At 41.6% G+C, this 57,107-nt stretch carries 53 protein-coding genes, 2 rRNA genes, 2 pseudogenes and 1 riboswitch; of the genes and pseudogenes, 37 read left to right on the top strand and 20 right to left on the bottom strand.

Annotation, left to right across the window (positions count from 1 at the left end):
* The 13 genes from rrf (C2M33_RS21565) to ung all read left to right on the top strand — a co-directional run.
* Positions 1 to 82: ribosomal RNA gene (gene rrf, locus C2M33_RS21565) — 5S ribosomal RNA — on the top strand; the annotation flags it as partial.
* A 58-nt stretch (positions 83 to 140) separates the two neighbouring features.
* Positions 141 to 255, top strand: a 5S ribosomal RNA gene (rrf, locus tag C2M33_RS21025).
* Between the two features lie 536 nt (positions 256 to 791).
* Entirely contained in the window at positions 792 to 1,220 is a 429-nt protein-coding gene (locus tag C2M33_RS21020) for an FKBP-type peptidyl-prolyl cis-trans isomerase (RefSeq protein ID WP_105175326.1), read from the top strand.
* An 84-nt stretch (positions 1,221 to 1,304) separates the two neighbouring features.
* Positions 1,305 to 1,922 carry a histidine phosphatase family protein gene (locus C2M33_RS21015; protein ID WP_105175325.1) on the top strand — a complete coding sequence of 206 codons (618 nt, stop codon included), beginning with the start codon at positions 1,305 to 1,307 and terminating at the stop codon, positions 1,920 to 1,922.
* A gap of 60 nt (positions 1,923 to 1,982) precedes the next feature.
* A riboswitch (cobalamin riboswitch) is annotated at positions 1,983 to 2,050 on the top strand.
* A 103-nt stretch (positions 2,051 to 2,153) separates the two neighbouring features.
* Positions 2,154 to 2,984: an ABC transporter ATP-binding protein gene (locus C2M33_RS21010; protein ID WP_105175342.1), complete on the top strand. Its 831-nt coding sequence runs from the start codon at positions 2,154 to 2,156 to the stop codon at positions 2,982 to 2,984.
* Positions 2,977 to 3,966 (top strand): FecCD family ABC transporter permease, encoded by a 990-nt coding sequence (locus C2M33_RS21005; protein ID WP_105175324.1) that lies wholly within the window; start codon positions 2,977 to 2,979, stop codon positions 3,964 to 3,966. Before C2M33_RS21010 ends, C2M33_RS21005 begins: the two co-directional genes overlap by 8 nt.
* A gap of 3 nt (positions 3,967 to 3,969) precedes the next feature.
* Positions 3,970 to 5,031, top strand: coding sequence for a nicotinate-nucleotide--dimethylbenzimidazole phosphoribosyltransferase (gene cobT, locus C2M33_RS21000; RefSeq protein ID WP_105175323.1), 1,062 nt, complete (start codon positions 3,970 to 3,972; stop codon positions 5,029 to 5,031).
* Positions 4,985 to 5,839, top strand: coding sequence for an adenosylcobinamide-GDP ribazoletransferase (locus tag C2M33_RS20995; protein WP_233999292.1), 855 nt, complete (start codon positions 4,985 to 4,987; stop codon positions 5,837 to 5,839). Before cobT ends, C2M33_RS20995 begins: the two co-directional genes overlap by 47 nt.
* Complete coding sequence (gene cobU, locus C2M33_RS20990) at positions 5,836 to 6,363, top strand: bifunctional adenosylcobinamide kinase/adenosylcobinamide-phosphate guanylyltransferase (protein ID WP_105175341.1); 528 nt, start codon at positions 5,836 to 5,838, stop codon at positions 6,361 to 6,363. Before C2M33_RS20995 ends, cobU begins: the two co-directional genes overlap by 4 nt.
* Positions 6,363 to 7,847, top strand: coding sequence for a cobyric acid synthase (locus C2M33_RS20985; protein WP_105175321.1), 1,485 nt, complete (start codon positions 6,363 to 6,365; stop codon positions 7,845 to 7,847). The genes cobU and C2M33_RS20985 overlap by 1 nt, the downstream gene beginning before the upstream one ends.
* Before the next feature lie 9 nt (positions 7,848 to 7,856).
* Entirely contained in the window at positions 7,857 to 8,456 is a 600-nt protein-coding gene (gene cobO / locus C2M33_RS20980) for a cob(I)yrinic acid a,c-diamide adenosyltransferase (protein WP_054562333.1), read from the top strand.
* Position 8,457: 1 nt separating this feature from the next.
* Positions 8,458 to 9,315, top strand: a complete 858-nt coding sequence (locus tag C2M33_RS20975) for a cobalamin-binding protein (RefSeq protein ID WP_105175320.1) — start codon at positions 8,458 to 8,460, stop codon at positions 9,313 to 9,315.
* Positions 9,312 to 9,986 carry a uracil-DNA glycosylase gene (ung, locus tag C2M33_RS20970; protein WP_105175319.1) on the top strand — a complete coding sequence of 225 codons (675 nt, stop codon included), beginning with the start codon at positions 9,312 to 9,314 and terminating at the stop codon, positions 9,984 to 9,986. Before C2M33_RS20975 ends, ung begins: the two co-directional genes overlap by 4 nt.
* A gap of 32 nt (positions 9,987 to 10,018) precedes the next feature.
* Here ung and C2M33_RS20965 read toward each other — a convergent pair whose 3' ends face one another.
* Both C2M33_RS20965 and tal read right to left on the bottom strand, forming a co-directional pair.
* Entirely contained in the window at positions 10,019 to 10,207 is a 189-nt protein-coding gene (locus C2M33_RS20965) for a DUF3545 family protein (RefSeq protein WP_063706234.1), read from the bottom strand.
* Positions 10,208 to 10,394: 187 nt separating this feature from the next.
* The gene (tal, locus tag C2M33_RS20960; protein WP_105175318.1) at positions 10,395 to 11,345 is read right to left on the bottom strand and encodes a transaldolase; all 951 of its coding nucleotides are present in this window, start codon (positions 11,343 to 11,345) and stop codon (positions 10,395 to 10,397) included.
* 221 nt (positions 11,346 to 11,566) lie between these two features.
* Between tal and yaaA the strand changes: the two genes are divergently transcribed.
* From yaaA to C2M33_RS20945, 3 genes are all read left to right on the top strand, one after another.
* Positions 11,567 to 12,346, top strand: coding sequence for a peroxide stress protein YaaA (yaaA, locus tag C2M33_RS20955; RefSeq protein WP_105175317.1), 780 nt, complete (start codon positions 11,567 to 11,569; stop codon positions 12,344 to 12,346).
* Positions 12,347 to 12,465: 119 nt separating this feature from the next.
* Entirely contained in the window at positions 12,466 to 13,401 is a 936-nt protein-coding gene (locus C2M33_RS20950; RefSeq protein ID WP_105175316.1) for a mechanosensitive ion channel family protein, read from the top strand.
* A 190-nt stretch (positions 13,402 to 13,591) separates the two neighbouring features.
* Entirely contained in the window at positions 13,592 to 13,822 is a 231-nt protein-coding gene (locus tag C2M33_RS20945; protein ID WP_233999291.1) for a ribbon-helix-helix domain-containing protein, read from the top strand.
* A 291-nt stretch (positions 13,823 to 14,113) separates the two neighbouring features.
* On the opposite strand, the gene serA is transcribed toward C2M33_RS20945, so the two are convergent.
* The 5 genes and pseudogenes from serA to C2M33_RS20920 form a co-directional block, all read right to left on the bottom strand.
* On the bottom strand, positions 14,114 to 15,343 hold the full coding sequence (gene serA, locus C2M33_RS20940; RefSeq protein WP_063706246.1) for a phosphoglycerate dehydrogenase: 1,230 nt from the start codon (positions 15,341 to 15,343) through the stop codon (positions 14,114 to 14,116).
* Between the two features lie 14 nt (positions 15,344 to 15,357).
* On the bottom strand, positions 15,358 to 16,011 hold the full coding sequence (gene rpiA / locus C2M33_RS20935) for a ribose-5-phosphate isomerase RpiA (RefSeq protein ID WP_063706249.1): 654 nt from the start codon (positions 16,009 to 16,011) through the stop codon (positions 15,358 to 15,360).
* Between the two features lie 54 nt (positions 16,012 to 16,065).
* Positions 16,066 to 16,662, bottom strand: a complete 597-nt coding sequence (locus tag C2M33_RS20930) for a 5-formyltetrahydrofolate cyclo-ligase (RefSeq protein ID WP_105175315.1) — start codon at positions 16,660 to 16,662, stop codon at positions 16,066 to 16,068.
* A 13-nt stretch (positions 16,663 to 16,675) separates the two neighbouring features.
* Positions 16,676 to 17,242, bottom strand: coding sequence for a hypothetical protein (locus C2M33_RS20925; RefSeq protein ID WP_105175314.1), 567 nt, complete (start codon positions 17,240 to 17,242; stop codon positions 16,676 to 16,678).
* A gap of 117 nt (positions 17,243 to 17,359) precedes the next feature.
* Positions 17,360 to 18,876: pseudogene (locus tag C2M33_RS20920) on the bottom strand (S10 family peptidase).
* Positions 18,877 to 19,120: 244 nt separating this feature from the next.
* On the opposite strand from C2M33_RS20920, the gene C2M33_RS20915 reads away from it, so the two are divergent.
* From C2M33_RS20915 to mrcB, 5 genes are all read left to right on the top strand, one after another.
* On the top strand, positions 19,121 to 20,350 hold the full coding sequence (locus tag C2M33_RS20915) for a diguanylate cyclase (RefSeq protein ID WP_063706258.1): 1,230 nt from the start codon (positions 19,121 to 19,123) through the stop codon (positions 20,348 to 20,350).
* A 181-nt stretch (positions 20,351 to 20,531) separates the two neighbouring features.
* The gene (locus C2M33_RS20910) at positions 20,532 to 20,870 is read left to right on the top strand and encodes a P-II family nitrogen regulator (protein WP_054554260.1); all 339 of its coding nucleotides are present in this window, start codon (positions 20,532 to 20,534) and stop codon (positions 20,868 to 20,870) included.
* 9 nt (positions 20,871 to 20,879) lie between these two features.
* Positions 20,880 to 22,109 carry an ammonium transporter gene (locus tag C2M33_RS20905; RefSeq protein WP_063706260.1) on the top strand — a complete coding sequence of 410 codons (1,230 nt, stop codon included), beginning with the start codon at positions 20,880 to 20,882 and terminating at the stop codon, positions 22,107 to 22,109.
* A gap of 160 nt (positions 22,110 to 22,269) precedes the next feature.
* A complete protein-coding gene (locus C2M33_RS20900; RefSeq protein ID WP_082401591.1) occupies positions 22,270 to 22,431 on the top strand; it encodes a YqaE/Pmp3 family membrane protein in 162 nt (53 codons plus the stop codon).
* Between the two features lie 91 nt (positions 22,432 to 22,522).
* The gene (gene mrcB / locus C2M33_RS20895; protein ID WP_105175313.1) at positions 22,523 to 24,847 is read left to right on the top strand and encodes a penicillin-binding protein 1B; all 2,325 of its coding nucleotides are present in this window, start codon (positions 22,523 to 22,525) and stop codon (positions 24,845 to 24,847) included.
* Here mrcB and C2M33_RS20890 read toward each other — a convergent pair.
* The 7 genes from C2M33_RS20890 to C2M33_RS20860 all read right to left on the bottom strand — a co-directional run bounded on the left by C2M33_RS20890 (position 24,831) and on the right by C2M33_RS20860 (position 35,274).
* Complete coding sequence (locus C2M33_RS20890; RefSeq protein ID WP_158685615.1) at positions 24,831 to 26,486, bottom strand: methyl-accepting chemotaxis protein; 1,656 nt, start codon at positions 26,484 to 26,486, stop codon at positions 24,831 to 24,833. The two genes, mrcB and C2M33_RS20890, sit on opposite strands and share 17 nt — an antisense overlap.
* A gap of 298 nt (positions 26,487 to 26,784) precedes the next feature.
* Positions 26,785 to 28,065, bottom strand: a complete 1,281-nt coding sequence (gene hemL, locus C2M33_RS20885; protein ID WP_063706269.1) for a glutamate-1-semialdehyde 2,1-aminomutase — start codon at positions 28,063 to 28,065, stop codon at positions 26,785 to 26,787.
* Between the two features lie 72 nt (positions 28,066 to 28,137).
* Complete coding sequence (locus C2M33_RS20880; RefSeq protein ID WP_063706271.1) at positions 28,138 to 29,154, bottom strand: aspartate carbamoyltransferase; 1,017 nt, start codon at positions 29,152 to 29,154, stop codon at positions 28,138 to 28,140.
* A gap of 104 nt (positions 29,155 to 29,258) precedes the next feature.
* Positions 29,259 to 29,693 (bottom strand): CopD family protein, encoded by a 435-nt coding sequence (locus C2M33_RS20875; protein ID WP_063706273.1) that lies wholly within the window; start codon positions 29,691 to 29,693, stop codon positions 29,259 to 29,261.
* 20 nt (positions 29,694 to 29,713) lie between these two features.
* A complete protein-coding gene (locus C2M33_RS20870; RefSeq protein ID WP_105175311.1) occupies positions 29,714 to 31,396 on the bottom strand; it encodes a chloride channel protein in 1,683 nt (560 codons plus the stop codon).
* 99 nt (positions 31,397 to 31,495) lie between these two features.
* Positions 31,496 to 32,827 carry a transporter substrate-binding domain-containing protein gene (locus C2M33_RS20865; RefSeq protein ID WP_105175310.1) on the bottom strand — a complete coding sequence of 444 codons (1,332 nt, stop codon included), beginning with the start codon at positions 32,825 to 32,827 and terminating at the stop codon, positions 31,496 to 31,498.
* A gap of 71 nt (positions 32,828 to 32,898) precedes the next feature.
* Positions 32,899 to 35,274, bottom strand: coding sequence for a diguanylate cyclase domain-containing protein (locus C2M33_RS20860; RefSeq protein WP_105175309.1), 2,376 nt, complete (start codon positions 35,272 to 35,274; stop codon positions 32,899 to 32,901).
* A 179-nt stretch (positions 35,275 to 35,453) separates the two neighbouring features.
* On the opposite strand from C2M33_RS20860, the gene erpA reads away from it, so the two are divergent.
* The 3 genes from erpA (at position 35,454) to C2M33_RS20845 (ending at position 40,065) form a co-directional block, all read left to right on the top strand.
* A complete protein-coding gene (gene erpA / locus C2M33_RS20855; RefSeq protein WP_036966451.1) occupies positions 35,454 to 35,792 on the top strand; it encodes an iron-sulfur cluster insertion protein ErpA in 339 nt (112 codons plus the stop codon).
* A 104-nt stretch (positions 35,793 to 35,896) separates the two neighbouring features.
* Positions 35,897 to 36,988, top strand: a complete 1,092-nt coding sequence (locus tag C2M33_RS20850; protein ID WP_063706279.1) for an efflux RND transporter periplasmic adaptor subunit — start codon at positions 35,897 to 35,899, stop codon at positions 36,986 to 36,988.
* Positions 36,989 to 36,990: 2 nt separating this feature from the next.
* Entirely contained in the window at positions 36,991 to 40,065 is a 3,075-nt protein-coding gene (locus tag C2M33_RS20845) for an efflux RND transporter permease subunit (protein WP_063706281.1), read from the top strand.
* Between the two features lie 39 nt (positions 40,066 to 40,104).
* On the opposite strand, the gene C2M33_RS21215 is transcribed toward C2M33_RS20845, so the two are convergent.
* Positions 40,105 to 40,278 carry a hypothetical protein gene (locus tag C2M33_RS21215; protein WP_165385093.1) on the bottom strand — a complete coding sequence of 58 codons (174 nt, stop codon included), beginning with the start codon at positions 40,276 to 40,278 and terminating at the stop codon, positions 40,105 to 40,107.
* A gap of 311 nt (positions 40,279 to 40,589) precedes the next feature.
* Here C2M33_RS21215 and C2M33_RS20840 point away from each other — a divergent pair, with 311 nt between their 5' ends.
* The gene (locus C2M33_RS20840; RefSeq protein WP_054562310.1) at positions 40,590 to 40,829 is read left to right on the top strand and encodes a helix-turn-helix domain-containing protein; all 240 of its coding nucleotides are present in this window, start codon (positions 40,590 to 40,592) and stop codon (positions 40,827 to 40,829) included.
* Between the two features lie 118 nt (positions 40,830 to 40,947).
* Here C2M33_RS20840 and C2M33_RS20835 read toward each other — a convergent pair whose 3' ends face one another.
* Genes C2M33_RS20835 through C2M33_RS20820 form a run of 4 tightly spaced genes read right to left on the bottom strand, consistent with a single transcriptional unit; the run spans position 40,948 to position 44,682 of the window.
* Positions 40,948 to 42,327 carry an AmpG family muropeptide MFS transporter gene (locus C2M33_RS20835; RefSeq protein ID WP_105175308.1) on the bottom strand — a complete coding sequence of 460 codons (1,380 nt, stop codon included), beginning with the start codon at positions 42,325 to 42,327 and terminating at the stop codon, positions 40,948 to 40,950.
* Positions 42,328 to 42,363: 36 nt separating this feature from the next.
* Positions 42,364 to 42,981 (bottom strand): peptidylprolyl isomerase, encoded by a 618-nt coding sequence (locus C2M33_RS20830; RefSeq protein WP_063706285.1) that lies wholly within the window; start codon positions 42,979 to 42,981, stop codon positions 42,364 to 42,366.
* Positions 42,982 to 42,983: 2 nt separating this feature from the next.
* Positions 42,984 to 43,535 (bottom strand): YajG family lipoprotein, encoded by a 552-nt coding sequence (locus C2M33_RS20825; protein WP_105175307.1) that lies wholly within the window; start codon positions 43,533 to 43,535, stop codon positions 42,984 to 42,986.
* Between the two features lie 13 nt (positions 43,536 to 43,548).
* Positions 43,549 to 44,682 carry a methyltransferase gene (locus C2M33_RS20820; RefSeq protein ID WP_105175306.1) on the bottom strand — a complete coding sequence of 378 codons (1,134 nt, stop codon included), beginning with the start codon at positions 44,680 to 44,682 and terminating at the stop codon, positions 43,549 to 43,551.
* 41 nt (positions 44,683 to 44,723) lie between these two features.
* On the opposite strand from C2M33_RS20820, the gene C2M33_RS20815 reads away from it, so the two are divergent.
* The 11 genes and pseudogenes from C2M33_RS20815 (at position 44,724) to nqrM (ending at position 54,789) form a co-directional block, all read left to right on the top strand.
* Positions 44,724 to 45,311 (top strand): alpha-ketoglutarate-dependent dioxygenase AlkB family protein, encoded by a 588-nt coding sequence (locus C2M33_RS20815; RefSeq protein ID WP_105175305.1) that lies wholly within the window; start codon positions 44,724 to 44,726, stop codon positions 45,309 to 45,311.
* Positions 45,312 to 45,383: 72 nt separating this feature from the next.
* A complete protein-coding gene (locus C2M33_RS20810) occupies positions 45,384 to 45,695 on the top strand; it encodes a BolA family protein (protein ID WP_054554277.1) in 312 nt (103 codons plus the stop codon).
* Positions 45,696 to 46,020: 325 nt separating this feature from the next.
* On the top strand, positions 46,021 to 47,214 hold the full coding sequence (gene fabV / locus C2M33_RS20805; RefSeq protein WP_105175304.1) for an enoyl-ACP reductase FabV: 1,194 nt from the start codon (positions 46,021 to 46,023) through the stop codon (positions 47,212 to 47,214).
* A 348-nt stretch (positions 47,215 to 47,562) separates the two neighbouring features.
* Positions 47,563 to 48,906: a Na(+)-translocating NADH-quinone reductase subunit A gene (locus C2M33_RS20800; protein ID WP_063707181.1), complete on the top strand. Its 1,344-nt coding sequence runs from the start codon at positions 47,563 to 47,565 to the stop codon at positions 48,904 to 48,906.
* Between the two features lie 4 nt (positions 48,907 to 48,910).
* A complete protein-coding gene (locus C2M33_RS20795) occupies positions 48,911 to 50,113 on the top strand; it encodes an NADH:ubiquinone reductase (Na(+)-transporting) subunit B (protein ID WP_063706296.1) in 1,203 nt (400 codons plus the stop codon).
* On the top strand, positions 50,106 to 50,858 hold the full coding sequence (locus tag C2M33_RS20790) for a Na(+)-translocating NADH-quinone reductase subunit C (RefSeq protein ID WP_063706297.1): 753 nt from the start codon (positions 50,106 to 50,108) through the stop codon (positions 50,856 to 50,858). The genes C2M33_RS20795 and C2M33_RS20790 overlap by 8 nt, the downstream gene beginning before the upstream one ends.
* A pseudogene (locus C2M33_RS20785) lies at positions 50,858 to 51,487 on the top strand (NADH:ubiquinone reductase (Na(+)-transporting) subunit D); the annotation flags it as partial. The gene C2M33_RS20790 and the pseudogene C2M33_RS20785, both read left to right, overlap by 1 nt.
* Before the next feature lie 12 nt (positions 51,488 to 51,499).
* Complete coding sequence (gene nqrE / locus C2M33_RS20780; RefSeq protein WP_016708692.1) at positions 51,500 to 52,108, top strand: NADH:ubiquinone reductase (Na(+)-transporting) subunit E; 609 nt, start codon at positions 51,500 to 51,502, stop codon at positions 52,106 to 52,108.
* A gap of 19 nt (positions 52,109 to 52,127) precedes the next feature.
* On the top strand, positions 52,128 to 53,354 hold the full coding sequence (gene nqrF / locus C2M33_RS20775) for an NADH:ubiquinone reductase (Na(+)-transporting) subunit F (protein WP_105175303.1): 1,227 nt from the start codon (positions 52,128 to 52,130) through the stop codon (positions 53,352 to 53,354).
* Between the two features lie 112 nt (positions 53,355 to 53,466).
* Complete coding sequence (locus C2M33_RS20770; RefSeq protein ID WP_063706301.1) at positions 53,467 to 54,498, top strand: FAD:protein FMN transferase; 1,032 nt, start codon at positions 53,467 to 53,469, stop codon at positions 54,496 to 54,498.
* A gap of 78 nt (positions 54,499 to 54,576) precedes the next feature.
* Entirely contained in the window at positions 54,577 to 54,789 is a 213-nt protein-coding gene (gene nqrM / locus C2M33_RS20765) for a (Na+)-NQR maturation NqrM (protein WP_036966498.1), read from the top strand.
* Positions 54,790 to 54,914: 125 nt separating this feature from the next.
* Here the strand turns inward: nqrM and C2M33_RS20760 are convergent, their stop codons facing one another.
* Positions 54,915 to 56,264: an alpha-L-fucosidase gene (locus tag C2M33_RS20760; RefSeq protein WP_199776381.1), complete on the bottom strand. Its 1,350-nt coding sequence runs from the start codon at positions 56,262 to 56,264 to the stop codon at positions 54,915 to 54,917.
* 245 nt (positions 56,265 to 56,509) lie between these two features.
* Between C2M33_RS20760 and C2M33_RS20755 the strand changes: the two genes are divergently transcribed.
* Positions 56,510 to 57,107, top strand: a 598-nt coding sequence (locus tag C2M33_RS20755) for a transposase (RefSeq protein ID WP_442793152.1), incomplete at its 3' end; no start/stop codon positions are given.

Genomic DNA, 57,107 nt, shown 5'->3' with positions numbered 1-57,107 from the left:
CCCATGCCGAACTCAGTAGTGAAACGAAACAGCGCCGATGATAGTGTGGCATTTGCCATGTGAAAGTAGGACATCGCCAGGCTCCAAATTCAGTCGCAAGACTTTAAATTAAAAATAATAAGAAAATTGAAAAAAATTTTCTTGGTGACAATAGCGTTTTGGACCCACCTGACCCCATGCCGAACTCAGTAGTGAAACGAAACAGCGCCGATGATAGTGTGGCATTTGCCATGTGAAAGTAGGACATCGCCAGGATCCAAATTAAAGAAAGCCCGATTCGAAAGAGTCGGGCTTTTTTGCGTCTGGAGCTGTCAGCTTTCAGCCGTCAGACGTCAGCTGAAACACAGAGATATCAGAGGTTAGATGTCAGTTGAACTGTGTGGTTGTTTAGTACCGAGACTCCCTCAGCAACATCCCCGTAGGAGGCACTTCAGTGCCGAATTCAGACCAGAACAAACATATTCATGGCTAAAGCCATTCCTACAAGTACACTTTACCTAGAGCCTAGAGCCTAGAGCCTAGAGCCTAGAGCCTAGAGCCTAGAGCCTAGGCAGAGGGAGGCGCAGCACCAAACAACCCCACCGTGCGGCTGAACGCTGACGGCTGAAAGCTGATAGCTCTGTGTTGGGTTTCGCTGCGCTCTACCCAACCTACGCCAGATCCTCAAACTTTACTCTTTCTAACTCGTATCTTTCCCCTCTCTAACTTGCAACTTTACTCTCGCAAACTTGCTTCACTTACCTTGTTATGCGATAAAGCGTTTTATATTTGTAATACAATTAAGGTTTACTGTGTCTCGTAAGAAAACGACCAAGTCAAAAGGCTCTTCAGGTTTAAATCGTAAAAATAGTGAAGCATTTATTGCTAAGTTCTCATCGCATCCAGATACGCATCTATGCCCGTCGGGTTTAATGTATAAAGTGATTGATGATGTTGCAGGAAAATGCATATCAGAGTTCGATACAGTGGTTATTAATCAACGTATTATGCTTGCAGATGGCAGTGTTATTGCCGACAGTTATAAAGCGGGTATGCCTGAGGTATTCGCTTTATCTGAGGCTATTGAAGGGTTAAGAGAAGGGTTGCTATTAATGAATATCGGCTCTCGTTATGAATTTGTGATCCCTCCAGAGCTTGCTTGGGGTAAAAAAGGTAACGGTGGCAAGATTGGCGCAAATGCAGTGCTGCATTTTGATGTTCGTTTAATGCGTTTAGCTTAACTCTCTGAGCATAACAGCCTTAGCATAAGTCGACAGAGTATTTAAAACGCGTTAACGTTCACTATTGGTATACTGAGGAACATTATGGACGCATTTACTTCACGAGTTTACTTTCTTCGCCATGGCGAAATAGCTACGCCTGGAATTCTTTCTGGGCAAATCGATGTTGATTTATCAGAGCTTGGCCTTAAGCAAATGCGCCAAGCTTCTGCTGAGCTCATAAATTTAAATGCCATATATAGCTCTCCTCTAAAGCGTTGCTTAGTCCACGCTGATTATTTAGCAAAACAACACTCATGGCATGTACAGTATAATAACGCTCTGAAAGAGTTTAATTTTGGTGATTGGGATGGCCAAGATTACCAACAGCTTTGGCTGCAAACGAGTAAACCTCATATCGGTGATTTTTGGCAGCACCCTTGGCAAGTAAACGTACCTAATGGTGAATCTATGGCAGACTTTTACGCTCGGGTAGAGGCATGGTGGCACACGTTTTTGCAATCATTATGTGAATCTAAGCATGAACAGTCATTGGTAATTAGCCATGCTGGGGTGATTAAACAAATTCTCGCTATTGTTTGTCAGATGCCAAAACAATCAGCCACACATTTAAATGTTTTTCATATTCCTTATGCTGGGCTAATTACAGTTGATGTATATATAGATGAACAAGGACAAACTTGGCCTAAAATTGTTTTTTAGCCATCTAGAGCGATATTCATTGAATTATTTACTTAGCCCGCCATAATACTCATATGCTATGGAATGGGGTGAAATTCTCCAGCTGTTCCCGCAACTGTAATCCATCTAAATAATGGTCAGCCAGATACTTAGCACTAACAATTAATCATCGAGCGGGTCAACTCACGTCACTTTCTGGTACTTACCAGTGCTTTCTTGTGCGTTGCAATTACTCGCCAAGAGAGAATAAGCTTGCAACAAAATAGCCTTAGCGCTGCGCCATTAATATCAGTGTCTGATTTAAGTTGGGGTACTGCGAATAAAACGATACTTAAATCAATTAACCTTGAGTTAAACGCTGGGCAGTTTATCGGTCTACTCGGCCCTAATGGAGCTGGTAAATCAAGCCTGTTGCGCTGTCTTTATCGTTACTTGAAACCTCAGCAAGGGGCTGTGCTACTAAGCGGTCAAGATATCTGGAAAATCAGTGCTGATGAATATGCAAAGCAGGTTGCTGTGGTATTACAAGAGTCTCCATCGCAGTTTAATTTGTCTCTGTTCGACGTGGTGAGCCTAGGCTTAACACCTCATAAGCGACTTTTCAGCGGCACGTCTGCCAATGATAAGCAGCGTATTTTTCAAGCGATTGAGCAGGTTGGTTTATCTCATCACAGTGAACAAGCATTTGATTCGCTCTCTGGTGGCGAAAAGCAAAGAGCGCTCATAGCGCGCTCAATCGTACAACAACCTAAGTTGCTCATCATGGATGAGCCTACCAGCCACCTTGATGTTAAATACCAAATTCAAATAATGGAGTTAGCAAAGTCCCTTGATGTGACTGTGCTTGCCTCGTTTCATGACTTAAATCTTGCTGCGAGTATATGTGATGAACTCATCGTGATTGATGAGGGGCGCTTGGTTTGTCAGGGGCAACCAAAAGCGGTGCTTACTGAGCAGCTGTTGAGTGATGTATTTGGGGTCTGCGCAGCGGTATCTGCTCACCCGCAATCAAGTACTGATAAGTTTATTCCGCACATCACTTATTTTTATGGCTATCAGACACAGGAGCATCAAAATGACTGATGCAATACGTTTAAGTATCTGTGTTGTCGTAGGGCTTATAAGTTGTTTTTTAGCACTGAGCTTTGGTGCTGCAAATACGCCACTGAGTGATGTTTTTAATGGCTTGTTTAGTCAAGGTAGCGATGAATTTGTACAGCGTATTATTTGGCAATTGCGTATGCCAAGAACGGTGCTGGCATTTTTAGCGGGATCTGGGCTGGCTCTTGCTGGATTAATTTTGCAGACCGTAACCCGAAACCCGCTTGCTGACCCTTACTTGTTTGGTATTTCTTCTGGGGCTTCATTTGGTGTGGTGTGTTTTATAGCCCTAACCGGTGTGAGTTTTGGCTTTAGTATGTCAGTTGCTGCATTTGCCGGAAGCTTACTTTCTATGCTGTTGCTTATTGCTATAGCAGGGCGTCGTCATGTTGGCCAAGTTGAAGCCATGTTACTCGCTGGTGTTGCTTTATCTTTTTTATTTAGTGCTCTGACTAGTCTGCTGCTTTATTTTAGCGATCCGCAAGCCATCACCGCCATTTTGTTTTGGACGATGGGCAGTTTTTCTCGTGCCCAGTGGGACACTCTTTGGCTGCCATTTGCCGTTATTATTGCCTGTATGACGCTGATGATTGCATTTCGTCGTCGGCTAAATGCAATGCTGCTCGGTGATGAAAGTGCTGCGACTTTGGGTATTCATGTGCAACGCTTTCGGATCATGATGCTGCTGCTAAGTTCATTAATAACAGCGGTGCTTGTTGCTATGTGTGGGGGCGTTGGTTTTGTCGGCCTGATGATACCACATATTGTGCGCTACTTTTCGCCGCAAGGCAGCAGCCATAACTTAGTTATGACATCCTTGGTAGGTGGTATTTTTATGGTGTGGGTCGATGTGTTATGCCGAACCCTATTGAATAACCAAGAACTACCTGTTGGTGTGATCACAGCCGCTATCGGTAGTGTGTTCTTTTTATTCTTACTTTATTTTCGTAAACAGAGCAGGTAGCTAATGTTTAATATCATGCCTCTTAATCAGCAATTTTCAGCTGTAATTCAACAAAAAATAGACCTTAAAACAAAGCCGCTAGGCGCTTTAGGTCAGCTTGAAGGTTGTGCCAAACAATTAACGCTTATTTTTTCAAAGCAGCTTGATAGTGAGCAGGCGCTAGTTGCCTTTAAACCGGTTATTTCAAACCCTTCTCTAATTGTATTTGCGGGCGATCATGGTGTGGCAAGCCAAGGTGTGTCAATTGCTCCTAGCAGCGTTACATCACAAATGGTGGCAAACTTTGCAGCAGGAGGCGCAGCGATCAACGTGTTTTGCCGTCAGCTGGGCTGGCAGCTGGAAGTTGTTGATGCCGGAACACTCAGTACTTCACACGATAAAAGTGTGCATAACCAGCGTTTAGGTGACATCACTGCACCACTGAATACAGAAATGGCCATGTCACTTAGCCAGGTTGAAAAAGGGTTTGCATTAGCCAAGCAGCGAGTTCATTCACTCTATGAGCAAGGCTGTAATACCATCGCCTTTGGTGAGATGGGCATTGGCAATACCACAAGTGCTGCGGCATTAATGGCTGCCATTTTGTCTTTACCTGCCAGCCAATGTGTTGGTAAAGGCACAGGTGTGAGCGACGAGGTTATCGCTAAAAAAATTAAAGTTGTTGAGCAAGCCCTTCAATTACATCAAGCTCATTTTGACGACCCATTAATGACGCTTGCGGCATTAGGTGGTTTTGAAATTGTTCAGATCACCGGTGCTATTTTAGCTGCTGCGGAGCTTGGCATGGCCGTGATCGTGGATGGCTTTATTTGTACTGCAGCAGCGCTTGTTGCAACTCACATTAATGCAAACGCTCGCGATTACATGATTTTTGCTCATGCCTCTGATGAACAAGGGCATAAAGCAATGCTCAATGCCTTGCATGCAGCACCATTATTGCAGCTTGATTTACGGTTAGGAGAGGGCACCGGGGCTGCGCTTGCTTTACCTTTACTGCAAGCATCTTTGGCGTTTTATAATGACATGGCAAGTTTTGCCGATGCCAATGTTGAGCAAGTTGTCTGATATGAGCACTGAACAACACACTTCTGGTTCTATTCCAAGTCAGCTTCAGCTATTTTTGCTAGCGCTTAGTTTTTTAACGCGTATCCCCGTTAAATTAAACTTTGCAGTATCGAGTCAGGCACTCAATCAGGCCAGCCGCTATTTTGCATTGGTCGGTGTGATATTAGGTGCACTTTTAGCGCTGAGTTTTTTACTGCTAAGTTGGTTATTCCCTGCAGCCATTGCAGTCGCGTTAGTTATGGCGTTTAGCTTGATAATCACAGGGGCATTCCATGAAGATGGCCTAGCTGATGTCTGGGATGGCTTTGGTGGTGGTTGGCACGTTGCAGATAAGCTGAGCATTATGAAAGACAGTCGCTTAGGTACCTATGGTGCTGCAGCGCTTGTGATGGCCTTATTAATTAAGTACCAAACACTTGTAGCACTTAGTGAAGTAACCAGTACTGTGATTATTGCACTTGTTTTAGGGCAAAGCTTAAGTCGGGTTGTCGCAACAAGTTTAATTGCAGACATGGACTATGTAAGTCAGGACGCCACATCTAAAGTAAAACCAATTGCGATGCATTTAAGCACGCAAAGTTATCAAATACTGTTAGCAACAGGCGGTGCGGTGTTAGCAATTGCATGGTTGTTTTTTGGCTTCACTTTAGGGCAATTATTAATACTCATCAGTGTGCTTTGTGTTACTCGCTTACTATTGAAGCGCTGGTTTGAAAAACAGCTATCAGGCTACACCGGCGATTGCTTAGGAGCAGCCCAGCAAGTATCTGAGCTTGTTACTTACCTTTGCTTGGTGAGTTTATTATGAGCCAACAACATACTTTAATTTTAGGCGGTGCTCGCAGCGGTAAAAGCCGTTTTGCTGAGCAGCTGGCAACAGATTCAAACAAGCCGCTTATCTACATTGCCACAGCAAATGCGGGTGATGAAGAAATGACAGCCCGAATTAACAGGCATCAAGCAGAGCGCGCTAAGCATTGGCAACTTGTCGAAGAGCCTTTGTATTTGGCTAAAGCACTACAACAACATAGCCGAGCTGAAAACTGTATTCTAGTGGACTGTTTAACCTTATGGTTGAGTAATTGCTTATGCCAGCAGGGTGAAGCATTTTGGCTTGAGCAAAAAGCGGCCTTACTCGATGTGCTATCGCTATTGCCGGGTGAGGTGATTTTTGTCAGCAATGAAGTCGGTCATGGCATTGTGCCGCTCGGTGAATTAAGCCGTCAGTTTGTTGATCATTCTGGTTGGTTGCATCAAGCCTTAGCACACCAAGTTGCACGTGTTGAGTTTGTGATTGCAGGTCTTGCACAAACTTTAAAAAGAGAACAATGATGAAAACAATAATGGTGCAAGGCACGACCTCAGATGCAGGTAAAAGTACCCTTGTTGCAGCACTTTGCCGGATCTTTGCAGAGCGAGGCATAAAGGTTGCGCCCTTTAAGCCACAAAATATGGCGCTAAATAGCGCCGTAACCGCAGATGGTGGCGAGATAGGTCGTGCACAAGCTTTGCAAGCTGTGGCCGCAAAAGTCCCCGCAGAAGTCGATTTTAACCCTATCTTATTAAAACCTAACAGTGATACTGGGGCGCAGGTAATCGTTCATGGTAAAGCGCTGTCGAATATGGAAGCGGGCAGTTATCACGACTACAAAAAAGTGGCGATGGATGCAGTTCTTACTTCGCAGCAGCGCTTAAGTGAGCGTTTTGAATTACTGGTTGTGGAAGGTGCTGGGAGCCCCGCAGAAATTAACCTGCGAGAAAACGACATTGCTAATATGGGTTACGCTGAGGCGGTTGATTGCCCAGTGATCATTATTGCCGATATCGATAAAGGCGGCGTGTTTGCCCATTTAGTCGGAACGTTAGCCTTGTTGTCTGAGTCAGAGCAGGCTCGCGTTAAAGGCTTTGTGATTAATCGTTTTCGGGGGGATATTGCGTTATTGCAAAGTGGCCTTGATTGGTTAGAGCAATACACCAATAAACCAGTGCTTGGGGTGCTACCTTATTTACATGACTTAGCACTCGATGCTGAAGACGCCGTTGCTATAACTAATCAGATCGATAAACCACAATTACGCATAGCAGTGCTGCTACTTCCTCATATTAGTAATCACACAGACTTTGATGCACTGCGATTACAACCCGAAATCGATTTACAGTATGTACGTCATACCCAGGCTATTCCAAGTGTTGATCTGATTATTATTCCGGGCAGTAAAAATGTACTGAGCGATTTAGCGTTTTTAAAAAATGAAGGTTGGCATAAACAAATAACACGTCATTTACGCTATGGCGGTAAAGTGCTAGGAGTATGTGGTGGGCTGCAGATGTTAGGCAACTACCTTGCAGATCCATATGCTGTGGAGTCTAATTTAGGCAGTGCTGAAGGACTCGGACTTGCTGACTTTGAAACGCAATTAGGGCAACAAAAAGTACTAAGCCAAGTCTCTGGCATTCTTCATTTAAACAATCGCGATAAAGCAATTTCAGGTTATGAAATTCACGCCGGGATTAGTCAAGGGCCGGCACTTGATAAGCCATTTTTGAGTTTTAATGAACACCCAAGTGGATTCAAAGTAGATGGTTTTATTAGTGATGATAACCAAGTAGCAGGTACTTACTTACATGGCTTGTTCGATACCCCTGAAGGCGTATCTGAGCTAATAACTTGGCTTGCACCAAATAGCCAAATTAAGCCGATTGATATTAACTTAAACCGTGAACAGCAGTTAAACCGTTTAGCTAGTGTAGTAGCAGAGAATCTCGATATTGAACAAATCATCAATATTTATGAGAACTTCAATTTAGAGACATAAGGAACAACAATGAGCGAACAGAATCAAGATAAGCACCAACAACGCCAGCAAAAAGTAAAAGAAAAAGTCGACGAACGGATTGCTGCTGCACAAAAAGAGCAGGGTATTTTTCAGGTTATAACTGGCAACGGTAAAGGGAAATCGACTTCTGGGTTTGGTACTGTTGCACGTGCGGTAGGTCACGGAATGAAAGCAGCTGTATGTCAGTTTATTAAAGGCACATGGGAGTGTGGTGAACGCAACCTACTCGAAAAAGCGGGGGTTGAATTTGTTATTATGAACACCGGTTTTACTTGGGAAACACAAAACAAAGAGTCAGATACCGCTGCTGCGCAAGTGACATGGCAAGAAGCAAAAAGAATGCTGAAGGATGAGTCAATTAACCTCGTTATGCTAGATGAAATAACCTATATGATCACCTACGGCTATATTGATTTAGACGAAGTGCTAGAAGCCGTTAGCTCTCGTCCTGCTATGCAATCGGTGATTATTACAGGTCGTGGTGCGCACCGTAAACTAACCGACTTAGCTGATACAGTCAGTGAAGTCAGAAACGTAAAACACGCTTTTGATGCAGGAATAAAAGCGCAAAAAGGGTTCGATTTTTAACATGAGAACCATCAAGTTTGCACTCTTAGGTATTTTATTTTATTTGCCTGCATTGGCTCAGGCTCATGAAATTAAAGAGCCACAGCGTATTGTTGCTTTAGCACCGCACATCGTTGAAAACTTGTTTGCGATTGGTGCTGGAGAGCGCATTGTGGGTACCGTTGACTATGCAGACTTTCCTCAGCAAGCGAATGATATCGAACGGGTAGGAGGCTATTACGGGATAAACATGGAAAAACTGTTGTCGTTAAAACCAGACCTTGTTTTGGCTTGGAAAACGGGCAACAAAGCTGAAGATCTCGCTTACATTGAAAAATTAGGTATTCCGGTAGCGTACAGCAACCCAAATCAGGTTGATAATGTGGCTGATGAACTCCGTAAACTAGGCACGCTTACGCATTTGCAAACCAAGGCAAATAAAGTAGCTAAACAGTTTGAAACTAAACTCAATGCTATTCGCAGAGCGCAAGAAGGCAAACCGAAAGTGTCGGTGTTTTATCAATTATGGCCTGAGCCAATGATGACAGTTGGCGGAAACACTTGGATCAATCAGCTATTAACTATTTGTCATGCGGATAATGTGTTTGCTAATAGCGATACCGACTACCCGCGCATTAGTATTGAAAATGTATTGGTTGCCAATCCAGAGGTAGTGATTATTCCAGATGAAAAATCGAAAAAGCCTCAGCCTAAAATTGATTGGCGACAATGGCCTGAATTGCCAGCGGTGCAACATAACCAGTTTATTAGTGTAAACGCAGACTTATTGCACCGTTTTACAACCCGTATGCTTGATGGTTTGACCGACATGTGTGGTAAAATAGACGTTTCTCGTCAGCAAATACAGGCTTCAAAATGATCGATTGGCAAACATTTCTAGATACCGAGCTTGCTAAACCCTACATGCAAGAAACCTTGCAATATGTGGCAGATAGACGTGCAGCAGGCGTTAGCGTTTATCCGAAAGACGAACAGGTATTCTCAGCTTTTGATGCCACCCCTCTGAGTGAAGTCAAAGTGGTTATTTTAGGGCAAGATCCTTATCACGGAGAAGGCCAAGCCCATGGCTTGTGTTTTTCGGTATTGCCTGAAGTTAAAAAGCTGCCGCCGTCTTTGAAAAACATGTACAAAGAACTGGCAACAGATATCGAAGGTTTTGAGATACCTCATCATGGCTATTTGCAAAGTTGGGCTGAGCAAGGCGTGTTTTTACTCAACACTGTACTAACGGTTGAGCAAGGTCAGGCTAATTCTCATAAACACCTTGGTTGGGAGCAATTTACCGATGCAGTGATTGCGCTTATCAATCAGCACTGCGACGGTGTGGTGTTTGTGCTCTGGGGCGCACATGCTCAGAAAAAGGGTAAGCGTATTGATACCTCGCGTCATCATGTGATCCAAGGTCCGCATCCATCACCGCTTTCTGCTCATCGTGGCTTTTTTGGTTGTCAGCACTTTTCAAAGGTAAATCATATCCTTACCGAACAAAATAAAGCACCAATCAATTGGTCATTGCCACAAATTCTATAGAAAAAATGCAAAAGGCCCTTACGGGCCTTTAATTAAAAATCTAATTCATCAAGCTCAATGCTTTCAGTGAAATAGTCTAACTCCTGTAGTTCTTTGCGAAGTCTGTGCTTATCTTTCAAAGCTTCGATTTCGCGCCATTTTCTTTTTTTGTTTTTTTGAGAGGTCTTTCTTGTTGTACTAGGACCTTCTAATATTTCTAAAATATCGTCTAGGCTATCCATGAACTTCTCCTATTGATTTTTTTAACCTCGGAAATACCTATACCACAGGCTGCTCAAAAATAGAATAAAAAAGTGACAATACTGTTACAGAACTGTGATTGATAGATGAATAGATCAATGAATGAAGATTTTTTAGAAACAAAAACGCCACCTAGCGGTGGCGTTTTAAAAAATGATGTCGTGCGAATTACATCGCTTTGAAGCGAGCTTCTAATTCAATTTGAGCTTCAGCAAAAGAGCGGATACCTTCAGCTAATTTCTCTGTTGCCATAGCATCTTGGTTGTGTAACCAACGGAACTGGCTTTCAGTTAATGGTGCTGGTTTTTCTTCAACAGTAAAGTCGCTCTCTAGTAGGTATTCTTGTGCATCAGTTAATTGGCCAAGCTCTTCTAAAAGTGCTGGGCTAATCGTTAGCTTATCACAACCTGTAAGCGCGATGATTTCGCCTGTGTTACGGAAGCTTGCACCCATAACAACCGTTTTGTAATCATGGCGTTTGTAGAATTCGTAAATGCTACGTACTGACTGCACACCAGGATCGTTTAGCGGATCTGTTGGTTTTTCCATGCCGTTAGCAACGTGCCAGTCTAGGATACGGCCAACAAAAGGTGAAATTAAAAATACATTCGCATCGGCACATGCGCGAGCTTGTGCTTCAGAGAATAATAGCGTTAAGTTACACTTAGTGCCTTCTTTTTCAAGCTGTTCTGCAGCTTTGATGCCTTCCCAAGTTGATGCAACTTTGATTAGGATTTTATCTTTGCTAACGCCTTCTTTTTCGTAAAGGCTCAGTAACGTATGTGCTTTGTCGATAGTCGCTTGGGTATCAAATGATAAACGTGCGTCAACTTCTGTTGAGATATAACCCGGAACGATTTCGCTAATTTCTTTACCAATTAATACAGCAAAGTAATCACATGCTAATTCAAGTTGTTTAGCTGCATCTTGCTCGGTTTCTTTGGCATATTGCCACGCTTTATCTAAATAAGGCTTATACGCTTCAATTTCACTGGCTTTTAAAAGTAGAGATGGGTTTGTTGTTGCATCTTCTGGTTGGTGCTTTTTGATAGCTTCGATATCACCTGTATCTGCAACAATAGATGAATGTTGTTTAAGCCTTTGTAGTGCTGAAGTCATTTGCTTTCCTCATTCCAAGCAAGTTAATAGAAAATCCATTATAGCGGCCTTAATGCTGCAACACTATGACAGTGTTTAATAGGTCAAATGTCCTCAATTTGGAAAACTAAGGCATTATGTATGAAAGTGCAGCGGATTAAGGCAGGACGAAACAAAACGTGCATTTTGATTCAATTAATGTTGAAATTGACATCAAACAAATTACAAGTCAATAGCTAAGTATGATCACTGTTATTTCACCAGCAAAAAATTTAGATTACGAAACACCAGCCACGACCGATAAATTCACTCAACCTGAATTACTCGAGCACAGCGAAGAGTTAATGTCAGTTTGCCGTGATTTAACACCAGCTCAAATTGGTAGCCTAATGAAAATCAGCGATAAACTAGCTGGTTTAAATGCAGCACGATTCGCTGAGTGGTCACAGCCATTTACGCAAGATAATGCGAAACAAGCGGTGCTAGCATTTAATGGTGACGTATACGGTGGTTTAGATGCGCAAACTCTTAGCGATGCTGACCTTGATTACGCACAGTCAAACTTACGTATTTTGTCTGGCCTTTATGGTGTGCTTAAGCCATTAGATTTAATGCAAGCTTATCGCCTTGAGATGGGCACTAAATTAGAAAACCCACGCGGTAAGAACTTATATCAGTTTTGGGGCAGTGTCATCGCCGAAAAGCTTAATACTGTGCTTGCTGAGCAAGATAGCAAGTATTTAGTAAACCTTGCTTCGAACGAATATTTTAAAGCGGTTGATAAAAAAGCATTAAACGCACAAATCATCACCCCACATTTTAAAGACTGTAAAAACGGCCAATATAAAGTGATCAGCTTTTATGCGAAAAAAGCTCGCGGCATGATGGCGCGTTACATCATTGAAAATAAAATTACCCAATTAAGTGATTTAAAAGATTTCACCGTTGCGGGTTATTATTTTAGCAGCGATGCAACAGTAAAAGAGTTAGAGCCTGTTTTCTTACGAGAAGAACAAAACTAACTTCTGAGTTTTAAAGTATATGTTAAAGCCGTGCCCAGCACGGCTTTTTTGTGCCTGTATGAAACTGGCGTTTATTTTGCAAAACAGCTGTTATGTTTCTTAATCTATCAGGTAGTCGCATGTTAAAAATACCAACCGTCGGTGAGGCCGAAAAACTTATAGAAGAAAAGCTCGGTGGCTGGGTTGATATCATCATAAGCCATATTCCAAATTTCATTGTCGCAGTGATCATCACCATTGTATTTTCATTGCTGGCGCGTCTTGTCGGTTCAATGCTCAGAAAGCTATTGCGACGTTCGTTAGAGTCTTCACAAATCGCCGACTTAATGTCATCGATAGTGAAGGTTATCGTGTTATGCGTAGGCTTATTTGTAGCCCTTGATTTCTTGGGCCTTAGAGGCACGGTCACCTCATTACTAGCCGGTGCGGGTATCGTAGGCCTCGCTATTGGTTTTGCCTTTCAGGATATGACAGAGAACCTTATAGCGGGTATTGCTATGGGGATTCGCAAACCATTCAAAACAGGGGATGTAATCCGCACCGAAAGCGTGTTTGGTACCGTTAAGGCGATTAACCTTAGAAACACCCTCATTGAGAATTTTTATGGGCAACTCATCTTAGTGCCTAACAAGATTCTATTTAGAAATATACTCAGCAACTACAGCACCTTAGGTGTGCGTCGTATCGAGGTGCCTGTGGGTATTTCGTATGCCGACGACCCCGAGCAAGCCGCTGAGGTGATTGTTAAAAAAATCAATGAGTTTGATTTTGTGATTAAACAAGAAGAAACCGCCGTTTACGCCGAAAGCTTTGGTGATAGCAGTGTCAACTTACTGGTTTGGTTTTGGATTAAATATCCCGGCGAAGCGGATTTCATGACCGTTCGTCACAAGGCTGTTGTGGCAGTAAGAAACGCGCTAAGCGAAGCTGACATGACCATCCCATTCCCAATTCGCACGTTAGATTTTGGCATCAAAGGTGGCGAGAAATTAAATGCCATGATAAGCGAAAAACACCAAGATAAAGACGCAGAAACACAAGCGACTGGTGAGTAAAATTTACTGACTCATCGGCGTGATTTACACAGGGAAGTGTGTTTGAGGAGGGGGGAAGTTAAGTAAAAGGTATAGTTGATTACTAGCACCAATAAGCTAAGCTTGATTGTAGTAGTATAAAATAGGATTATATCTGGATTTGATCTATTTAAGATGAGTAAATTATGGCGATGGTAAAAAAAGTATCACTGTGACTGCCCAACAAGAAAAATGGATGCAAGCACAGCTCGCTTCTGGTAATTATGCGAGTGACAGTGAGTTACTTCGAGATTTGATTAGAAAAGAGCAAATGCGAGCTTCTGAAATTGAAGCTATTCGTATTAAATTGATTGAAGCAGAGAAAAGTGGACTTTCAGATAAATCACCAAGTCAAATGTTAGCTAGTTTCAAGGAAGAAGCGAGTAAGGATGGGAAGTTATAAACTTAATATTCAAGCCGAAGCTGATTTGAGTATAGTGATGCATTATGTCGATATCTGAGAAATAACAAAAATGACCTGGTTTGGTTAAATAAGCATGAAGTAAAATGATAGTTATAACTCGCGCGAAATAAATTTCACGCCTACATTAAAGTATTGCACCCTAAAACAGGTATGCACAATCGGCTTATCGCTGACAGCTTGAGGCTTACAGCTATATTAAAGTTTTGTCCTACAAAAAAAGCGCAAGCAGTTTAACTGTTTGCGCTTTTTATTAATTTGTTATGCCAACGATTAGTGAAGGATACGGGCTCTGATTGTACCTTCAACAGCACTTAGTTCTTTAAGTGCCACTTCTGAGTGATCTGTATCGACATCAATAACTACGTAACCAATCGCTTCGTCAGTTTGTAAGTATTGAGCTGCGATGTTGATACCGTGCTGTGCAAACGCTTGGTTAATTTGCGTTAGGATACCCGGACGGTTGTGGTGTACGTGTAATAAACGGCTACGGTTTGCAAGCTCAGGTAGTGATACTTCAGGGAAGTTAACCGCAGTAATGGTTGAACCATTATCTGAGTACTTAGCAAGTTTACCCGCTACTTCAATACCGATATTTTCTTGTGCTTCTTGAGTTGAACCACCAATGTGTGGCGTCAAAATCACGTTATCAAAACCACGTAGAGGAGAAACAAATTCTTCATCATTAGATTTTGGCTCTACAGGGAATACGTCAATTGCAGCGCCGCTCAGCTTTTTCTCACGGAGTGATTCAGCTAGTGCATCGATATCAACAACAGTACCGCGAGACGCGTTAATTAAAATAGCGCCTTGCTTCATTACTTCAAGCTCAGCCATACCGATTAGATTTTTCGTTTGCGGCGTTTCAGGAACGTGTAAGCTTATAACATCAGCACGTTGTAATAACTGAGTTAGGTTATGAACTTGCGTTGCATTACCTAGTGTTAGCTTATCTTCAATATCGTAAAACTCTACGTTCATACCGATATTTTCAGCCATGATACCTAGCTGTGTACCAATGTGGCCGTAACCAATAATACCGAGTGTTTTACCACGGGCTTCGAATGAACCATTGGCTGATTTTAACCAACCACCGCGGTGTGCTAGGGCATTACGCTCTGGAATACCACGAAGCAGTAATAAGATTTCACCAAGTACTAATTCTGCAACAGAGCGGGTGTTTGAGAATGGCGCGTTAAATACCGCAATACCACGTTCACGGGCACCTTGCAGGTCGACTTGGTTAGTACCGATACAGAAGCAGCCGATTGCGACTAGCTTTTCAGCTGCTTCTAATACCGCTTCATTAATATGAGTGCGAGAACGAAGGCCTACAAAGTGCACATCTTTAATGCGCTCAATGAGCTCGTCTTCAGGTAAGGATGTTTTTACGTAATCAATATTGCTGTAGCCATTACGCTTAAGCGTTTCTACAGCACTTTGGTGCACGCCTTCCAGCAAGAGAATTTTAATTTTGTCTTTTGCTAACGATACCTTACTCATATCCTCATTCCTATTTACTTTATTTGCGGCCCATTTTTGGTGCCGATAATGACTTTATCTGCACCGCGATGGGCAAATAAGCCGTTTGTTACTACACCAACAATCTGGTTGATTGTTAGCTCTAATTCTTTGGCATTGCTGATATCTAAATTATGTACGTCTAAGATGACGTTACCGTTATCTGTTACAACACCTTCGCGGTAAACAGGGTCACCGCCAAGTTTTACAAGTTCACGTGCTACATAGCTGCGTGCCATTGGGATCACTTCAACAGGAAGTGGAAATGCGCCTAATGTTGTAACTTCTTTTGATTCATCAACAATACATACAAATTGCTTTGCTACTGCAGAAACGATTTTTTCACGAGTTAGCGCAGCGCCACCGCCTTTGATCATTTCATTGTGTGGGTTGATTTCGTCTGCGCCATCAACATACACATCAAGACTTGATACTTCGTTTAGCTCAAACACTTCAATACCCAGTGCTTTTAACTTTTCTGTCGAAGCTTCAGAACTTGAAACCGCACCAATAATGGTGTCTTTTACAGTTCCCAGTGCATCAATAAAATGATTTACTGTAGAGCCTGTACCTACACCAACAATGGTATTTTTGTTTACAAACTCGAGAGCTGCCCAGGCAGCGGCTTTTTTTAATTCATCTTGCGTCATAATTATGTGCTCAGTTAGCTGTCAGAGAAGGCCTATAGTATACAAACAGTTTGCTTACCATTGGTAGATTTTCTCTGGGGTTATAATGTGTTTTAACGGTACATCCCATGATTCAATCGGCAATGCCGGCACATGCTGACATTGATGGGCAAGACCAATCAAAATTGGTTTTTGCCAGTTTTCTTGGTAATACCGAGCCAACGTTTTGTCATAAAACCCACCGCCCATTCCTAAACGGTTACCTTGATCATCAAATGCCACTAACGGCATAAGTAAAATATCAAGCTTGTCTAAAGGACATATTTGACTGCAATTTAACTTGGGCTCCAAGATACCATAGCGATTTGCAGTCATGGGTGAATTTTCTTCATACCTCTGAAAGTATAAGGTTGTGCCATTGAAGGGGTGAATTATAGGTAAGTATAAATGCTGTTTTTGCATCCATAATTCTTTAATTAACAATGAGGTGTCTAATTCTCCGTCATTGCTAAAATAAATGCCTATGTGGGCATTTTTGGTGGTTTTTAGTGATTTTAAGTGTTGAGTAAAATTCATTTTCAGCGCAATTGCTGCATTTTTTTGTTGTTCTACAGTCAGTGAATTGCGCTTTTTTCGAATGGATTGTCTAATTTCTGCTCGTGTGTTGCTCATGTCAATATTAGTATTAACTTTCTAAAAAGGAGAAAAGTTCAGGAAAAAGTTCCACCACACCTAAAATGATCAATAGCACAATGACCATCGCAATAAGCGAATAGAGTAGGGTGTTTGAACGCTTTTTAACGGGCTCTGTTAATTCTTCTTCAAGCAGTAGGTCATCTTCTTGCCAGCTATCGTCGCTATCAACAACGCTGTTGTTCTCAAGTTCAGGTAAACGTTGCTCTAAGTCATCTAGCTTTTCTTCTAGGCGAATAAGGCTACTGGTGATGTAATCAAGCGCATCAAAAATGCGTTCTTCACGCTCTTTGGTTTGTGCTGCGGCATCTGCTGATTGCGTGCTGGTGGCTGCTTGATTCATTGGTTGGAGCTTGGCTTTAATACCTACACTGGCTAATAACTTAGCTTGCTTTAACGCTTTGTCTTGCTCGCTTGGTGCAAATAATGGCTTGTGCTCAAACAGGGCAGCGACTTTGTCAGTGGTTGTTTTTAGTTTTGCGGCTAGTTGCTCTGTTGCTTGTGCTTGCTCAACACCGGCCTCAAGCCCTGCAAACATTACACGAAATTTTTCTGCCATTAGGTGATTATCCAAATCCTTAAATCAATGACTTGAGTATATACCCAAAAAGATTAGCGGAAAAACAAAAGCCCGTATAAAACGGGCTTTTTCTATTTTGGTTTGCAAATACGCTGGTTAGTATTTAGCAGCTTTGCCTTCGACTGGGAGTGATTTAAGGATAAAATCACGTAAGTCATTGTTTGATGACTCAAGATCTGCATGACGTAAATACATCATGTGACCACTGCGATAGCCTTTAAAGCTTAAGCGGTCTTTCATTTTGCCACTTGGGTCTAACTGCCACATTGTGTATTTAGCATCAAAGTAGTTTGTTGCACCGTCGTAGTAACCAGACTGGATCATCACGTTTAAGTATGGGTTTTGTGCCATCGCTAAACGTAAGTTTTCACCAGTATTGTTGCCTGTGCGATCCCAAGGGTGCACATTTCCGAACAGGTTATATTTGATATCTGTTTTGTAATTAAGCTCTTCACGAAGGTAATAGTTAATTGCAGGCGTGAATGAGTGTAACCATGACGTAAGCTCAGCCCAGTAATCAGGAGACTCACCTGCATCACGTTTGTCGATACCTAGGTAACGAGAATCTAAACGACCAACCGTTTGACCACGCTCACGTAATAGTTCTTTCCAGAAGAAGTTTGTTGGAATATCTAAGTTGTTTTGCTCAACAAACTTTTCAGATAAACCCGCGTATTTAGCTGCTTGCTTGATGATGGCTTGTTTTTCATCTGCAGGTAAGAAACCACCTTTAGCAATCGCTGGTAAGAACTTATTCACTGTGAATTGTTCAACTTCAGGAAGTAACTCGTCTAAGTCTTTTGCTTGTAAGTCTGCGCTAAGTGCTTTGTGGTACCAAGCCGTTGCCGCAAAGTAAGGTAAGCGGTTTGCAGCTTCTACAGGGCCCTCACGTTTAATACCAATTTCAGTTGGTGATACTAAAATAACGCCATTGATATACATCCACTGACGGTTTTGTAATTCGTGAGCAAGACCCGAAACACGAGTCGTACCATAGCTCTCACCAATTAAGAACTTAGGTGAGCGCCAGCGCTCGTTGCGCGAAACAAAGGTATTTAGCCACTCTGCTAAGTATTTGATGTCTGCGTTAACACCAAAGAACATTTTTTGCTGGTCGGATTTACTTGGTAGTTCACCCTTCTCGTTTTCAAGAACGCGCGAGTAACCAGTATTAACAGGGTTGATATAAACGATATCAGCCACATCTAAAATTGAATAAGGGTTATCTTTTACACCATAAGGTTGAACTGGGTAGCCCTCGTCATCAATTTTTAATACACGTGGTCCAGTATAAGCAAGGTGCATCCACACAGAGGCAGAGCCAGGGCCGCCGTTGAACGAGAATACAAGAGGACGTTTTGTTCTGTCGTCTACTTTATCGCGAGTATAATAAGTATATTGCAGTGTTGCGACAGCATTGCCTTGCTCGTCCCATACTGGTTGAGTGCCAGTGGTTGCGGTGTATAAAAGCGTTCACCATTAATGCGGGCTTTGTGCTCAGTAACCACTTTACTGTCTACGTCGATGCGACGTTCATTATCAGCAAAGCTTGGTGTGCTGAAGGTCAGAGTTAGTGCTGTCACTGACAAGCCAATAAAACTAACTAGTTTCATGTTGATTCCTTATTATTCGAATTGCAGCTATTAAAAAGTAAAGCCAACTCGATGACAAACTAATGAGACTAGTGACCAATATTAGCCGTTAAACAGAAAAATAGCCGAAAATGCTGAGCGGATTACAAAAAAGTGCATTTTTTTAGCAAAGATATTTTGCTTAATTATTTAGCTAGATTAAAAAATGACGTATATTTAGCGTGTTTATAATCTGTGTACACGTGCTTAAGAAAGAGAAGTTGCAATGCAAAGAGTATTAGTAGTTGAAGACAGTAAAGTAGTACAGCAAGTGTTACGTCACCTCGCTGCTCACTATTTAGATGTGGCTGTCGACTTTGCGTGGTCTTTAAAAGAGGGCGTCTCTTTAATATCAGAGCACGATTACACCTTGGCTTTAGTCGATTTAACGCTACCTGATGCGATGAACGGCGAAGTAGCTAAATACACCTTATCAAAAAACATCCCGACCGTTGTTCTGACATCAAAGATTGATGAATACATTCGCCAGCAAATGTTAGAGCTGGGAGTGGTTGATTATGTCGTTAAAGATAACCGCGACTCCTACCATTATGCGATAAAACTTGTTGCACAATTACTTAGAAACGATGGTAGCAAAGCGCTGGTAGCGGATGACTCAGTACTAAGCCGCACTTTAATGAAGCAAATGCTCGAAAAGCAATTATTTGATGTGCGTGATGCCCAAGATGGTGAGCAAGCACTCCAAATACTTAAAGATGACCCTGAAATCAAGCTATTACTTACTGACTATGCTATGCCAACGATGGATGGTTTTGAGCTAGTTAAAGCGGTACGTAATTTCCGCGGCCGTGATGACTTAGCAATTATCGGCTTATCAGGTGCTGGTAAGCATGGGTTATCGGCGCGCTTTATTAAATACGGCGCAAACGACTTTTTAACTAAGCCGTTTATGAATGAAGAGTTTCATTGCCGCGTTATGCAAACCATGGAGCAGCTTGCTTTAATAGCAGATATAAAAGAAAGCGCATACCGCGACCATTTAACAGGCTTGCATAATCGTCGCTATTTTTATCAATACGCTGAAAAACTGCTTAAAAATGTTGAGCAAGAAAACGTACTGGCTTTGCTTGATATCGACTTCTTTAAAAATGTGAACGACCAGTTTGGTCACGAAGCCGGTGATCAGGCACTAAAACAAGTGTCTTCATTTTTAAAGACTAAATTTGATGACTTCACCATAGCGAGAATTGGCGGCGAAGAATTTGCTGTGGTACTGCATAATATGGATTTAGCTAAGGCCGAATCAAGGCTCAATACCTTCAGAGAGCAGTTAGCGAGTCATGCCTTTTCAATTAATGGTGAGCCTTACTCATTAACCATGAGTATTGGTATGACCCAATTCCAAAAAGTATCGCTTACAGCCGCAATGCGCATTGCTGATAAGGCGCTATACCAAGCTAAACAGCAAGATCGGAACTGCTTAGTGAAGCTATAGTTGTGCTAATTGCACCAGCGCTGGTTAATTGTTAAAAAAATGCACCATTAGGGTGCATTTTTTTTGTGCAAAAACCAAATTTGTTTTTTAACTTATTGAAAATAAATAATAAAAAATAGTGGCACAAAGGTTGGATTGTATAAGCCAACAGGATAACAATAAGCGTCCGAAGGGGGCCACTATGAAAATGATTAGTGCAATAATAAAGCCATTCAAACTTGATGATGTACGTGAAGCATTGGCTGATTTAGGCATTGAGGGGATGACAGTTGTCGACGTTAAAGGCTTTGGCCGTCAACGTGGTCATACTGAGCTATATCGTGGAGCTGAATACCAAGTCGATTTTATTCCAAAGATCAAACTTGAAATTGCAACTCGTAGCGAAAATTGTCAACGCGTTGTTGAAACCATCACAAAAATTGCTTCAACAGGCAAAATTGGTGACGGCAAAATTTTTGTTTACGACCTAGACCAAATCGTTCGTATCCGTACTGGCGAACTTGATGAAGAAGCAATTTAAGGGGGAATTATGGAAAACACTATCGTAGAGTTGAAGTTCTCACTCGACACATTTTACTTTTTGATGTCGGGTGTTTTAGTAATGTGGATGGCGGCTGGTTTCGCTATGCTTGAAGCAGGTTTAGTTCGTGCAAAAAATACAACAGAAATTCTAACTAAAAACGTTGCACTATTTTCTATTGCCTGCACTATGTTTTTATTAGTGGGTTACAACATCATGTATGTTGATAACGCAGAAGGTGGTTTTATCCCTTCATTTGGTGCATTAATTGGCACTCAAGCTGCTGATGCAAATCACTCTTTAGAGTCTGATTTTTTCTTCCAAGTTGTGTTCGTAGCGACAGCTATGTCAATCGTATCTGGTGCGGTTGCTGAGCGTATGAAGCTATGGGCATTCTTAGTATTTACCGTTATCTTAACGGGTTTTATCTACCCAATCGAAGGCTACTGGACATGGGGCGCAGGCTTCCTTTCAGCAATGGGCTTTGTTGACTTCGCAGGTTCTGCCATCGTTCATGGCGCAGGTGCTGCTGCAGCGCTAGCGGGCGTACTATTCTTAGGTGCTCGTAAAGGTAAATACGGCAAAAATGGTGAAATCTACCCAATTCCAGGTTCTAACTTACCGTTAGCAACATTGGGTACATTAATCCTTTGGATGGGTTGGTTTGGTTTCAATGGTGGTTCTCAACTACTTGTATCTGACGCTGAAAACGCAACTGCAGTAGGTAAAATCTTCTTAAACACTAACGCAGCAGCAGCATGTGGCGCAATTGCAGCACTGTTTGTATGTAAAGTGTTATGGGGTAAAGCAGATTTAACTATGGTTCTGAATGGTGCATTAGCAGGTCTGGTAACCATTACAGCAGAGCCAGCATCACCAACACCATTACTTGCTTGTTTACTTGGTTTATTAGGTGGTTCTCTGGTTGTATTTAGCATCGTTGCTCTTGATAAAGCAAAAATCGATGACCCAGTAGGTGCTATCTCTGTACACGGTGTATGTGGTGCATTAGGTATCATGTTAGTGCCACTTTCAAACTCAGATGCAACCTTCGTTAATCAATTAATTGGCTTAGTATGTATCTTAGGATTTGTGTTCATCGCGTCATCAATCGTGTGGGCAATCCTGAAAAATACCATGGGTATCCGTGTTACCGAAGAAGAAGAATTAAACGGTATGGATCAACATGACTGTGGTATCGATGCTTACCCAGAGTTTGTATCAGTTCGCAGTAACTAATCTCAGTGCGTGCAATTGCACGCACACAACAATATCATTGTGTGTTCAAATCAAAGCTCTACTTAGGTAGGGCTTTTTTGCATTTAAATAAGCCTTTTCTGATAGGCGAAATAGCTATTTGTTGACTATGCTTAATATTCCAAACTAACAAGGAAAAACGATGGATAACAAACTCTTGCTTATAATAATTTCGCTGTTTTTACCGCCTGTTGCGGTATTTTTAAAAGCGGGTGCGGGTAAAGACTTAGTGATTAACATTATTCTATGCTTTATCTTCTTTATACCTGCTGTGATCCACTCACTCTGGTTGTGTACACGCTAAACGAGTTTAAGTGACTGTTAATTTTACTGGTGTTAAAATTACGCTATTCACGGTGTAATCCTGTAAAATTAACTGACCTATAGCGAACTCAATGGCTGATAAAAAAACTCCTGCAAAAAAGTCGTCTAGTAAACCGAAGGCGTCGTCAAAAAATACTACCGCTAAACGTTCAAGCTCATCGCAAGCACCAGCGAAAGCGGGCGTGCTACGAAAACTTTGGTCAATTTTTTGGAAATTAACGATGGCAGTCATTATTGCCATGGTGCTGTATCTTATTTATTTGGATGCAAAAATTACTCGCCAATTTGAAGGCAACAAATGGCAGTTACCCGCACAAGTATATGCCCGTGCAATGAGCTTTTATCCTGGGCAGTATTTATCTCAGCAAGAGGTCATTTGGGAGCTAAACCGTTTAAATTACTCATCTGTAAATAAGCTAAGCCGAACAGGTCAGTATGTTAAATCTGCTAACAGTATTAAAGTGTACCGTCGTGAATTTGAGTTTTATGATGGCCTTGAGGATGCACACGTTATTGAGCTGCGTTTTTCAGGGCAGAAATTAGCAACCATCAAAGATAAATTTGGCCGTCGTTTAAGTAATGCTCGATTAGAGCCTGTTCAAATAGCTCGTATTGGTAATGACTCAAAGCAAGACCGCGAGTTTGTGCCGCTTGATAAATTTCCGCCGATGCTAAAGGACACTTTACTGGTGGTTGAAGATCGTAATTTCTATCAACACCATGGTGTATCTGTGTGGTCAATTATGCGTGCTTTATACAGTAATATTAAAGCCGGACGTACAGTGCAAGGGGGCAGTACATTAACCCAGCAATTAGCAAAGAATATATACCTTACCCGTGAGCGTTCACTGGTGCGTAAGTTTAATGAAGCGCTTATCGCCTTGATATTAGATTACCGCTACAGCAAAGATGAAATTTTAGAAGCCTATCTGAATGAAGTGTATTTGGGTCAGTCTTACAATCAAGGTGTTCACGGTATGGGTCTTGCCGCTGAGTTTTATTTTTCAAAGCCTGTGGATGAGCTTGAATACGACCAAATTGCGCTATTAGTGGCTATGGTTAAAGGTCCTTCATATTACAACCCGCGTCGTTATAGTGAACGTGCAATGGAACGCCGTGATCTAGTACTACGTTTAATGGTTGAAAATAAGCTAATTGATACCCGTGAATATCGCGCAGCATTAAAGCGCCCTATTGATATTGCACCAATGAAAGACAGCCTGCAAAAGTCATATCCTGGTTACTTAGAGCTTGTTGACCGTGAGTTAAAACGTCTATTACCCGATCAACAAGTGTTGGATGCGGGGGTTCGAGTATTCACCTATTTTGATTTACAAAAGCAAACGGCCATGGAAGAGTCGGTTGAAGCAAGCCTACCATACCTTGAAAAGCGCCCTAATACCGAAGAACTTGAGGCGGCGATGATCTCTGTTAACGTTGAAAAGGGTGGGGTATCGGCGTTAGTTGCAGGCCGTGACGTGCGTTATTTTGGTTTTAACCGTGTGCTTGATACCAAACGTAATATTGGCTCATTGGTTAAGCCTGCGGTTTATTTAACTGCGTTTGAAAGTGGTCAGTTTAATGTTGCCACATTGGTGGATGACTCACCGCTGCAAGTGACTAATGAGCAGGGTAAAGTGTGGCAACCTGAGAACTTCGACAAGCAGTTCCGCGGCCCTATGCCTCTTTATAAAGCATTTAGTAACAGTATTAATATTCCTGCGGTTAACACGGGTCTTGATGTTGGTGTAGATAAAGTCGCTGATACCTTGAAGCGTTTAGGTGTAGAAGGGCGTATTGATCAATACCCGTCGTTACTTTTAGGTGCACTTGAGCTATCTAGCTTTGAAGTAGCGCAGCTTTATACAACCCTTGCCGCAGATGGTCAGTACCGTGAATTAACGTCTATTTCAGCCCTTACAGACTCAGTAGGTAAAGTGCTTTATAAGCATGATGTCAGCTCACAAAAACGCTTTGATGATGCATCAATTTACATGACGAAGTATGCAATGAAGCGCGTGACTAAAGATGGCACGGCTAAACGCCTAAATGCTCATTTCCCATCGATTCAGCTTGCTGGTAAAACAGGCACTAGTAACGAATTACGCGATAGCTGGTTTGCCGGTTTTGACCAAAACACCGTGACCGTTGCATGGATTGGCCGCGACGATAACAAGAGCACAGGTTTAACTGGCAGTGTTGGCGCACTAGAAGCTTACATTCGTTACCTTAAACCACTCAACCCTGAAGCCATAGCAGATACTCGTCCGGCTTCTATTCGTTGGGCATTCATTAATGAAGAAACCGGCCTGCAAGCGCCTCCGGGTTGTGGCAAAGTGGTGCAGCTCCCCATTCGTGCAAGCGAGTTTGAGCCTAGACCTAATTGTCAGCGTTAAACTTGGCCATTGAATTATTTAGCTCAACACAAAGTTGAGCTAAATTTTGTACGCTATCCATTGCCATTAGTGCACTTTTCTCAGTACCTTTGGCAAGATCTCTGACGTCTTCAGCGTGGTGTAAAGCGTTTTGAATGGCAGTGCCTTGCTGACTGACTTGTACTGCAATTTGTTTTCCCTGCAAGCCAATATCAGACATTGATGCTGCGACAGCTAATAAGTTATCTTTAGTGTGCTCAGCGCTTTGTGAACCTTGCTCCATCTTCTGTACACTTGCTTGCATTTTATCTTGGGTGAGTTTTGTTGCCCCCTGAAGCGAATTAATTATTTGATGGATCTCATGAGTTTGCTGCTGAGTGCGTTTTGCAAGTGTTCTTACCTCATCTGCGACTACGGCAAAGCCACGGCCTTGCTCACCGGCTCTAGCTGCTTCAATAGCTGCATTCAATGCAAGTAGGTTAGTTTGCTCGGCAATTTCATTAATACCATTACTCACGCTGCTAATCGCTTGGCTATCTTTCGCTAGTAAAGCTAAAGCGGCAAGACCCTCGTTAAACTCCTGCTGTAAAAGACTCATATGTGTGGCTAAGTGTGCACTTTCATCTGCCCCTTTTTGCACTTGCTTAGCGGCTGACGAGGCTAACTCAATGGCTTGTGATGCTGACACTTCAACATGCTCTGCTGCTTGATTCATTTCAGATAACGATTGGCTAATCGTGGTAACTCTTTGCTGTTGTACTTGTACATCTTGATTCGTTTTTTCAGAATGATTCGTAACGCTATTCGTTGTTGCTATGACACTATTTGTTGTGTGTCTAACTTCATTCACCATTAAAGTAAATGATGCCAGTACATGATTAAATTCTTTACCAATTGTGGTTAGTTCATCTTTTCCTGTTACGTTTAAGCGTGCTGATATATCGCCCAGTGCTGCGCGGTTAGCCGTTTTAGAAAACAGATCTAATGTATCAACAACGAGCCGATAAAAGCCAAGCATTAAGTAACTGGCAATCATCAAAGACAAAAGAGCAGCTGCAATAACTAGATACAGTATGAATTGCTGCTGGCTTAACTTGTCGCTGATGATGCGCATAAGAGTGGGTTCAGTGGTTGCTATATAGCGCTCAATACTTTCTTTTAAGCTGGTTTTTAAACTCAAAAATTGTGCTTGGCTCAATTCAATCGTATCTGGCTCGAGCAGCTTTTGAGTTAGCTGTTGTGAGAACTGAGTTATGTTTTCAATGAGTGCCTCAGTAGCAGGGGAAAGCTGCTCTTTTAAGTTACTATCTTGTTCAATTGCAATCGTGAACGCATCTTTAAATTGCGATGATAGTTGCGGTAGCGCTTTAATTTGATTGGATAAGGTAATAAAACTTGCAGGTGTGAACTGGCCCTGTTTTAGTACTTGGTCAGTGCTCTGATAGGTTTCATTCAGGTGATAGATTATGTCAGGTAAGTGAGTGACAAGGGTGCGATTTAAATAATTGATTGCTAAATTTTGACTGACTGCTAATTGTGACTCAATTGATACTTGCTCCAGAATATTGCCAGTATTGTTAGCATTTTTTAAATACCCAAGTTGCTGCGCTGAGCTCTGCATTGCTTGTTGATTGTTATCGACAACATGTGTCAACAGCAAACGGTAACTCGTAATTCCTTTGTACTGTTGTTGTGAAATTTTAATATTTTGATTTAAAAGGCTTATTAAGAAAAACAAGCTAAGACAAAGTGGGAAAACCAATAAACTAAATAGTAAAGTTATTTTGTGTTTGTACTTAAGTTGCGCCATTAAATTAACAGCAGGTGTAATTAGCCTATTCACAGTTGCCTCGAAACATTGTCAGTCGAAACTAGATAGACCGATAAATAGGAATTTTTCATTCAAATAAAAAAGCCCTCACACTTTCATGTGAGGGCTTTGTTCAAAAATAAATGGATTAAAGCTTCGCGAATGCGCGCTCTGCAGCTGCAATGGTGTCGTTGATCTCTTTTTCAGAGTGTTCAGCGCACACAAAGCCAGCTTCAAACGCAGAAGGAGCTAGGTAAACACCTTCTTCAAGCATTAAGTGGAAGAACTTTTTGAAGCGCTCTAAATCACACTCAGTCGCTTGTTGGTAGCTAGTTACTTTTTCTTTATCAGTAAAGAAGAAGCCGTACATACCACCTGCATAGTTTGTTGTAAGTGCAATGCCTGCTTTTTTCGCAGCGGCTTCAAAGCCTTCACAAATAGCTTTACTTTTAGCTTCTAGTTCATCGTGTAGGCCTTCAGCACATAATAGCTCAAGTGACTTTAAGCCTGCTGCCATGGCAATTGGGTTGCCTGATAATGTACCCGCTTGATAAACAGGGCCAACAGGTGCGATGAAATCCATGATTTCTTTCTTACCGCCAAATGCACCTACTGGCATACCGCCACCGATTACTTTACCTAAACACGTTAGGTCTGGTTTGATGTTGTAGTAAGCTTGTGCGCCACCTAAGGCAACACGGAAACCTGTCATTACTTCATCAAAAATAAGCACAGATTTGTATTCATCACACACCTCACGCAGACCTTCTAAGAAGCCTGGTACAGGTGGAATACAGTTCATGTTGCCAGCAACTGGCTCAACGATGATACAAGCGATTTCGTCAGCGTATTTTGCAAAAATTGCTTTTACTTCATCAAGGTTGTTAAACGACACAGTTAAGGTGTGCTTAGCAAAATCTTCAGGAATACCTGGTGAGTTAGGTACACCCATAGTCAGTGCGCCTGAGCCTGCTTTTACTAGTAGTGAGTCAGCATGACCGTGGTAACAGCCTTCAAACTTTAAGATTTTGTCACGGCCAGTGAAACCACGTGCTAAGCGAATCGCACTCATTGTAGCTTCAGTCCCTGAGCTTACCATACGAACTTTTTCGATAGATGGTACTAGCTCTTTTACTTTTTCGGCCATTAAGATTTCAGTTTCGGTTGGCGCACCATAGCTTAGGCCATTTTCAACGGCTTCTAATACCGCTTGTTTGATAGCAGGGTGGTTATGACCCATAATCATTGGTCCCCATGAACCAACGTAATCGATATAACGGTTACCATCAGCATCAAAGGTAAAAGGACCTTCTGCTTTAGTGATGAATAAAGGAGTACCGCCAACGCCATTGAAGGCACGAACTGGTGAGTTTACACCGCCTGGGATTGATTCTTGCGCGCGATTAAAAAGATCTTGGCTAATTGTCATGAATAGTCCTATTGGGTTGTCACGTTAAATGAGTTGGTTTGCGAGGGCTCAACGAGCCCCAAACGAAGCAAGTTAGCTATTACGTTTACGGCTAAACCAAGGCACGTCGACTTCATATTGCTCAACTTTGTCGGCAACATCTAAGGTTAGAGCAAATAACGCCATGCGAATTAACACGCCATTTTGTACTTGGCGGAAAATTGCTAGGTTGTCGTTGCTATTTAAATCGTTATCAAGCTCGTTTGCCTCTAAACGGCTGTCACGAGGGAGTGGGTGCATCAATACAGAGTTTGGCTTACAGTGTGCGTTGTAAATAGCCTGACTGATACGGAAACCACCACGGTATTTGTTAGCTTCTTCTTGTGAAGGGAAGCGCTCTTCTTGGATACGGGTTTGATACACAATATCGGCCGCCAAATTGCCTTCCATTTTATCAACAACTTGAATTTTATGGCCTGCGTTATCAACGGCATCTAAAATGTAGTCTGGCATTTGTAAGCCATCAGGTGCCACCATAGAGAATTTAACGTCTTTATAATGACACAGTAATTTAGATAAAGAGTGCACAGTACGGCCATATTTTAAATCACCCACTAGGGCAATATGCATACCGTCGATACCTTGGTTGAAACGGCCAAGTTCACGTTCAATCGTTAATAAGTCAAGTAAGGCTTGAGTTGGGTGCTCATTCGGGCCGTCACCGCCATTAATCACTGGCACGTCACACCCGGTGGCAAACTCAGCAACAGAGCCTGCGTCAGGGTGGCGCATTGCGACTGCATCTGCATACGCTGAGATAACGCGAGCGGTGTCATACAAAGACTCACCTTTTGCAAGCGCTGAGCTTTGCATGCCTGTTGTTTCGCGGACTAAACCACCTAGTAAGTTAAATGCCGTACCAAAACTTACGCGAGTACGCGTGCTTGGTTCAAAGAACAAGTTCGCTAAAATTGCGCCCTCTAAAACATTGGTGCGCTTTTGCTTTTTAGCATAAGGCTCCATTTTCTTAGCAACTGCAAAAATACGTTCAATACAATCTCGATCAAGCTGATTGACCGACAGGATATTTTCACCTTGGAAACTTAGCATGGGGTTTGTTCCTAATCACATTTATAGGGCGCTGGCACTCGGTATGGGAGGCCGCATAAATTTGCGCAGTACTATAGCAAATTTTTAGCGTACACAGCAGCAAATTATAAGTTAGGTTTAATAATTGCCAGTGCCACTATAGCTAAAAGGATGAGTACCGGAACTTCATTAAAAATACGGTAAAAACGATCGCTGCGTTTATTGCGATCATGCTTAAAATCAGCCAGTAATTTAAAGCAGTAGCCATGATAGATATAAAGAATAATTACTAATACGAGTTTGTAGTGCAGCCACATACTGTATCTAAACCAATCACGGCCATATTCAACAATAGTTAAAACGCCAAACACCAGTGTTAAAACGGCAAACGGGGTGACAAAATACAGTAAACGGCGCTCCATTACTTTTAGCATTGAGTTACAGGCTTTTTCTTCGCTCATCGCGTGGTAAACAAACAGTCGTGGCAGGTAAAAAATACCGGCAAACCAAGCAATCATAAAAAATACGTGGAAGGTTTTATAAACTAATAGCGCAGTCATTTAAGCATCCATTTTAATTGTTATAACAAGCTGTTGCGTATGGTAAGGATATGTCTGATTTGGTCCCAACGCAAAAGACCCATAATTTGTTGGTTATCAAGCAGGTTGTAAATATACACCGCACCGCTGCGTTTATCTTTAAGTAAATCAAAAGCATCGGCTAAAGTCGCCTGGCTGCTAAGACCGGCAAGGCTGACATATTTGATGTTACTGTTTTGGTCAGACATCAAACTTAAATCATATTCTGCAAGGCGATAGCCATTTTCTTCATCATGGACAATAAGCGGTGTTTGGCTATCAAGGGCATCGAGCGATTCTTTGATTTGTTGTTTGTCGTCACTGTAGAGTAGTTTGAACTGTTCATCCATTTCATCCATCACACCTACCTTTTGTAAGGCTTCTGTGGCAGGGGATATTTGATATTCAAGCCCTTGGAAATCGAGTTGTTGCATAAAAATAGAGCGGTTACCAAAAAACTGCAACGCCGTGACATAAGCCGTTGAAATCACCAACATGGCTGGCACAATAATCTCTGGGCTTGAGGTTAACTCCATAACCGTAGTGAGTGCTGCTAGTGGTGCGTGCAATGTGGCAGCCAATAATCCCGCCATGCCAAGCATGCTATAAGTCCCTGTGATATCAACGCCCGGACTAATAAACTGCGCGAAAAAGGCCATTAAGGTGCCCATTAATACCCCAAGCCCAATGACTGGGCCGATAATCCCGCCAGGGATACCCAAGCCAATAGCAAATAAGGTGGCGAGTAATTTGGCAATCAAAATGGTTGTTAAAAACTGCACATCATCTGGTGATTCAATGGCAATAGTGATAGCGCTCATACCCGAGCCCATCGCATGGGGAACCATATAAGCAATTAAGCCCGCGATTAAACCTGCCAGCAATAGACGAGGGAACATACTTAGCGGTTTAAAGGTGCGGATTATAAGCATCAAGTTTTGGTTAAATGCATAAGCAACAGCACCAAGTGCCATACCAAATATGATTAAAAATGGGTAATGCCAGCCACTCAATGGATTCATGGTTATAAGGGCAAGCTCTGAAGCATCACCAAATACAAATTGAGTTGCTAATGCACCGGTAACCGCAGCGAGCATAATGGGCACGAAAATATGCACTTTATATTCCCTGAGCACTACCTCCATTACAAAAATAACGGCAGCAAGTGGGGTGTTAAATGAAGCCGCAATCCCGGCTGCCACACCGCATCCAGTGAGGGTACGCATGGCATTGTGTGGAAGATGTAACTTATCGGCCAATAAACTGGCACCTGTTGCACCCATGTGTACTGATGGGCCTTCTCGACCGACCGAAAAACCACTAATAAGGGCTAATGCACCACCGACAAATTGGTTTACCGTGTTGTAAAGCGGCATATGGCCATAGTGTTTTTTAATGCGGTGGATTACAAACGGAATACCCAAACGATAATGTTTAAATCCTGTAAGCGCCGCAAATAAGGCAATTAACAGCGCTGCACCAACTGGAAGTAATATTCGCTCAAAGGTCGGTAATGTTGTGAAGTCATCAGGCTTATCTAAAAATAAGCTTTGAAAAAACATGATGGTAAGGCGGAAGAATATGATTAACACTGCCGCAATTAGTCCTGCACTTACACCAAGTAAGCACAATTGCACAGATGTTTTAGGCTTTGCTAGGCGACGTCTCAGTCTCTCAAGCCACATGCATATTTCCTCACAGCACTTTTGAGCCGCAGTTTAGCAAATCAAATTCACTAAGTCGTTGGGATTTTATAATTTTATCCGCTTTTTGGGTAAATATAGCTAATCTGTGCCGTGTTGATTAATTTGCTGTGTTAATTCAGGTAAGCGAGCACGAATGGCGTTGGATAATTCATCTACAAGCGGGGCGTGTTTTTTATGAATAATGGTATTAACAGCCATTTGCCTTAATACAACCACAGAGAAGTCTTTTTTATAGGTATTGATATCATTATTGAGCGCAGGGTAGAGAGCGAAATCAACACGGCCTTTTTTTAGCATGGTAAGCGTGTGACTTAAGTCTTCGTTGTGCATGATCTCAGCTTTTATATCAAATTCGTTGAGGATTTCGACATCACCAATCGAACTCATAACCCGATTGCGAGGGTCGTATAAATTATCCCGATCGCATGGCAGCGATTTTCTACATAGGAGCACCAAGTTGATAATACCAAGGCTTGGTTCTACGACAATAACATTCTCGAACTTTTTAAGGTTGCTTTTTGAACGCACGATATCGCCATCAACAATGCCTGCATTAAGTAATAACACACCTCTGCGGGATGGCGTTGCTTGCATTTGAGTTTTGATATTTAAATCATTATAAACCTGTTCAATAAACGCTTTAAAAGGGGCTATTCGCGGTATGTCTATATAGGTTAGTAACAACTTATTTGGTCGAGAGTAGTTTTGCACTAAAGATTGTTTAGCGGCAAATAAATCATTCAGTAAGGCAATTTTAGCTTTGTTTTCAGCGTCATTACGTATGCCAATCACTAATGGGAAGTCGGTAAATTGACTCACTATTTTGGGCTCTGGTAGGTTTTGCTGCTCAGCAAAATAGTTAAGTACTTTTGGTGCAGTAATCGCAAAATTAATCTGCTTAGTTTGCATCAAGTGGAATAGTTCTTCATCGTTTGCTGTTTGTACTATGCTACCTGCATAGGATTGAATCACTTTTTCAACCACATCTGGATAGATATAAGGCTCAACAACGCCGACTTTATTTTCACTAAAAAGCTGCTCAATATTTTCAAAATCTTGTGGATTAGATTGCGTGGTAATGACGGCTAATTGAGAATTTAAAATAGTGGGTGAGGCAACAAATCCGGGCATCATTTCAGAGGGCCAAGCAGGGTAATAGCCTAGGTAGCCAGTTAACTGGGCTTTTTTTATTGCATCTTGCCAAGGTAAATATTCAACCTCAAGGTTTATCGATTTTTTAGCAAGCGTATCTCTTAATAATGCAATGGCATCGCCGCCATTTGCCATTGTACTACTTGCATAAGGAGGGGCTTCTAAAGAGGTAATTTTCCATGTTTCTTGATACGAAGAATCGGCAGCTGCAAATGAGCTGAAAACAAGTACGATAAGAGGAAAAATTCGAGTAAGCATGGAAACAGAATTATTATTAATTGTTTAATAAGTATACGTCTAATTTAAACTTAATAGCATTTTTTCTTTGCTTATTTACAGCTAATAACATTACAGCTAAAGCAGTGATGTTTTTGGTCATACATACGTTTATCGGCCATGCTTAGCAACTCATCAAATGATTGGGCATCGTCGGGGTAAAGGGCAAAGCCAACACTTGCCTCAACGAGCAAGTCACCACACTCTGATTTTATCGGCGCCTTAATTGCGCAGATCAAACGTGATAGTGCACGGTTTATTTGTACTTGGTTCTCTATGTCGGTCACAATAACCACGAACTCATCACCACCAATGCGTGCAACGCAATCGGTCTTGCGAGCGGTGTCTTGCAGACGTTTAGCAACCTCTACCAGTACTTTGTCTCCTGTGGCATGACCGTGGGTATCGTTAATTGGCTTAAATTTATCAAGGTCAAAATACAGGCAGCCAACTTTAGAGCCTGTTCGTTCCACCCGCGCAAATTCTTGCTTGATAAATCGCTCAAGGGCACTGCGATTCGCTAAACCTGTTAGGTGATCTGTTTGCGCTAATTGCCTAATTTTTTTCTCTGCCATAACACGTTTCGTGATATCGAAATTAACGCCAATCATACTATTGCCGTATATTCGTCCATCGGCGTTGATATAGCGGGTTTTGCCAGAAGGTAAAACAATTTGAAACTCTGCATGGAACTCTTCGCCATTTAAAATTGCGAGTTTTAGCTTGTTTGTCACGTCTTCATATTCATCTGGGTGCAAGCTATTTGCCCAAGCTGAATAGTCCCCTTTAAATTCTGATTTTGGAATTTCAAATAAAGTGTGCATCCAGTCATCCCAAATCAGTTCATTGGTTTCAAAGTTCCACTCCCAAATACCAATATGGGCCGCATCAGCGGCCATGGCCATGCGTTGGTGTAAGTTTTCAAGCTCGGTTTTAGCTTGTTTTAGTTCAGTGACATCTTCAGAAACGTCCAATAAATACTGCGTTTTACCATTACTGTCTTTAATGGTGAGTTTTCGTGTTCTTAAGTAATGGGTATTGCCATCAATAGTAACTGGCTTTTCCTCTATAGTAAGGGTCTCATCACTTTTCAATACATCGCGGTCAGTTTGCACGAAGCTCACTGCTTGCTCATTACTGAAAATATCAAAGTCATTGAGCCCAATAAGTTGGTCTTTATTTTTGCCAAGTAATTGTTCGCCGGCTTTGTTGACATGGCTAAATGTTAAATGCTCAGCATCTTTAACAAACAACATGATGGGTAAATTATCGAAAATGGTTTGCGTAAAGGCCTCTTGGTTTCGAATATCAGACAAATCTTTTATCGTCGCCACATAAGGTCCTGACTCTTTTTTACCAATAGAGCTGATGGTTAACGTAATAGGAAATCGTTTTTTATTCGCTCGCTGTCCTTTCAATAGTCGACTGCTACTTTTTCCTGCCGTCCTTTTGCTAAGCTGTGAGTCTCGAAGAATCTCATCCAGTTCTAACGATTTTTCAGGGATCAGGGTACGAATATGCTTGCCTATTAAATCATGCGGCTGATAACCAAATACATGGATTGCAGCGGGGTTTGCAAATTCAATTTTTCCTTCATTATTAAAGCTAATAACCACATCTTGTACGGTATTTAGTACAGCTTTTAATTTCGCTGATAATAAGCTCCTTGCTCTGAGCTCAACAACACCCAATACAAACAGGCTTAATGCCACCAGTATAATGATAATAAGTTGTGCTAACGTCGAGTAGTCGTGAGTTGTAACATAGGTGGTGTATTCAGTTTCAAAAACCGACATCGAAATCATACCGATGTAATGCATTCCTGAAATTGCACTGCCCATTACCAAGGCAACAACTAGATTCATCCGTGTTTGATGAACCCCTTTGGCAAGTCTTAGTTCGTTAATTTTTAATGCAAGGCCTGACAACACAACCGCTACTATAATCGATAACGAGAATAACCAAGGCTCATAAGCCATATTGGCAGGCATAACCATCGCCATCATGCCAACAAAGTGCATCGAGCCAATGCCAGCGCCCATTAGCACACTTCTAAAAAGTAGCCCTTTGTCGGTTTGTAGTGCTGGTGATAGGACGATGTAACTGGCAAAGACACTTGGCAAAATTGATATCAAGGTAATGCTAATGTTGTATTCAATCGGGATGGGTAAGTTGTAGGCAAGCATGCCAACAAAATGCATACCCCAAATACCTATACCTAAAAAACACGACGCCATGATGGTCCAGATCTGACTTTCATTTTTTAGATAGGAGTGTTTGATGCGAGCTGATAATAAAAAAGAAATATACGAAGCAAATACGGCTGTAAGAATAGAAGCAAACACAAGGAGTAAATCGTATTCAGCCGGAATGACCTGCGCACTGCTTAATTGATCAGTTATAAAATGCAGCCTGAAATGCTCTATCACAATTATCTTCCCTCAGTGCAAAATCAGCCAGTCTAAATGTAGTACAAATTAACTTTAGTCCAAGGCAAATGGGTTATCCAGTTCGCTTGTTTATAATTGAGTTGACTCGTTGTCGATACTTGATTAAAACACTCGGGTATTAGATAATTGCAACCATTATAGGTTTTGAGGGTTTTGGTATGTCAGATGAGTTACCAATCAAGTTCAGCGATGCAGCAGCTGTTCGAGTTAAACAGTTAATCGAAGAAGAAGAGAATCCAGATCTTAAACTACGTGTTTATGTAACAGGTGGTGGTTGCTCAGGTTTCCAATATGGTTTTACTTTTGATGAAAAAGCTAACCCTGGCGATTTAGAAATTGTTAAAAATGGTGTAACGCTCGTTGTTGACCCTATGAGTATTCAGTACTTGGTCGATGGTACCGTTGACTATACTGAAGGGCTCGAAGGCGCACGCTTTTTTGTTAATAACCCGAATGCAACAACAACCTGTGGTTGCGGAGCCAGCTTCAGCGTTTAATGAATTATTTATGAAAGCCACTTAATGTGGCTTTTTTATTGCTTTAACTTCCCATAACATCCCGCCTTTGCTAAATTTTACGCATTATCAGAAGGAATTTTGCGTTGCCAAATATAATTAAAACAATCGAAAAAAAACCTTATATTTTAGCCATTGCCATTGTTTTGGTGATTGTACTGTGGATGCTATCTGGGGATAGCAAAGCAGATCAAAAAGCACAGCAAAGTGATGAGCATGCCCAAGAGCGATTACCTAAAGTTCAAGTGATGCCGTTGGTTGCTAAGAATATTAATAAAAACCTGACCTTTTATGGTAAATCAGAGCCTGACAAAATTGCGAATATCAGTGCCAGACAAGCAGGACAAGTACTCGAAATATTGGTTGAAGAAGGTCAGTTTGTTAAACAAGAACAGGTTATTTTACGCCTCGATAAATCTGATTTAGCCGCTCAAATCACATCAGCAGAAGCCTTAGTTGCACAGTATCAAACTGAATACGAAGGCGCGCTTAAACTTAATCAGCAAGGTTTACAAAACAAAGTATTGACCATGCAAGCACAAGCTATGTTGCAACAAGCAAAAGCAACTTTGGTAAGCCTTGAATTAAAGCTAGAGCGCACTGAAGTACGTGCTGCTTTTGATGGCGTTATCAACAAACGTTTAGTCGAAATTGGTGATTATGTTGGCATAGGCGACCCTATTTTACAGCTCGCTGATTTAGACCCTTTAATTGTCAGAGCCGATGCGACTCAAAAAGAAGTGCAAGGCTTAGAGGTTGGGCAAGCTACCTTTGCTCATGTGCTAAATGACAAAACCTATCCGGGTCGAATTCGTTACATTGCATCTGTTGCGGATGACAGCACGAATACATTTCGTATTGAAGCGGCATTTGAAAACCCAGGTATGAAATATAAAGCAGGCTTTTCTACTCAGCTTAATATTGAGTTGCCAACTGAACCTGCCATGTTATTAAGCCCGGCTTTTATGGCGCTAGACGAACAAGGGAATATCGGGGTAAAAGTCGTTAATGACGACAATATTGTTGAGTTTAAATCAGTAAGTCTTGCAAAAACCACAGAGCAGGGCGTTTGGCTTTGGGGCTTAGGTGAGAAAGCGAATGTTATTACCCTCGGTCAAGGCTTTGTGCGTGCCGGTGATAAAGTAGAGCCTGTATTTACTGAAGCTACGAGCAACTAGGTATGAAAAACTTAATCGAAGCGTCGTTGACTCACACGCGTACAGTTTTATCTATTTTCATCTTGTTGCTGATCTCGGGCTGGGTGACATATCAAACCATCCCTAAAGAAGCGAATCCTGATGTCACCATTCCTTTTATTTATGTGTCGATTATTCATGACGGTATTTCCCCTGAAGATGCTGAGCGGCTATTAGTTAGGCCAATGGAGATTGAGCTCCGCTCGATTGAAGGCGTAAAAGAAATGTCAGCGGTGGCAAGTGAAGGGCATGCCTCTGTGACCCTTGAGTTTATCGCGGGTATGGATCCTAAAGAAGCCTTAGCTGATGTACGAGATAAAGTTAGTTTAGCTAAGGCAAAACTGCCTTCTGAATCAGAAGAGCCAGAAGTTCATGAAATCTTGATGGAAGATGAGCAGCCAACCATTACATTAACCTTGTCAGGTGATGCGCCAGAGCGAGGTTTACTCACTCTTGCCCGTAATCTTAAAGATGAACTAGAAAGCATTTCTAGCGTATTAGAAGTTGATGTAGGTGGTGACCGCGAAGATATGGTCGAAATTGAGGTCGATCCACTTGCGATGATTTCTTATGGTCTTGAACCGAGTGACATCATTCAACTGCTATCAAATAACAACCGCTTAGTTGCTGCAGGGACACTCGATACTGGTAAAGGACGCTTTGCTGTAAAAATCCCATCGGTATTTGAGACAATTCAAGATGTGATGGAGCAACCCGTGAAAGTCGTTGGTGATAGGGTGGTGCGTTTTATGGACGTAGCAAAAATTCGTCGAGCGTATAAAGACCCAACCTCAATCGCACGTATTAATGGCCGCCACGCGGTTTCGCTGGAAGTAAAAAAACGTGCTGGCGAAAATATTATTGATACGGTCGATCAAGTTAAAAAAGTGGTGAATGAGGCCAAGAAAATTTGGCCTGATCATATACGAGTTGATTACACCGGCGACATGTCAAAAGACGTGAAAATGATGCTCTCTGATCTGCAAAATAATGTGCTGTCTGCTGTATTGTTGGTGGTTATCGTTATTGTGGCGGTACTTGGCGCGCGCACCGCCTTCTTAGTGGGGATTGCCATTCCGGGCTCATTCTTAACCGGGATTTTAGTGATCTCTGTGTTTGGTTTAACGGTGAATATCGTGGTGCTTTTTGCACTCATCATGGCTGTCGGTATGCTGGTGGATGGCGCAATTGTTGTTAGTGAGTTTGCAGATAGAGCAATGAGTGAAGGCAAACCACGCAAGGCTGCTTATAAATTGGCTGCTGAGCGCATGGCGTGGCCAATCATCGCTTCTACGGCAACGACATTAGCGGCCTTTGCACCATTGATATTTTGGCCGGGAATGATGGGCGAGTTTATGAAATACTTGCCGATTACGCTTATTGCCACCTTGTCTGCGTCATTACTTATGGCATTGGTGTTTGTGCCAACTATTGGTGGATTAATAGGAAAGTCACGGCCGCTCTCTGAACAGCAAAAACAGGATTTAGAGTTAGCAGAGTCCGGCGATTTAACGCAAATCAAAGGGATGCTTGGGCGTTATATTCGAGTGCTTGATTATGCAACAGAGCGCCCTTGGTGGAGCCTAGCTGCTGCAATCGTGTTTTCTATTTTGGTATTCTTTGCATTTGCTGTCTCTAAGCTAGGCGTTGAGTTCTTTCCTGATGTTGAGCCAAATGGCGTTAATATCAAAGTACGTTCTTACAGTGACTTATCTATATTTGAAAAAGACGTGATTATGAAAGACATTGAGTCACGCATTTTAAAAGTGGAAGGTATTAAAACTTTGTATGCTCGTACTGGCGGTAAAGATCAGGTAGGCACGTTTAGAATGAATCTAAAAGACTGGGATGAGCGTCCACCTGCCGAAGATATAATCAGCCAAGTTAACGAAATCACGGCAAGTTATGCCGGTGTCGAAATTGAACTTCGTAAAGATGAAAATGGCCCCGGTGGTGGTAAAGCGCTAAGTATTGAGCTGAGCTCTCGGTTTGTTGATGTGCTTAATAGTGAAGCAAAGCGAGTAAGGCAAGCCATCGAAAATGATGGCGCGTTTCGAAATGTTGATGATAGTGCTTCAAAACCGGGCATTGAGTGGCAACTTAAATTGAATCGTTCGGATGCGGCTCGTTTTGGTGCGGATGCCAGTATGCTAGGGGCGAATGTTCAGCTTATTACTAATGGTTTAAAACTAGGGGAATACCGCCCCGATGATGTTGATGACGAGATTGATATTCGCGTACGCTTTCCTCATGACAAGCGAGATTTAGGGCGTCTTGAAACGTTACGTGTAAAAACCATACACGGACAAGTGCCAATTAGTCATTTTGTTGAGCGCCAAGCAGCTCCTAAAGTGGATACTATCCGCCGTGTTGATTCTCAGCGCGTTGTAACCGTTAATGCAGACATGAAGCCGGGTGAACAACTTGCCAAAGCGTTGCCGCGCTTACAAGCGCAGTTAGAAGAGCAAGGGTTAGACCCGCGCGTGAAAATTAAAGTGCGCGGTGAAACCGAAGATCAAGATGAATCAGAAGCCTTCCTTGAACAGGCTTTTGTGGTTGCTCTGTTTGTGATGGGTATCATTTTGGTGACACAATTTAATAGCTTCTATCAGGCATTTTTGATTTTAAGTGCCGTGCTGTTTTCAACTGTGGGTGTATTCTTGGGCTTAATCGTATTACAGCAACCGTTTGGTATCGTGATGTCGGGTATTGGGGTTATCTCGCTTGCCGGTATTGTGGTTAATAACAATATAGTACTGATTGATACTTATAATGTTTTACGTAACCAAGGTCTGGCAGCAAAAGATGCGATTTTACGAACTGGTGCTCAGCGTTTAAGGCCAGTATTGTTAACGACTGTGACCACCATTTTGGGATTAATGCCGATGGTACTGCAAGTGAATATTGACTTATTTAACCGTCATATTGATTTTGGTGCGCCATCTACTCAGTGGTGGGTGCAATTGGCAACAGCCGTTGCGGGTGGTTTAACATTTGCCACAGTATTAACACTGGTACTTACGCCTTGTTTGTTAATGCTGCGAGACCGTCGTCGGTAATCGGTAAATTCGTTACTGATTAATTAAAAATGAGTGACCCTAGTGTTGGGTCACTTTAATCATCAGTAAAAAGAAGCCTAAAACTAACGCAGAGGCGATTAAAATATACACAAACCCTTTCTTGCCTTGCTTAATTGGTACACGATTTTGTTTTAAAAATAGGTACCATGCGACACATAGTACAATTGGCAACAAAAATAATATACGAAACATTTCTTAACCTTTTTCAGTATTTACATACACTTTAAGCATAAATATGCAGATTTTAAAGTGATACTTTCATCTTGTTAGACTTCCAATTGATCAATTTTTTGGTACAGTTAACCAGTTAACTATAGAGCACATGCTTTAATTTTAGCTACACTTAGACTTGTATACTAAAACGGTCCATACCTAAAAGGTGGACATTTGTATAATTAATCATTCAAACTGAAAATTATTAGTATATAATGTGTCCAAGAGTGAGACGGGCAAATTTCACTCTTAAATTATTAACTTGAATCATCTAGTAGGAGATGTATTTTATGATGGGTAAAACAGTTTCTTCTGAAGAAAACTCGAAATTAACGAAATGGCTTAAAACTAAGCGTCATGAAAAAGGTCACACAATGCGTAGCCTTGCACAGGTTTTAGGTACGCCACATTCTTTCATTGGTAAAATTGAAAACCAAGAACGTCGTTTAGATGTAATTGAATTCATGCGTTATTGCGATGCTTTAGAAGTTGACCCATACGAAGGTCTTAACTTACTTAAAGACGCTTAATTATTCATTACTAAAAGTGAAACGCCGCTTTTAAAGTAATACAAATAGTGCAAGGAAGCGCTATTTAAAGTCCCTCCCTTGCATTTTCCTCACTTTAATCACATACGTATCAAATTTGTTAATTATTTTGATGATAGTTGTTTTCTAACGCATAAAGCTTATGGCGAATTAAGAATAAAAATACCAGTGATGGGATCACCATCAATGCAGTTAGTACAAAGAACATCGCCCAGTTTCCCCCCAACCAGTCATCAATAACGACGCCGCTGTAGCTTGAAAGTAACGTCCTACCTAAATTACCTAACGAAGCAAGTAGCGCATAGTGGGTTGCACTAAATGCTCTGTCGCATAGCATTGATATAAACGCCACCATGGCAACCAGTGACCAAGCTTGAGTAAAACCATCAACGATAATAGCAAACGCGTACAAGCTTAGTTTAGGACCTGCAATCGCAATCCAAGCAAAGGCTAAGTTTGAGGCTGCCATCGCAATACCACTAATAAATAAGCCTTTAACAATACCATAGCGTTGATTGAATAAGCTTCCTAGAAAAGTAAAAGCAATGGTGAGTACTGCAGTACCCACTTTGGAGAAGGTCGCAATATCGCTATTTGAAAAGCCCACTTCTTTATAAAACACGATAGACATTCGCCCTAAAAACGCTTCACCGATTTTAAATAAGAAAATAAAGGCTAATAAAGCTAATGCTGTTTTTACGCCATTGCGGGCGAAGAAGGTTCTGAAAGGGTCAAAAACGGTCACAGCAAGCCAAGCAATAACTTTAGCAAAGCGAGTCTGCGTACTTCCAGCCAGCTTTTGTTGATAGGTTTGCTCAAGCTCTGCTTGTACAGCATCGCGATTTGATTCGGGCTCTTTTGCCCAAAATACGCTGCTCATTAATAGCAGCATCACTACATATAAGAAAAAGTAAACTTGCGGCCAATCAATGGAAGGAATGTCAGCCATATAAAATGGCAGGGCACCCAATAGGGCGTAGCCGCTCCACCAACCGGAGGTGGCCATTGCAGCCGCTGCGGTGGCTTTATGGCTTTCATTTTCGGCCAAAGTATCAATACGAAATGCATCAATAGCAATATCTTGAGTCGCAGAAGCGATTGCAATAACTAAACACAGCGCGGCAGCAAACCAGAGGTTAGCTTTAATATCGAGCCCTGCAAGTGAAAAGGTGCCAATAAAAATAACTGACTGACAAAGTAAAATCCAGCTACGGCGCTGGCCAAGCCAGTTAAACAAAACAGGTAACTTTACACGGTCAACAAGCGGTGACCATAAAAAGTTAATGCTATACGCGCCAAACACGATGCCAAATAACCCTATCATGCTGCGGCTTAGCCCTTCATCTTTTAGCCAAGCCGACATAACAGAGCCAATCAATACCCAAGGAAAGCCGCTGCTGATACCAAAGATAAATATATTGATTAAACGTTTATCTTTGAAGTACGAGAAATACTCTGAAATAGAAAGGGTTTTTGTCATAGTGTTGCCAGTTTTAGGGGCATGCGCCCCTATTTATTATTTATTAGCGTCAAGCACTTTTACGTTTAAGATAACAACAGGATCTTTGGGTACGAAGCTGTAACCAATTTTTTCGTTGAATGCAGTTTCTACACGCATTATTTTGTCTAATGTCTCGTAGCCATCCATTACCATACCGAATACAGCAAAACCCCAATCTCGACCAGGGTTAAGATGGTCGTTGTCGTCCATGTTGAAAAAAAACTGACGTGTACCCGAGTGTGGTTTGCGGTCTTGGTATGCCATAGCGATGCTATACATATCATTTTTTAAACCGTTACCACTTTCATTAAAAATCGGGTCGTTTTCATGTAGACCATCATAGTCTTTATCGTAACCACCGCCTTGAATAACAAAGTCACGCTCGTTGTCTTCATCACGTTCAACACGGTGAAACACACTACCTTGATAGCTACCATCAGCAACGTAAGTCAAAAAGTTATTTACTGTGATAGGTGCGCGCGAACGATCCATTTCGACCACAATACTGCCAAGGGTCGTGACAATTTCTACGCGAGGAAACATGTTATCTTTTTGAATGAATTTACCCTCTGTCGCTGCGAATGAACTGTGAGCAAAAAGCAAAATAAAACTGAGTAAAAAAATACGCTTCATAGTTAACCTTCTAAATAGGCGATTAATTCTGGGTCAGATACAATGCGGGTAATTATTTGCTCAGTCAACTTATTCAGCTGACCTTCTATTTTTGCACGGTCATGACTAAGTGGCCCTTCAAGGTTGGCATTACCTCGGTATACTTTGCTGAAAGTGCTTGAGTTTCTGATCACTCTTAAGCCTAACTCAATCGTTGCATCGCTTGTATGTGTCATCATTTTTTCAGTAACCACAGCTTGCAACTGGTGAATATCTAATTCAAATCGCGTTGTGGCAAGGTTAGATATATTTGCACCATTACGGCTTAACGCACTGTCTAAGGCACTTTTCACAGAGTCAGTAATTCCAGGGCTGGCAAGCGTTTTAGTTTTATCTGATTCAATGATTTTCAGAGTTACATTGTCGCCACGTAAATCAATTACGCTAGTACTTACACTGGTACTAAGATTTGAAATTTTCCCGCCTTGATAAACCGGATTCAATATTAATTGATTTGGTTGGTTGCTACACGCCGCAAGCGCAAGTACCGCACATAAAGGTAGTAGTTTTTTCATTTAGTTAGCTCCATTAATTATTCTTTGTTGCACTCAATACGACAAATTTTTTGTTAGACCCTAATAGCTTACAATTGCCGAACATGCGTTTTAACTTTTCATGATAGTCTAGATGACGATTACCAATAATTCTTAATTCACCACCGTGCTTTAATGTGTGTTTCGCCTGCTTGAACATTTGCCAAGCAATATGATCGGTGACCGCTTGCGCTTGGTGGAATGGCGGGTTACATAAAACAAGGTCAACACAATTAGGTTGGAAATCGGTTAAGCAATCATTTTGGACAAACTCACACTGGTCTAATTGCTCTGGTAGATTGTGCGTGACGTTTAATTTGGCTGATTCAACGGCCATATACGATTCATCAACGAAGGTTACATGGGCTTTAGGGCAACGTTTGAGAGTCATCAAGCCAACAACACCATTACCACAACCTAAATCAATAATGCTGCGAGCTTTACTTGTTTGTGGCAAATAGTTAAAGAAAAAACGCGCGCCAATATCTAATGAGTCACGAGAAAATACATTGGCATGATTTTGAATTTCAAACTCACTGCCTTCAAGCGGCCAGTTAACTGGGAAAGGGGCTTTTTTATCAAGGTTACTTGTTTTGCTAATGATTAATCGAGATTTTTTAACGGCTAAACTCGTTGATGTTTCCCCAATATACTGAGTAAAAGCCTTAATTGTTGAGTTATGAATATCTTTCGTTTTACCCCCTGCAATGACGTCGATGTCTGCAGGTAAAGCAGTACTGATTGCAGCAAGTTGATGCTGCAAGTAGCCTAAATTGCGTGGCACTTTTAATATCACTAAATCAACCTGATTAGGTAATGCTGCTAATGAGTCCAGTTGCGTTAAAGAATCTGTCGATAACTCATTGGCCTGTAAATTATAACGGGTAGCTTGATGAGCAATATACGAGTCATTAACTGAATAAACTGTTAATGTATTAAAAGCACAGGCTAGGGCGCCAAAGCTATCATTGAGTATTAGAATTGAATTTGCGTTTGGATAGTGCTCTTGTACGTAATCGATAAGGTACTCATCGCCTGAGTCCCACGCTTGAAGACTGCGATTTTTTTGATCTAACGGAAAGCGTTCTAGTGTATAGGTGTTATCACCGAGCTGTGCTTGGGTGGTCATCATGATTTTACGAAAGTATTAATGTATAGGTAAATTCTAACATGCAACAGCCAAACGCCAACCCTAATCATTTGCCTGATGGGTTTTCTTACCAAGCTAATGCATTGAGCGCACAAAAAAGCCTCGAGTTATTTTACTATCTTCAGCAGCATCTTAATTGGCAGCAACCAAGTATAAAGGTATATGGAAAAAGCCATGTGATCCCGCGTTTGCAATGCTTTATTGCTGATCAGGACGTAAATTATGGTTATTCGGGTTCACAGTTAATCGTTGAGCCTTGGCCAGAGGTGCTTGATGCCATGCGTATACGCTTATCAAGAACTTTGCAGATACCATTTAATGCGCTTTTAGTTAATTTGTATCGAGATGGTCATGATTGTATGGGCTGGCATAGTGACGATGAGAAAGAACTTGGTGAGCAACCAACTATCGCTTCAGTTTCACTTGGTGCTGAACGCGTTTTTAAAATAAAACACAAACATAATAATGAACAACATAGCATTGTACTGCAAAGTGGCAGCTGTTTAATCATGAATGGTTTTAGCCAGCGTGATTACCAGCATAGTTTGCCAAAGCAGCAAAGACTCAAACACCCTCGAATTAACCTTACCTTTCGTTCAATCATATAAAATCATTGGCAAAATGACTCATGCCCTTGATATAGTAGCTGGCATTATTTTCTTATTAAAGGTCTATGACACATGTCAATGCAACAACAAATAGAGCAAAAGCTTGCTGCGGGTATCGAATGTAAACACCTGAATGTTGTCAATGAAAGCCATATGCATAGCCGTGGAACTGAATCGCATTTCAAAGTGGTGGTTGTGAGTGAAGAATTTGCAGGTAAACGTTTACTTGCCCGTCACCGTCAAATTAATGAACTATTAAAAGATGAATTAGCAAACCACATTCATGCATTAGCGATTCACACATTTACTCCAGAAGAGTTCAGTGAACAACATGGACAGGCACCTGAATCACCAAAATGCTTAGGTGGTTCAAAGTTCGACTAAATTAGCGGGACAGTCACCCAAAGTTTGAAGGACAGTCACCTAAAAGTTAGAAGGACAGTCACTCTAAAAGGCTCCAGAAAAGTTCAGTGAACAACATGGACAGGCACCTGAATCACCAAAATGCTTAGGTGGTTCAAAGTTCGACTAACATAGCGGGACAGTCACCTAAAGTTAGAAGGACAGTCACTCTAAAAGGCTTGTCACTTGGGGTTTTAAGCTCGAAAGATTTAAGTGGGTCTGAAAAGTTTTACTGATCAGACCTGTATTTTAACTATTAGCCTTTAAACTAGCGCTAATTTTTATTGTGATAGATATAGGATGATCAATGGTCATTAAGCCTAAAATTCGTGGATTTATCTGCACTAACGCGCATCCAGTAGGGTGTGCTGAGCACGTACAAGAACAAATTAATTATGTGAAAGCGCAAGGACCACTGAGCAATGCACCTAAGAATGTATTAGTGATTGGTGCGTCTACAGGTTACGGCCTAGCATCACGTATCACGGCTGCATTTGGTGGCGGTGCTAAAACGTTAGGTATTTTCTTTGAAAAAGAAGGAAGCGAACGTAAAACAGGTTCTGCAGGTTGGTACAATACTGCGGCTTTCCAAGCAGCGGCTGAAGAAGCTGGTTTATGGTCTAAAAATATCAATGGCGATGCGTTTTCTAACGAAATCAAGCAAAAAGCAATTGATACTATCAAAGCTGATTTAGGTAAAATTGATTTAGTTATCTACAGCCTTGCGTCTCCTCGTCGTACTGATCCAAATACAGGCGAAACTTACTCATCTACGCTTAAGCCAATTGGCTCTGATATCACCACGAAGAACTTAAATACTTCAAAGCGCGTGATTGATGAAGTAACCGTTGAAGCAGCAAGCCAAGAAGACATCGACAATACAATTAAAGTAATGGGCGGTGAAGATTGGGAAATGTGGATTGACGCATTAAAAGATGCGGATGTACTAGCTGATAACTTCAAAACAACCGCTTACACTTACATCGGTAAAGAATTAACATGGCCAATTTACGGTCATGCGACAATTGGTAAAGCGAAAGAAGACCTTGACCGTGCAACGCAAGCAATCAAAGAGTCTACAAAAGACTTAAATGGCGAAGCGTATGTTTCTTCATTAAATGCGGTTGTGACACAAGCAAGCTCGGCAATTCCAATTATGCCTTTATATATCTCTGCTTTATTCAAAGTAATGAAAGCAGACGGCACATACGAAGGTACCATTGAGCAAATTCATGCGTTATTTACTGAAAACCTTTACGGCGAGACCCCACGTTTTGACGAAGGTGGTCACTTATTCCAAAACTACAAAGAGTTAGAAGATGATGTTCAAGCTCGTGTGCAACATGTTTGGGATACAGTAGATACAGATACGATTGACGAATTAACGGATTACGTGGGTTACCACAATGAGTTTTTACGTTTATTTGGTTTTGGTATCGACAGTGTAGATTACGAGCAAGATGTGAATCCTGATGTTGCGATTTCACAGCTTATCGATTAATCGCTGAACAAATTTATTTTTAAAAAGTCGCTTTTTTAAGCGACTTTTTTGTTTCTGGATGAAAATAAATCTGCATCAATAGCACTTTGGTCTATATTGAATTTTATTCAAACGGTTTTTGCAGTCTAAATAACCACATCTGTCGTATAAATTTAATATTTGCTCTCGCATAGTCACCCTGATTGATGTTAAAATTCGGGTAATATATGTGAGGAGTTTACCGCGTTGCTTGTTTGGGGTGTTCAACAAGCTGTTCTTTGATACTTAGAATGTGACTTGAGCATATCAAATAGCGACGTGGTTGGTACGATTTTTCAGTTTCTTTCCGTTAATGTAATGCAAGTGCGTATGATCAACATAAAAAAAGGTCTGGATTTACCGATAGAGGGCGCACCTCAGCAAGTTATTCATGATGGTTCTGCCGTCAAACGTGTAGCTGTGCTAGGTGAAGAATATATTGGTATGCGTCCAACCATGCATGTTCGCGTGGATGACCAAGTCAAAAAAGGCCAGGTACTTTTTGAAGACAAAAAGAACCCAGGCGTCTTATTTACTGCACCAGCTTCTGGGGTAGTTAAAGAAATCAATCGTGGTGCTAAACGTGTGCTGCAATCTGTTGTTATTGAAGTTAATGGCAGTGAGCAAATCACCTTTGACTCTTTCAAGGCCGACGAGCTTTCGAGCTTAGACCGTGAAAAAGTGAAAGAAGTACTAGTTCAGTCAGGTCAATGGACAGCACTACGTGCTCGCCCATTTAGCAGAGTAGCTGCTTTGGATGCAAATCCTAGCTCTATCTTTGTGACGGCTATCGACACTAACCCGCTAGCTGCAGATCCTGCAGTAATCATTGCTGAGAACACTCAAGCATTTGAAGCTGGTTTAGCTGTGGTATCTCGTTTAACTGACGGCAAAGTATTTGTTTGTAAACAAGCAGGTAGCCAAGTGCCTAGCTCATCAATCCCTCAAGTAGAAGTACATGAGTTTGGTGGCAAGCATCCGGCAGGTCTTGTTGGTACACACATTCATAACTTAGACCCAGTTTCTGCAAGTAAGCAGGTTTGGCACTTAGGTTACCAAGACGTAATCGCGTTTGGTAATTTATTCCTGACAGGTGAAATCTTCACTGACCGTGTAGTTTCGCTTGCTGGTCCTCGTGTTAAAAACCCACGCTTAGTGAAAACTCAGCTAGGTGCATCTTTAGATGATTTAGTTGCTGGCGAATTAGAAGACGGTGATAACCGTGTAATTTCTGGTTCTGTATTATCAGGCGCTATTTCTCAAGGTCCACACGCGTTCTTAGGTCGTTACCATGTTCAAGTATCTGTATTACTTGAAGGTCGCGAAAAAGAGCTATTCGGTTGGATTGCACCAGGTGCTAACAAGTTCTCAGTAACACGTACCTTCTTATCTCACCTTACTCCTAGCCGTCTATTTAATATGACGACTTCAACAGGTGGTTCGAAGCGTGCCATGGTTCCAATTGGTAGCTATGAGCGTGTTATGCCTTTAGACATCCTACCTACACTATTATTACGTGATTTAATCGCACGTGATCTTGATGGTGCAATTGCGTTAGGTGCGCTAGAGCTTGACGAAGAAGATTTAGCATTATGTACCTTCGTTTGTCCTGGTAAATACGAGTACGGTTCAATCCTACGCGATTGCTTGACTACGATCGAGAAGGAAGGCTAGAGAGATGGGTTTAAAGAAATTTCTAGAAGATATTGAGCCGCATTTTGAACCAGGTGGTAAACACGAAAAATGGTATGCGCTTTACGAAGCTGCAGCGACTATTTTCTATACGCCTGGTTACGTAAATAAAGGCAAAACACACGTTCGCGATAACATCGACCTAAAACGTATGATGATTTTAGTGTGGATGGCGACGTTCCCTGCAATGTTCTTTGGTATGTTCAACATCGGTCATCAGGCCGCAGGTGCTTTAGCACAAGGTTTTGAACTAGCTAACACATGGCAAGTTGGTTTGTTCCAATTATTCGGTGGTGAATTAACTGCTGAATCTGGTTGGGGCGCGAAAATGTTTTACGGTGCCTGTTTCTTCCTACCTATCTATGCAGTAACGTTTGCTGTAGGTGGTTTCTGGGAAGTACTATTTGCTTCAGTACGTAAGCACGAAGTAAATGAAGGTTTCTTCGTAACATCTGTATTATTCGCACTAATCCTGCCTGCAACGATTCCTTTATGGCAAGTTGCACTAGGTATTACGTTTGGTGTTGTAATCGCTAAAGAAATCTTTGGTGGTACAGGTCGTAACTTCCTTAACCCTGCTCTTGCCGGTCGTGCGTTCTTATTCTTCGCATACCCAGCGCAAATTTCAGGTGACACAGTATGGACTGCAGTAGATTCATTCTCTGGTGCGACTATGCTTGGTCAAGCAGTGGTTGGTTCACTTGATTACAACAACATGGAACTATGGTGGAATGCGTTCTACGGTTTCATTCAAGGTTCTGTAGGTGAAACGTCAACACTAGCACTATTAATCGGTGGTTTATTCCTAATTTATGTGCGTATCGCTTCTTGGCGTATCGTACTAGGTGTATTCCTAGGTATGGTTGCAACGGCATTCTTACTAAATACAGTTGGTTCTGAAACTAACGCAGTATTTGCTATGCCTTGGCACTGGCACTTAGTGCTTGGTGGTTTTGCATTTGGTATGTTCTTCATGGCAACAGACCCAGTATCTGCATCATTCACTGACAAAGGTAAGTTCGCTTACGGTGCGTTAATCGGCTTTATGGTTGTAATGATCCGTGTTGTTAACCCGGCATTCCCAGAAGGTATGATGCTAGCAATCTTATTTGCTAACTTATTTGCACCATTATTCGATCACTTTGTAGTGCAAGCTAATATCAAGCGGAGGTTGGCACGTAATGTCTAGTAATAACGAATCAATCGGCAAAACGCTATCCGTTGTTGTTGCACTATGTTTAGTGTGTGCAGTAATCGTATCGTTTGCTTCAGTTCAGCTTCGTCCTTTACAGCAAGCTAACAAAACACAAGATATTCAACGTAATATCTTAGCGGCTGCAGGTGTTGCAGTATCAGGTTCTGTATCTGATACATTCAACTCAAAAATCGAAGCTCGCGTTGTAGACATGAACACAGGTGAGTTTGTAGAAGGTGTTGATCCTAACTCATTTGATTTCGAGAAAAGCAAGTTCGATCAAAGCATCAGCTTCGCGTTAAAAGCAGAGGGTATTAAAGATATCGCTGGTATTCAGCGTATGACTAAAAACTCGCCTGTATACATCTCGAAAAAAGAAGATGGTTCTATTGATGCAATCATTCTACCTATCCAAGGTTACGGCCTTTGGGGTGTAATGTATGGTTTCCTAGCGCTTGAAAGCGATGCTGAAACTGTTAAAAACATCAATTTCTACAAGCACAACGAAACGCCAGGTCTAGGTGGTGAAATCCAAAATCCACAATGGACTGCTAAATGGCAAGGTAAAGAGTTACCAATCAATATCATGAAGAGCGGTGCGAAGAACGAACATCAAATCGATGGTCTTTCTGGTGCAACATTAACTTCAAACGGTGTTGATCACACAGTTGACTTCTGGACTGGCGAGCATGGCTTTGGTCCATTCCTTGCGAAAGTACGTGAAGGAGCGTTGAAATAATGGCTGATACAAAAGAAATGAAGTCGGTCCTATTTGGCCCGGTATTCGCAAATAACCCAATCGCACTACAAGTACTTGGTATTTGTTCTGCGCTAGCGGTAACATCAAGCTTAAAAAATGCACTAATCATGTCAATCGCATTGACACTAGTAACTGCGTTTTCTAGCTTCTTTATCTCGTGTATTCGTAACCAGATCCCTTCATCTGTACGTATCATCGTACAAATGACGATCATCGCATCACTAGTAATCGTTGTTGACCAAGTACTACAAGCATTCTCTTACGCTACGGCAAAAGAGCTTTCTGTATTCGTTGGTCTAATCATTACAAACTGTATCGTAATGGGTCGTGCTGAAGCATACGCAATGAAGTCACCACCAGTAATGTCTTTCTTAGACGGTATTGGTAACGGTTTAGGCTACTCAGTAGTTCTATTAACTGTTGGTTTCATCCGTGAGTTATTCGGTAAAGGTTCACTATTCGGTGTTGATATTATTCCACTAGTACAAAACGGTGGCTGGTATCAACCAATGGGTCTATTGATTTTACCACCGAGTGCGTTCTTCATTATTGGTTTATTCATCTGGGTACTTCGTACCGTGAAGAAAGACCAAGTAGAAGCAAAAGCGAAGGGGCGAGCAGTGGAACATTATATTAGTTTATTTGTAAAAGCGGTTTTCATCGAAAACTTAGCTTTAGCCTTCTTCCTAGGTATGTGTACTTTCCTTGCGGTATCAAAGAAAGTAACTACGTCAATCGGCCTAGGTGTGGCAGTTATCGTGGTACTAGGTATCTCAGTACCAGTAAATAACTTGGTTTATCACGCTGTTCTTGCACCGGGTGCATTAGAGTGGCTTGGCTACCCAGAGGCAGACCTTAGCTTCTTACGTTTCTTGACTTTCATCGGTGTTATTGCAGCACTTGTACAAATTCTTGAAATGGCATTAGATAAGTTCTTCCCTGCACTTTACAACGCGTTAGGTATCTTCTTACCACTGATCACAGTTAACTGTGCGATCTTCGGTGCGGTATCTTTCATGGTTGAGCGTAACTATAACTTCGGCGAGTCTGTTGTTTATGGTATCGGTTCAGGTGTGGGCTGGGCACTAGCAATTACTTTACTTGCTGGTATCCGTGAAAAAATGAAGTACTCAGACGTTCCTGATGGCTTACGTGGTTTAGGTATTACTTTCATCACTGTTGGTCTTATGGGTCTTGGCTTTATGTCATTCTCTGGTATTTCACTTTAATAGGTAGCGAGGATAAATCATGAATGAGATTTTCTTAGGTGTTGGTGTTTTCATCGCTATCGTTGTTATTTTAGTTTTAGTTATCATTGGTGCTAAATCTAAATTAGTAGCAAGCGGCGATATCACCATCGGTATTAATGGCGACCCAGAAAAAGCTATTACAACATCAGCAGGTAGCAAGCTTTTAGGTGCACTAGCTGATTCAGGTATCTTCGTTTCATCTGCGTGTGGTGGCGGTGGCTCTTGTGGTCAGTGTCGTGTACACATTCATTCAGGTGGCGGTGATATCTTACCAACAGAACTTGATCACATCTCTAAAGGTGAAGCTCGTGAAGGCTGTCGTTTAGCGTGTCAGGTAAATGTTAAAAACGACATGGAAATTGAACTTGAAGAGTCAATTTTCGGTGTTAAGAAGTGGGAATGTACTGTTATCTCTAACGATAACAAAGCAACGTTCATCAAAGAACTTAAGCTTGGTATTCCTGATGGCGAATCAGTACCGTTCCGTGCAGGTGGTTATATTCAAATTGAAGCACCAGCTCACCACGTTAAATATGCTGATTACGATATTCCTGAAGAGTATCGTGGCGACTGGAACCACTTCGGTTTCTTCAATCTGGAGTCTAAAGTAGATGACGAAACAATTCGTGCATACTCTATGGCTAACTACCCAGAAGAAGAAGGCATCATCATGCTTAACGTGCGTATCGCTACGCCGCCGCCAAGAGACCTAAGCCTGCCATGTGGTAAAATGTCTTCGTACATTTGGTCACTTAAAGCAGGTGATAAAGTGACTATTTCTGGTCCATTCGGTGAATTCTTCGCGAAAGACACAGATGCGGAAATGGTATTCGTAGGTGGTGGTGCAGGTATGGCACCAATGCGTTCACATATCTTTGACCAACTTAAGCGTTTAAAATCTAAGCGTAAGATGAGTTTCTGGTATGGTGCACGTTCTAAGCGCGAAATGTTCTACGTAGAAGATTTTGATGGCTTAGCTGCAGAAAACGATAACTTCGTATGGCACACAGCACTGTCTGATCCACAACCAGAAGATAACTGGGAAGGTTACACAGGCTTCATCCATAACGTACTTTATGAAAACTACTTGAAAGATCATGAAGCGCCTGAAGATTGTGAGTTCTACATGTGTGGTCCTCCAATGATGAACGCGGCAGTTATCAACATGCTAAAAGATCTTGGTGTAGAAGACGAAAACATCTTATTAGATGACTTCGGTGGCTAACACCATACACAAAACAATAAGTTTTGGTTAGAATACAGGCCTCGTAGCACTCAGTGTTACGAGGCTTTTTTATTTCTATACCTAATTGTGTGGTATCCAAAAGGTGAATGCTATGAATAGAGTGTTTTATCGCCAAGGCTTGATGGCCTTTTTCCTACTAACTATGACTTTACTCATGGCTGGCTGCAGTCAAGCTGATAAGGCCGAAGAGCTTTATTTTGAAGGTAAGACTATGGGGACTACCTATCATATAAAGGTGTATGCAGAGCCTTCGCAACTTGCAGGTGTTGATTTACATCCTGAAATTAAGCAAGTGCTTAAAGATGTAAACCAATCAATGTCGACTTACATTCCTGATTCAGAAATTAACCAGTTTAATCAACTACCAGCAGGGCAGGTGATGCCAATTAGTGCTGATTTTAGAAATGTGGTAGCTGAATCAATCCGCCTTGGTGAATCAACAAAAACGTTAGATGTCACTATGGGGCCACTAATTGACTTGTGGGGCTTTGGCCCAGATAAAAAACCAACTAAGCGCCCAACGGATGAAGAGTTGGCTGCAATGGTTGCTAAAATTGGCGTTGATAAGCTTAAACTTACTGATGCGGGTTTGATGAAAACAATTGATGGTTTAGAGCTGTCATTTTCTGCAACAGCTAAAGGTTACGGCATTGATAAAGTCGCAGAAGTGATTGAAAGCCATGGCCTGACTAATTATATGGTTGAGATTGGTGGTGAGTTACGTGTATCGGGTATTAAGCCAGACAACATCACGTGGAAAATTGCAATTGAACAGCCAGATGCTGAGCCAGGCGTTCGTAAAGTACATAAAGTAATTGAACCAGGTACCAATGGTATTGCGACATCGGGCGATTACCGAATTTTTTACGAAATGGATGGTGTAACATATAGCCACTTAATTGATCCTATGACAGGCATGCCGAGTCGTCATGATTTAGTATCTGTAACCGTATTAAGCCCATCAGCAATGACAGCCGATGGTTTAGCTACCGCACTAACTGTGATGGGCATGGAGCGTGCGCAGAAATACGCAGAAGAGCACGATTTGCCTGTGTATTTAATTGGTAAGTCTGACAATGGCTTAGTGACATATTCTAGCCCCGCTTTTAAACCTTATTTGTAGCAGGGCAAGAAGCAGTTTATAATACATGCAGCCCAATACATTGGGCTTGATTTAATTGCTGACGATAGGGGCAAAGCAATGTCACTTTTTCTTCTAACATTTGGTCTACTTATTTTAATTGTGGCAGCGATGGCTGTCGGCATGATTGTGCAAAAGAAATCTATGGCCAGTAGTTGTGGTGGCTTAGGCGCTGTTGGAATTGACAAAGCCTGCGACTGTGACGACCCATGTGACAAGCGTAAAAAGCGCATGGCAAAAGAACAAGCCTGGAAAGAGAATCAAATTCTTTAACCACAAAAAAAGCGCCCAAAGGCGCTTTTTTAATACCTAAATTTTACAAGGACAGTCACTGTTAAATATGTTTTATGTGGACAGTCATCTTTATTTTTAAACCGAGACTTTTAACTTTTTAGCGGCTAATCATTTGGTTTTAACGTTAGCTCAATGACCTGAACGTACTCTTCATTATCAAACGTCAAATTTTCTAACGTAATAACACCTTCAACTTGTTTAAAGTTAATAGGTTTTGAGGTCTTTAAATTTGTTGCAGACTTGATAGGAGTTGCAAGTTCTATACTTAATGTATCTGCTTGCCAGTTGAGTATATGAATAAAAATACTCTCATTATTATGAGTGCTCACTCCCCAGTTTTGCGGGGAAATAGGGCCGCCTCGAGTGCCGTATATACTCTTACCGAACACCTTTAGCCACTGACCAATTTCGGCAAAGGTTTTTAGGTTTTCTGGTTGGATTTTACCGTTTGGCATTGGGCCTGTATTAAGTAAATAATTAGCGTTTCTTCCAGCGGCACTTACTAAGGTTTGCACGAGCTCTTTAGTCGTTTTGTAATTATCATCAGTTAAACTGAATCCCCAGCTACCGTTCATTGTTTGTGCCATTTCTAATGGTAATTTACCTAACCGTTCTTGATTAGTAGGAAGCTGTTGTTCAAAGCCCTGATAATCCTCACCTGGAACAGTGAATCTGTGGTGGTTATTTACGATTAAGGTTGCAGGCTGTAGTTCATGGATCATTTTATAAGTGCGTTGTAGTTGCCAGTTATCCCAATTGTGGGAGTCTTCTTGATCCCACCAACCATCAAACCAAATACCACCAATTGGCCCATATTGAGTTAAAAGCTCTTTTAGTTGTGCATCTTGAAATTGCAGGTATTTTGCCCAATCACCACTTTTTTCTCGTTTGGTGTAATGGCCTGTTCGACCCCATGGATAGTAATCTGGGTGATGCCAATCAAGTTGTGAATAATAAAAGAAAAGTTGTAAACCATGTTTTTGAGCCGAGTTAGCGAGCTCTTTGATAGGATCTTTTTTATAAGGTGTACTATCGACAATATCAAAATTAGAAACTTTACTGTCGTACATGGAAAACCCATCATGATGCTTTGAAGTAATAACAATATACTTTGCTCCAGCATCTTTAAACGCCTTAACCCACTGTTCTGCATCGAAGCCTGTTGGGTTAAAAAATTCAGCTAAACGTTGATACTTGGGCCCCGAAATTCGTAAGTCTTCCATGATCCACTCGGCTCCATACGGGCTTCCTACACCACCAAGTTGACTATACAGTCCCCAGTGTAAAAAGATACCAAACTTATTATCTTGAAAACGTTCTCGGGCTTTTATGTTTTCAGGAGCGGGTGTGTAGGCTTGTGCTTTATCTGGGTCAATTGCAACCCCGGTTCCAGCGTGCCCAAGGCTCGAAAAAACAAGTAATAGGTTGATCAGTACGCAATTAAATGTACTCACTTTATACCTCATAAACTAGATTCTTTACTTAAAAGTAGCAGGAAATCATTGAGCGAAAAGTAAAGCAATTATTCATATTCGAAAATTTTATATATGCAGAAACAAAGGAATACGATGTTAAAAGTAAAACTCATTTACACGGACAGTCACTTTTAACTGTTCAGTTATTATTGCGGCAAAACAGATTTTGTCTACACTTTAATTACAGCTAATGCATTTCAAATTATCAGTTCAAGGAGTGGACGATGGCTTTAGCAAGGAAGCGGCAAATCTGTTTGTCGAACACCAAGTATTACCATTGTGTTTCCCGTTGCGTTAGACGCGCTTATCTTTGTGGTGAAGACGCACTCACAGGTAAATCATATGAACACCGTCGAGGGTGGGTTGAAGAACGCCTACTTTTTCTTGCAAAAGTGTTTTGTATTGATGTGTGCGCTTATGCGGTGATGAGTAACCATACTCATGTTGTGCTTTATGTTGATGATAAAAAAGCAAATAGGTTATCGGATAAGGCCATTCTCTTACGTTGGTTTAAGCTCAGTAAAGCAACGCCTTTAGGTCAAAAATTCCTTCATGGTCAGCCGTTAAGTGACGGTCAACAAGTCTTCTTAAATAAAGAGGTTACTGAATACAGAGCGCGCCTTTCGAGTATTAGTTGGTTCATGCGAATGCTAAATGAATATATTGCCAGACGTGCAAATAAAGAAGACGAGTGCACGGGGCACTTTTGGGAGGGGCGTTTCAAAAGCCAGGCGCTCCTTGATGAACCTGCTCTATTAGCATGCATGGCCTATGTTGATTTAAACCCTGTTCGTGCAAAGGTCGCGAGATCGCCTGAACAAT

This window comes from Pseudoalteromonas sp. T1lg122 (genome assembly GCF_002964825.1).
GTDB lineage: Bacteria > Pseudomonadota > Gammaproteobacteria > Enterobacterales > Alteromonadaceae > Pseudoalteromonas > Pseudoalteromonas gelatinilytica.
Note: the sequence above shows the minus strand (reverse complement) of the source record. Positions and strands in the feature narration are given on the sequence as shown.

Excerpts from the sequence above, each read along its gene's own strand:
- C2M33_RS21015 (WP_105175325.1), top strand. The coding sequence starts at position 1,305 with ATGGACGCATTTACTTCACGAGTTTACTTTCTTCGCCATGGCGAAATA.
- C2M33_RS21005 (WP_105175324.1), top strand. The coding sequence starts at position 2,977 with ATGACTGATGCAATACGTTTAAGTATCTGTGTTGTCGTAGGGCTTATA.
- cobT (WP_105175323.1), top strand. The coding sequence starts at position 3,970 with ATGTTTAATATCATGCCTCTTAATCAGCAATTTTCAGCTGTAATTCAA.
- C2M33_RS20995 (WP_233999292.1), top strand. The coding sequence starts at position 4,985 with ATGACATGGCAAGTTTTGCCGATGCCAATGTTGAGCAAGTTGTCTGAT.
- cobU (WP_105175341.1), top strand. The coding sequence starts at position 5,836 with ATGAGCCAACAACATACTTTAATTTTAGGCGGTGCTCGCAGCGGTAAA.
- C2M33_RS20985 (WP_105175321.1), top strand. The coding sequence starts at position 6,363 with ATGAAAACAATAATGGTGCAAGGCACGACCTCAGATGCAGGTAAAAGT.
- cobO (WP_054562333.1), top strand. The coding sequence starts at position 7,857 with ATGAGCGAACAGAATCAAGATAAGCACCAACAACGCCAGCAAAAAGTA.
- C2M33_RS20975 (WP_105175320.1), top strand. The coding sequence starts at position 8,458 with ATGAGAACCATCAAGTTTGCACTCTTAGGTATTTTATTTTATTTGCCT.
- ung (WP_105175319.1), top strand. The coding sequence starts at position 9,312 with ATGATCGATTGGCAAACATTTCTAGATACCGAGCTTGCTAAACCCTAC.
- C2M33_RS20965 (WP_063706234.1), bottom strand. The coding sequence starts at position 10,207 with ATGGATAGCCTAGACGATATTTTAGAAATATTAGAAGGTCCTAGTACA.
- tal (WP_105175318.1), bottom strand. The coding sequence starts at position 11,345 with ATGACTTCAGCACTACAAAGGCTTAAACAACATTCATCTATTGTTGCA.
- yaaA (WP_105175317.1), top strand. The coding sequence starts at position 11,567 with ATGATCACTGTTATTTCACCAGCAAAAAATTTAGATTACGAAACACCA.
- C2M33_RS20950 (WP_105175316.1), top strand. The coding sequence starts at position 12,466 with ATGTTAAAAATACCAACCGTCGGTGAGGCCGAAAAACTTATAGAAGAA.
- serA (WP_063706246.1), bottom strand. The coding sequence starts at position 15,343 with ATGAGTAAGGTATCGTTAGCAAAAGACAAAATTAAAATTCTCTTGCTG.
- rpiA (WP_063706249.1), bottom strand. The coding sequence starts at position 16,011 with ATGACGCAAGATGAATTAAAAAAAGCCGCTGCCTGGGCAGCTCTCGAG.
- C2M33_RS20930 (WP_105175315.1), bottom strand. The coding sequence starts at position 16,662 with ATGAGCAACACACGAGCAGAAATTAGACAATCCATTCGAAAAAAGCGC.
- C2M33_RS20925 (WP_105175314.1), bottom strand. The coding sequence starts at position 17,242 with ATGGCAGAAAAATTTCGTGTAATGTTTGCAGGGCTTGAGGCCGGTGTT.
- C2M33_RS20915 (WP_063706258.1), top strand. The coding sequence starts at position 19,121 with ATGCAAAGAGTATTAGTAGTTGAAGACAGTAAAGTAGTACAGCAAGTG.
- C2M33_RS20910 (WP_054554260.1), top strand. The coding sequence starts at position 20,532 with ATGAAAATGATTAGTGCAATAATAAAGCCATTCAAACTTGATGATGTA.
- C2M33_RS20905 (WP_063706260.1), top strand. The coding sequence starts at position 20,880 with ATGGAAAACACTATCGTAGAGTTGAAGTTCTCACTCGACACATTTTAC.
- C2M33_RS20900 (WP_082401591.1), top strand. The coding sequence starts at position 22,270 with ATGGATAACAAACTCTTGCTTATAATAATTTCGCTGTTTTTACCGCCT.
- mrcB (WP_105175313.1), top strand. The coding sequence starts at position 22,523 with ATGGCTGATAAAAAAACTCCTGCAAAAAAGTCGTCTAGTAAACCGAAG.
- hemL (WP_063706269.1), bottom strand. The coding sequence starts at position 28,065 with ATGACAATTAGCCAAGATCTTTTTAATCGCGCGCAAGAATCAATCCCA.
- C2M33_RS20880 (WP_063706271.1), bottom strand. The coding sequence starts at position 29,154 with ATGCTAAGTTTCCAAGGTGAAAATATCCTGTCGGTCAATCAGCTTGAT.
- C2M33_RS20875 (WP_063706273.1), bottom strand. The coding sequence starts at position 29,693 with ATGACTGCGCTATTAGTTTATAAAACCTTCCACGTATTTTTTATGATT.
- C2M33_RS20870 (WP_105175311.1), bottom strand. The coding sequence starts at position 31,396 with ATGTGGCTTGAGAGACTGAGACGTCGCCTAGCAAAGCCTAAAACATCT.
- C2M33_RS20865 (WP_105175310.1), bottom strand. The coding sequence starts at position 32,827 with ATGCTTACTCGAATTTTTCCTCTTATCGTACTTGTTTTCAGCTCATTT.
- erpA (WP_036966451.1), top strand. The coding sequence starts at position 35,454 with ATGTCAGATGAGTTACCAATCAAGTTCAGCGATGCAGCAGCTGTTCGA.
- C2M33_RS20845 (WP_063706281.1), top strand. The coding sequence starts at position 36,991 with ATGAAAAACTTAATCGAAGCGTCGTTGACTCACACGCGTACAGTTTTA.
- C2M33_RS21215 (WP_165385093.1), bottom strand. The coding sequence starts at position 40,278 with ATGTTTCGTATATTATTTTTGTTGCCAATTGTACTATGTGTCGCATGG.
- C2M33_RS20840 (WP_054562310.1), top strand. The coding sequence starts at position 40,590 with ATGATGGGTAAAACAGTTTCTTCTGAAGAAAACTCGAAATTAACGAAA.
- C2M33_RS20835 (WP_105175308.1), bottom strand. The coding sequence starts at position 42,327 with ATGACAAAAACCCTTTCTATTTCAGAGTATTTCTCGTACTTCAAAGAT.
- C2M33_RS20830 (WP_063706285.1), bottom strand. The coding sequence starts at position 42,981 with ATGAAGCGTATTTTTTTACTCAGTTTTATTTTGCTTTTTGCTCACAGT.
- C2M33_RS20825 (WP_105175307.1), bottom strand. The coding sequence starts at position 43,535 with ATGAAAAAACTACTACCTTTATGTGCGGTACTTGCGCTTGCGGCGTGT.
- C2M33_RS20820 (WP_105175306.1), bottom strand. The coding sequence starts at position 44,682 with ATGACCACCCAAGCACAGCTCGGTGATAACACCTATACACTAGAACGC.
- C2M33_RS20815 (WP_105175305.1), top strand. The coding sequence starts at position 44,724 with ATGCAACAGCCAAACGCCAACCCTAATCATTTGCCTGATGGGTTTTCT.
- C2M33_RS20810 (WP_054554277.1), top strand. The coding sequence starts at position 45,384 with ATGTCAATGCAACAACAAATAGAGCAAAAGCTTGCTGCGGGTATCGAA.
- fabV (WP_105175304.1), top strand. The coding sequence starts at position 46,021 with ATGGTCATTAAGCCTAAAATTCGTGGATTTATCTGCACTAACGCGCAT.
- C2M33_RS20800 (WP_063707181.1), top strand. The coding sequence starts at position 47,563 with ATGATCAACATAAAAAAAGGTCTGGATTTACCGATAGAGGGCGCACCT.
- C2M33_RS20795 (WP_063706296.1), top strand. The coding sequence starts at position 48,911 with ATGGGTTTAAAGAAATTTCTAGAAGATATTGAGCCGCATTTTGAACCA.
- C2M33_RS20790 (WP_063706297.1), top strand. The coding sequence starts at position 50,106 with ATGTCTAGTAATAACGAATCAATCGGCAAAACGCTATCCGTTGTTGTT.
- nqrF (WP_105175303.1), top strand. The coding sequence starts at position 52,128 with ATGAATGAGATTTTCTTAGGTGTTGGTGTTTTCATCGCTATCGTTGTT.
- C2M33_RS20770 (WP_063706301.1), top strand. The coding sequence starts at position 53,467 with ATGAATAGAGTGTTTTATCGCCAAGGCTTGATGGCCTTTTTCCTACTA.
- nqrM (WP_036966498.1), top strand. The coding sequence starts at position 54,577 with ATGTCACTTTTTCTTCTAACATTTGGTCTACTTATTTTAATTGTGGCA.